The organism is Intrasporangium sp., from assembly GCF_039812505.1.
Taxonomy (GTDB): Bacteria; Actinomycetota; Actinomycetes; order Actinomycetales; family Dermatophilaceae; genus Intrasporangium_A.
Genome location: NZ_JBDIAQ010000002.1, coordinates 1 through 56,302 on the forward strand (window position 1 = coordinate 1; position 56,302 = coordinate 56,302).

Sequence of the window (56,302 nt, forward strand, 5' to 3'; positions counted from 1 at the left end):
CGCTCGCCGCACCGGCCCAGGGCCGGCGGGTCAGTGGGCCGCGTCCTGCCAGGACCGGCCGATGCCGATGTTGACGTCGAGCGGCACGTCCATCGCCGTCGCGCCGCCCATCTCGGTGCGCACGACCCGCTCCACCAGCTCCTGTTCACCCGGCGCGACCTCGAGGACGAGCTCGTCGTGGACCTGCAGCAGGATCCGGGATCGCAGGCCCTCCTGTCGCAGAGTTCGGTCGACGCCCAGCATCGCGACCTTCATGATGTCGGCCGCCGAGCCCTGGATCGGGGCGTTGAGCGCCATCCGCTCGGCCATCTCGCGGCGCTGCCGGTTGTCGGAGGTGAGGTCGGGCAGGTAGCGGCGCCGGCCGAACATCGTCGCGGTCCAGCCGGTCACCCTGGCCTGGGCCACGACCCCGGCGAGGTAGTCGCGCACCCCGCCGAACCGCTCGAAGTAGCCTGCCATCAGCCCGCGTGCCTCCTCGGTGCTGATGCCGAGCTGCTTCGAGAGGCCATAGGCGGACAGGCCGTAGGCGAGCCCATAGGACATCGCCTTGATCTTCGAGCGCATCGCGGCGGTGACCTCCTGCGGTGGCACGCCGAAGACCTGCGACCCGACGAAGCTGTGCAGGTCCTCGCCCGACCGGAACGCGGCGATGAGCCCCGCGTCACCGGACAGGTGGGCCATCACGCGCATCTCGATCTGCGAGTAGTCGGCGGACATCAGCGACTCGTAGCCGGCCCCGACGACGAACAGGCCGCGGATGCGCCGGCCCGCCTCGGTGCGGATCGGCACGTTCTGCAGGTTCGGGTCGGCCGAGGAGAGCCGCCCGGTCGCGGCCATGGTCTGCAGGTAGGTGGTGTGGATCCGTCCGTCGTCGGCCACGGACTTCTGCAGGCCCTCGACCGTCACCCGCAGCTTGGCCGCGTCGCGGTGCTCCAGCAGCGCCTTGAGGAAGGGGTGCTCGGTCTTGACCCAGAGCTCGGTGAGCGCGTCGGCGTCGGTCGTGTGGCCGGTCTTGGTCTTCTTCGTCTTGGGCATCTGCAGCTGGTCGAACAGCACGGTCTGCAGCTGCTTGGGCGAGCCGAGGTTGATCTGCTCCCCGTCGATCGCGTCCCACGCCTCCTGCTGGGCCTGCTCCACCTTGGCGGCGAACTCCTGCTCGAGCGCCTCGAGGCCCGCCGCGTCGACGGCAATGCCGGTCTCCTCCATCCGGGCCAGCACGTCGACCAGCGGGATCTCCATGTCGGCCAGCAGAGCGGTGCCGCCGGTGGCCTCGAGCTGCGCGTCGAGGGCGTCTGCCAGGTCGCGGATGGCGCTGGCCCGGACCATCGTGCTCTCCGCGACGTGCGCGTCGCCGTCGAGGTCGAGCAGCCCCTGGCCGCTCTCGGTCGCCCTGCCGAGCTCGCGCTTCAGGTTGCGCAGCACGAGGTCGTCGAGGTGGTAGGACCGCTGGTCAGGCTTGACCAGGTAGGCCGCGAGCTGGGTGTCGGAGGTGAGCCCGGCCAGTCGCCAGCCACGCGCCGCGAGCGCCTCGATCGGGCCCTTCGCGTCGTGCATGGCCTTCGGGTGCTCCGCCGACTCGAGCCAGCCGCCCACGGCGGCCTCGCCCTGTGGGGTCAGCATCGTGACCTCGACGAAGGCGGCGCTGCCGTCGGGGCTGGCGATCGCGAGCGCGACGACGTCGCCGGTGCCGTGCGCCCAGCTCCCGACTGCGTCCAGGCCGGCCCGCTGGGCCGGGGTCAGATGTGCGGCCACCCAGCCGGGCACCGCGTCCGGGTGCAGGACCGTGCCCGCGATGTCATAGCCGGCCTCCGCCTCGGGCTCGGGAGCCTCGATGGTGGAGAAGAGCCGGTCGCGCAGCACCCGGAACTCGAGCCCGTCGAAGAGGGTGTGGACCTGCTCGCGGTCCCACTGCCCCCGCTCCAGCTCGTCGACGGTGACCCCCACTGGCGCGTCGCTCACGAGCTGGTTGAGCCGCCGGTTGCGCAGCACCTGGTCGAGGTGCTCGCGCAGCGACTGCCCGGCCTTGCCCTTGACCTGGTCGACGCCGGCCACGATGCCGGCGAGGTCGCCGAACTGGCCGATCCACTTCGCCGCGGTCTTGGGCCCGACCCCCGGCACGCCCGGCAGGTTGTCGGAGGTCTCGCCGACGAGTGCGGCCAGGTCGCTGTACCGGGCCGGCGGCACCCCGTACCGCTCCTCGACGGCGGCCGGCGTCATCCGGGACAGCTCCGAGACCCCCCGGACCGGGTAGAGCACGGTGACCGTGTCGGAGACGAGCTGGAAGGTGTCGCGGTCTCCGGAGCAGATCAGCACCTCCATGCCCCGGTCGCGTGCCTGGCCGGAGAGCGTCGCGATGATGTCGTCGGCCTCGTAGCCCTCGAGCTCGACGTAGCGGATGCGCAGGGCGGCCAGGACCTCGTGGAGAAGCGAGATCTGTCCCTGGAACTCGTCGGGGGTGCGGGCCCGCCCGGCCTTGTACTCGGCGTACTGCTCGGAGCGGAAGGTGGGCCGGGACAGGTCGAACGCGACGGCGACGTGGGTCGGTTGCTCGTCGCGCAGCACGTTGATCAGCATCGAGGTGAACCCGTAGACGGCGTTGGTGTGCTGGCCGGTCGATGTCGAGAAGTTCTCCACCGGCAGTGCGAAGAAGGCGCGGTAGGCCAGCGAGTGCCCGTCGAGCAGGAGGAGTCGGCTCACACGGGAAGCCTAGCCACCGCCACCGACGGCCCGGCCTACGATCGGCACCATGACCGACGTCTCCGAGATCCTCGCGTCGCTGCAGGGCCAGACCAAGGGCACCCTCATCGAGCGGATGGGGATCGAGATCACCGAGGCCACCCGGGAACGGGTCGTGGGAACCATGCCGGTCGCCGGGAACACCCAGCCGTACGGCCTGCTCCACGGTGGCGCGAGCGTCGTGCTGGCCGAGACGCTCGGCTCCGTCGGGGCCGGACTCTGCGCCGGTCCCGGTCGCGTCGCCGTCGGGCTGAACATCAACGCGACCCACCACCGGGCCGCCCGTCAGGGCACCGTGACGGGCGTGGCCACCCTGCTCAGCGGCGGCCGGACGGTGGCCACCTACGACGTCGCGATCACCGACGCGGCCGGCGAGCGGGTCTGCACCTCCCGGATCACCTGCCTGCTGCGCGACGCCCCGCCGGCGCGGGAGTGATCCCGTTCAGCCGATCGTGCGCGGCGGGGGCACGCGGCGTCCGCGGGCGCGCAGGTCGCGGCGGCGCTGGAGCACCTGGGCGATCGGGCGCCGGGAGGACGCACCCACTCCGGCGAGCCGACGCTCGAGTGCCGACACGGAGGTGACCCGACGGACGGTCTCGGGCGCGAAGCCGATCCGGGCGAAGAACCGGTTGCTCTCGCGGTCGTGTGCCGGCACGAGGCTCGCGACATGCCCCGCCCCGACCCTGTCGGCGTACCGCAGCGTCGTCGCGAGCAGCGCCGTGGCGACACCCTGCCGACGGTGCTCGGGCAGCACATGGAGCATGCTGATCGACACGCACGGCGCATCCACCAGCGGGCTGCGCGTGGAGTCGACGACCAGGACGTAACCGGCCGGGCGGCCCTCGACGGAGGCGATGAACGCGCAGATGTCGGGCCGGTCGAGCGCGGTGCTCAGGGTCCCGTCGTCCGCGAGCCGGCGGGCCGCCTCGGGGGTCGTGCCGGACTCGATGCGGTGCGCCACCCACAGCTCGATGAAAGGGCCACGCAGGGCTCCCTCGACGCGCTGCACCTCGACCCCTGGTCTACCCATGCATCCTCCTGTCAGACCCCGAGCCAACATCCTGACCCTACGCTCGGTAGCCCGACTCCGGAAGGTGTTCCCGGACCCGGGTCACAGGTTGGTCTCATGTCCCCCGGACGCGCCGCCACCCCACTAGGGTGGCCGCACACCATCGGGCGTGGATGGCTGCGCCCGGACTCTTGCGGGAGGGAAGAATGCGTTTGACAGGGCTCAGGGCTGCCACCGCGGTGGCGGCCGTGACACTACTTGCCGCGGCGTGTGGGGGCGGCGGCAATACCGGCGGTACGGGCGGCAGCCCGACCGGTGGGAGCACGGCCGGCGGGGGGTCGGCCGAGGCGATGAAGTTCGGCTACGTGCTTCCCGAGACCGGTTCGCTGGCCTACCTCGGCCCGCCGCAGATCGAGGCGATGAAGTACGCGATCTCGCTGATCAACAAGGACGGCGGCGTGCTGGGCAAGCAGCTGCCCGCCCCGGTCGGCGGTGACGAGGCCGACGACCAGGCCCTCGCCAACCAGGCCGCGGACCGGGTGCTCGCCGCGGGCGTCAACGCCATCATCGGCGCCGCCGCCTCCGGCATGTCCCTGGCGATCATCGACAAGGTCACCGGGGCGGGCGTCGCCCAGTGCTCCGGGTCCAACACGGCCCCGACGTTCACCGGCTACAAGGACAACGGGCTGTACTTCCGCACCGCGCCCTCGGACGCGCTGCAGGGCCCGGTGCTGGCCGACCAGGTCATCTCCGACGGCCACAGCCAGGTGGCGATCACCGCTCGGGCCGACGACTACGGCAAGGGTCTGGCCGACGCGACGGCCAAGGCGTTGCAGAACGGCGGCGCGACGGTCGTGCTCAACGAGACCTACGACCCCAAGGCGACCGACTTCAACGCGACGGTCCAGAACATCGTCGCCAAGAAGCCCGACGCCGTCGTGATCGTCGCCTTCGAGGAGGGCAAGCAGATCATCCAGGGCCTGATCGAGGCGGGGCTGACGCCGCAGAAGGTCGGCATGTACGGCGCCGACGGCCTGCGCAACGCCGACCTCGGCAAGCTCGTCAGCCCGAAGGACCCGAGCAAGCTCGCGGGCTTCAAGGGCACGGCGCCCGCCTCGGCCGACAACCCGGACTTCCTGAAGAACCTCAAGACGTTCGCGCCCTCGCTCAAGGAGGTCCAGTTCGCCCCGCAGGTCTACGACTGCGTCAACATCCTGGCGCTCGCCGCCGAGCAGGCGAAGTCGACCAAGGCCGACGACTTCAAGAAGTACGTCAACGGCATCACCAAGGACGGCGACAAGTGCACCAGCTTCGCCGACTGCAAGAAGCTCATCGACGAGGGCAAGGACGTCGACTACGACGGCGCGAGCGGCCCGCTCGACTTCACCGACGCCGGTGAGCCCGGTAGCGCCTCGATCGAGGTCTACGAGTTCGACAAGACCGGCGCCCTGAAGACCCTCAGGACCGTCCAGTCCAAGCCGGCCTCGTGACCGGGGGCAGCCGACCCGCTCGCTGAGCCGAGCGGCATACCCGAGAAGGGCCCTGACCACCGCGGTGGTCAGGGCCCTTCCGCCTGGGCGGCACGGTCTACGTGGCGATCCGGGCCAGGGTGCCGAGGTACAGCTCGACGACCTTGGGATCTGCCATGAGCTGGCGGCCGGTGCCGGTGTAGGCGTCCTTGCCCTGGTCGAGGACGTAGGCGCGGTCGCTGATCTCGAGGCAGCTGTTGGCGTTCTGCTCGACCATGAGGATCGAGACCCCCGAGTCGTTGATCGTCTTGACGGCCTCGAAGACGCTGTCCTGCATGATCGGCGACAGGCCGGCCGACGGCTCGTCGAGGAAGAGGACGTCGGGGCTGGTCATGAGCGCGCGGCCCATGGCGACCACCTGCCGCTCACCGCCCGAGAGCGAGCCGCAGCGCTGGTGGCTGCGCTGGCCCAGGAGCGGGAAGAGCTCGACGACTACCTTGAACCGCACCCCGAACTCCTTGGGGCGCAGGTAGATCCCCATCTGCAGCGTCTCCTCGATGGTCAGCGAGGGGAACACGTTGTCGTTCTGCGGAACGTACCCGAGACCCTTGGCCACCAGATGGTGCGCGCGCGCCCCGGTGATCTCCTCGTCGCGCAGCAGGACCTGTCCCCCCCGGATCGGGACCAGCCCGAACATGGCCTTGATCAGGGTGGACTTGCCGGCCCCGTTGGGGCCGATGATCCCCACCAGCTCACCCTGCTCGACGTGGACGGTGCACCCGTTCAGGACGTTCACCTCGGGGATGTAGCCCGCGACGAGCTCCTTCGACCGGAGCAGGGGCGGACCCGTCCCCGTCGACCCTCCGACATCCGACCCGCTGCCTGCCGCGTTGCTCATGATGCGTCCTCCGAGGTCGTGGGGAGGGCCCGGCGCTTGCCGAGGTAGGCCTCGATGACCTTCTCGTTCGTGCGGATGTCGTCGGGCCGGCCCTCGGCGATGACCGCACCCTCGGCGAAGACCACGATCCAGTCGCTGATGCTCATGATGACGTCCATGTCGTGCTCGACGAGGACGATCGACATGCCGTCGTCTCGCAGCTGCTGGATGTGGCCCAGCAGAGACTGCACGAGAGCCGGGTTCACGCCGGCCATCGGCTCGTCCAGCATGATCATCGTCGGCCCGACCATCATCGCCCGGGCCATCTCGAGCAGCTTGCGCTGGCCACCTGACATGGTGCCGGCGAACTCGTCGCGCATGTGCCCGAGTCGGAACCTCTCGATGAGGGCGTCGGCCCGCTGCTCGACGTCCTTCTCCTGGCTCGTCCACACCCAGCGCAGTGGAGCGGTGAGCATCCGTTCGCCCCGCTGTCCGGTCGCCCCGAGCATGACGTTCTCGAGGGTCGTCAGCCGCATCAGGGCCTTGGTGAGCTGGAACGTGCGCACCATGCCGAGCCGGGCGATCCGGTAGGCCGGCGAGCCGCTGATGTCCGTGCCGTTGAACGACCAGCTGCCCGTGTCCGGCTTGTCGAACCCGCTGACCAGGTTGAAGAAGGTGGACTTGCCGGCTCCGTTCGGGCCGATGAGGGCCGTTATCGTGCTGCGCTGGACCTCCAGGTGGTCGACCCGGACGGCCTTGACACCGCCGAAGGACCTGCTCACGTTGTCGGCCACGAGGATCGCGTCGGGCTTGGCGACGCCGGGCTCGGCGGCGACTCCCGCCAGGGCGGCTGCGGCCCGCCTGGCCCCCTCGCTCTTGACGGCTGCGCCGGTCGCGACGATCTCCTCGCGAGCCTCGACGACGGTGGGGTTGCTCATCTCATCGGACATCGAGACGCAGCTCCTTGGGGTCGCCGAGGATCCCGGCAGGTCGGTAGATCATGAGCAGCAGCAGGCACAGCCCGACGAAGACGAACCGCATCGCGCCGACGTCCGGGCCGCTGAGGACATCGCCCGAGATGACCCCCGATGCGGTCGCGTTGCGCAGCAGCGAGTCGAGGAAGGTGGCCAGGAACCAGAAGATGATCGAGCCGAGCACCGGCCCGAGAATGCGGCTGGCCCCGCCGAGGATCATGATCGCCCAGAGGTAGAACGTCACCGCGGGGTTGAAGTTGTCGGGGTTGACCGACTGGGTGGCGATCGCGATCAGTGCTCCGGCGATGCCGCCGATGACCCCGCCCAGCACCAGCGACTGCATCTTGTAGGCGTACACGTTCTTGCCCAGGCTGCGCGCGGCCAGCTCGTCCTCGCGGATGGCCCGCAGCACCCGGCCCCACGGACTGCGGATCAGCAGCAGGACCAGCACCGACGTCAGGGCGACCAGGCCCCAGCCGACCGTCATGACCCACAGGTTGCGGGCCGAGAAGAAGAACGGTCCGAGCACGAGGTCGGTGCTGTACGGGTTGAGGGCGAAGAACTCGTCGGCGAACTGTCGCAGGCCGTAGACGCCGCCGGTGATCGGCGCGGCCCAGTCGGACCGGTAGAAGTAGCGCAGCACCTCCGCACCGGCGATCGTCGCGATCGCGAGGTAGTCCCCGCGCAGCCGGAGCGTGGGGATGCCGAGGATCAGGGCGAGCAGGACCGAGCAGGCGATCCCGACGAGCAGCCCGACCCAGAGGCTGAGGCCCCAGGTCGAGACGCTGACGGCGACGCCGTACGCGCCGACGAGCATGAACCCGACGTGGCCGAAGTTGAGCAGTCCGGTGAAGCCGAAGTGCAGGTTGAGGCCGACGGCGGCCAGGGCGTAGATCGCGGCCTCCGGGCCGAGCGCGCCGCGCAGGGCGTTGGACAGGACATCGGTGAAGTTCATGGTCGCTACTCCCTGCGCCTCAGCCGGCGCGCTCCGCTCGCCCGAGGATGCCCTGCGGCCGGATCAGCAGGACGATGATGAGCGCGAGCAACGCCCACGCGTTCTGCAGCGACGGCGGGAACCACAGGTTGGACAGCTGCGAGACGAGGCCGACGATGATGCTGCCGACCATCGCGCCGTAGGCGCTGCCGAGCCCGCCGAGGATGACACCGGCGAACATCAGCAGCAGCAGGTTGAAGCCCATGTCCCAGTAGACGGCACCCTGGGTCACGCCGAAGAAGACGCCCCCGAGCGCGGCGAGGGCGCCGCCGATGACCCAGATCGTCAGGATGACCCGGTCCACGTCGATGCCCGAGGCCTCGGCGAGGTCCTTGTTGTCGGCCACGGCGCGGGCGGCCTTGCCCATGCGGGTGCGCTGCAGCAGCACGGCGACCAGGACGAGGATGCCGAAGGAGGCGAGCGTCACGATGAGGTCACGCGGCGTGATCGAGATCGGCCCGAGCTGCATGGCCGGCTGCAGCGCGTACTCCGAGTACTTCTCGCGCCGCCCCGAGAACACCACCAGGATCAGGTAGCGGAGGAACAGCGAAAGGCCGATCGAGATGATGAACATCTGGATCAACCCGGTGCCGCGCCGCCGCATCGGCCTCCACAGGCCCAGGTCCAGGCCACCACCGAACAGGCCCCCCGCGATGACGGCGGCGACTCCGCCGACGATCAGCGGCATCGAGCCAGGGCTCGTGCTGACCCAGAACGCGACGACCGCGCCGATCGTGACCAGCTCGCCGTGCGCGAAGTTGATCAGCCGGGTCGTGCCGAAGATGAGCGACAGTCCCACCGCCGTGATCGCGATGATGGCGCCGAGCTTCAGCCCCTCGACGACGAGCTGCAGGACCCGGTCGAGGGTCACCCCCTCGCCGCCCTCGCCCGTGGCACCCGGTTCGTTCTGGTCGCCCGACTGGCTGGACCCACTCGTCGGCTGCGGAGCCGACCCCGGCTTCGGCTGCTGCTGCTGGCTGGTGCTGATCAGCGGGAAGATGACGGTGCGCTGCTGCTGTGGCCGGACCACGACCGCGGCGAGTACCTCGCCACCCTTGTCGCGCGGCTGCACTCCCTGCGGCAGCGTCGACAGGTCGAGCTTGAGGGTGTACTCGCCCGGGCCCGGAAGTGGGATCTGCCACTGGCCCTGGGCATCCGAGGTGGCCGAGCCGACGGTCGTGCCGTTCTGCTCGGCGGTGATCGTGACCCCGCTCGCGGGCTTGCCGCCAGGTCCTCGCAGGGTGCCCTTGAGGCTCTGGTCGCCCTCGGCCGTCTGCAGGGCGGGATGGTCCGCGCGCGTGGGTGCGGCACCCGCGACGGCTGCGCTCGCGGCCCCGGCCCCGGTCAGGCAGAGCAGGAAGAACGCGGCTACTATCGCGATCAGGCGTGGTCGCACGGCGGCCTCCTTCAAATTCGCTGCCCGGATTGAACCACAGCGGGGGGGTCGCTGCGCAGACCTCGGCCGGACTCGCTCTGAAGTTGTGACCTGTCGACGGCCCAAGCCCGGCCAAACCGGACCTGCGTCGCGGCCCGGCCGCCGCTCAGGCGGCGGGGAAGCCCTTGATGACTGCCTCGGCGACCTCTTTCATGCCGAGACGACGGTCCATCGCGGTCTTCTGGATCCAGCGGAACGCGTCTGCCTCGGTGAGCTTGAGCTGGGTCATCAGGACGCCCTTGGCGCGGTCGACGAGCTTGCGCGTCGCGAGTCGCTCGCCGAGGTCGGCGATCTCCGCCTCGAGCGCCTTGACCTCCTGCCAGCGCGAGCGGGCGATCTCGATCGCGGGTCGCAGGTCGTCGGCGCTGAACGGCTTGACGACATAGGCCATGACGCCGGCGTCCCGGGCACGTTCGACCAGCTCGGTCTGCGAGAAGGCGGTGAGCATGATGACCGGGCAGAGGTGGTTGTCGTGGATCTGCTCGGCTGCCGCGAGCCCGTCGAGCACGGGCATCTTGATGTCCATGATGACGACGTCGGGCTCGAGCTCGGTGGCGAGCTCGACAGCCTGCTGACCGTTGGACGCCTGTCCGACGACCTCGTAACCCTGCTCACCGAGCATCTCGACCAGGTCCAGCCGGATCAGCGTCTCGTCCTCGGCCACGACGATGCGGGTCGCCGAGGTGGGCTTGCCGGCCGGTTGCTTCGCGGTCTGCTCGGCGGTGCTCTCGTCTCCGGTCACGATGAGAGCCTAGCGGTGCCGGGAGCGGGACTTGAACCCGCACGACCTTGCGGCCAGAGCATTTTGAGTGCTCCGTGTCTGCCATTCCACCACCCCGGCGGGTGCCGAGCCAGCATACCGATCGGGGCACCCGGCTCAGGCGTCGATCCGCTCGCGATCGACCTCGGCGGCCGACTCGATGATGAAGTCCTTGCGCGGCGCTACGTCGCTGCCCATCAGCAGCTCGAAGACCCGTTCGGCCGCGTCGAGGTCGCGCATGGTGACCCGGCGCAGGGTGCGGTGCCGCGGGTCCATGGTCGTGTCGGCCAGCTGATCGGCGTCCATCTCGCCCAGCCCCTTGTAGCGCTGGAGCGGCTGCTTGATGCGCTTGCCCTTCTTCTCCAGGCTGCTGACGGTGCGGCGCAGCTCCAGCTCGTTGTAGGTGTAGATCAGCTCGTTCTTCTTCGCCCCGGCGCCCACCACCTCGATGCGGTGCAGCGGGGGCATCGCGGCAAAGACCCGTCCGGCCTGGACGAGCGGGCGCATGTAGCGGAAGAAGAGGGTGAGCAGCAGGGTGCGGATGTGGGCGCCGTCGACGTCGGCGTCGGTCATGATGATGACCTTGCCGTACCGGGCCGAGGCCAGGTCGAACGTGCGTCCCGACCCGGCGCCGATGACCTGGATGATCGCGGCGCACTCGGCGTTCTTGAGCATGTCCTGGATCGATGCCTTCTGCACGTTCAGGATCTTGCCGCGGATCGGCAGGAGGGCCTGGAACTCCGAGTTGCGGGCCTCCTTGGCCGTGCCCATGGCCGAGTCGCCCTCGACGATGAACAGCTCCGACCGCTCGACGTCGTGGGTGCGGCAGTCGCGCAGCTTGGCCGGCAGGGTGGAGGACTCCAAGGCGTTCTTGCGCCGCTGGGTCTCCTTGTGCAGCCGCGCGCTGATGCGCGTCTTCATCTCCGCGACGACCTTCTCGAGCAGCCGGGCCGACTGGTCCTTGTCACCGCGCCGGCCCGAGGTGATCCGCTCCGTCAGCTGCTGCTCGAGGACCCTGGCGACGATGCCACGCACCGCCGACGTGCCGAGGACCTCCTTGGTCTGCCCCTCGAACTGCGGCTCGGCCAGGCGAACCGTGACGACCGCGGTGAGCCCGGCCAGGACGTCGTCCTTCTCCGGCTTGTCACTGCCCACCTTGAGCCGCCGGGCGTTGACCTCGAGCTGCTTGCGGAAGACCTTGAGCAGGGCCTGCTCGAAGCCGGCCACATGGGTGCCACCCTTGGGCGTGGCGATGATGTTGACGAACGACTGGACTCGGGTGTCGTACCCCTGCCCCCAGCGCAGCGCGATGTCGACCAGGCACTCCCGGTCCACCGCGGTGGGGGTCAGGTGACCGCGGTCGTCCAGCACCGGGACCGTCTCGGTGAAGCTGCCGGACCCGGTCAGGCGCCACACGTCGGTGATGCCGGGGTCGGGGGCGAGGAACTCGGCGTACTCGGTGATGCCGCCCTCGTGCTGGAAGACCTGTTCGATCGGGGTCTCCGGCCCGGATCCCGGCCGCTCGTCGCGGAGCACCAGGCGCAGGCCGGGGACCAGGAACGAGGTCTGGCGCACCCGCGCCGCCAGGGCCTCGTAGTCCAGTGTCGCGCCCTTGAGGAAGATCTGGGGGTCCGGCCAGAACCTGACCCGCGAGCCGGACACCCCGCGGCGCACCTTGCCGATGACGGGCAGGGCCCGCTTGGACTCGTATGCGGTGAACGGCGCCTCGGGCGAGTGGACCCCCACGGAGTCCCGGAAGGCGCCCGGCTCACCGCGCCGGAAGCTCATCGCATACGTCTTGCCGCCCCGGTCCACCTCGACGTCCAGCCGGGCGGAGAGCGCGTTGACCACGGAGGCACCGACGCCGTGCAGGCCACCCGACGCGGAGTAGGAACCGCCACCGAACTTGCCGCCGGCATGGAGCTTGGTGAAGACGACCTCGACGCCCGAGAGCCCGGTGCGCGGCTCGATGTCGACCGGGATCCCTCGCCCGTCGTCTCGCACGACGATCGACCCGTCGGATCCGAGGATCACCTGTATCTCGGTGCACACGCCCGCGAGCGCCTCGTCGACGGAGTTGTCGATGATCTCCCAGAGGCAGTGCATGAGACCACGCCGGTCGGTCGAGCCGATGTACATCCCGGGTCGCTTCCGGACGGCCTCGAGCCCCTCGAGAACCTGCAGGTGACGGGAGGTGTAGTCGCCGTTGGCGGAGCTGGGGCGGGATGCCACGTGCGGTGTCCTCTTTCGTGCGGTGTCCTCTTTCGTGCAGTGTCGTTCTTCATGCAGTGTTGCTTCTCCTGCAGTGTTGCTTCTCCTGCAGTGTCGCTTCTCCTGCATGGCTCGAGCGGGCTCGCGCACCGGCCGGCGACAGCATGCTAACGAGCGGTCCTGACACACCGAGGAAGGCTCGCGGAACTGGGGCGATGCCGGGCGTCCAAGGCCCGGGGCGAAGGGTCCCGGTAGGATCGACACGCCGTCGGCTGGGTAACGATCTGGGTATCAGCACGTCTCATCTCACGAGCCTGCGCCACGGGAAGGAATGAACGTGTTTCACTGTTGGAACGACCACGAGATGCGACGGCGCAGGATCGGCCCGGCCAGGCGGCTGGTAGGAGAGCCCGTCGCGATCGTCAGGCGTAGTTGGTCGGGCCACCCTCGTGGGGGCCCCGAGGGAAGAGAGAAGGCGAGAACGAGATGAACACAGTGTTGGCACCCGAGTTGACGGCTGCAGACCGCTGTGACCGGTGTGGCGCGCAGGCGTACGTTCGTGCTCGCCTCGTCTCCGGCGGTGAGCTGCTCTTCTGCGCCCACCATGGCCGGGAGCACCTGCCCGCGTTGCAGGGCTTGGCCGTCGAGATCCACGACGAGAGTGCCCGGCTCGCACAGACCCCGGGATCCGCTCCCGTCGACGAACGGTGACGCCCCGGCGACCCAAGCGGTGACACCGCGGCGACCCAGGAGGTAACGCTCCGGCAATCGACGTGCATGGCGTCCACTTGGGGCGCAAGATCCGGGGACGACGACGGGGCAAATGAGCTGGGTCGACGTATGGCGACGCCCGGCGCATGTCCGATCTCCTCGGGCGTCGTTCTCGATCGCTCGCTGAACGCGTGTCGGCTCTCTGAACAGAACACGTCGGCTGGCCGACCACAATCAACCGCCCAGAGCGTCCAAGTACGGCCAGAGCCACTCGAAGTCACGCATCAGGACGCCTGGCGCCGGGGTCACTGGCGTAGCGAGCACATCAGGCGGGCTGAGCGGTGACCTCGGTGCGGCGGTGCCGCTCACTCACCACTGGTCTCGCCGACGCTTCTCCCATCGCTGCTCGAGCCGCTCCATGAAGCTGCCGTGGCCGGCCGTCTGCTTGCCCTTGCCTCGGGAATGGCTCGTTGCCGTGCCGTTCTCGCCGACGGAGCGCAGTGCTGTGCGCGCCGGAGAGACGGCATAGGCGATGCCGGCGACCATGACGGCGAAGCCGATGGCCCCCAGCCAGATGAGCGAGCTCATGGCGGAGAAGATCACCAGAGCGAGCCCGGCCACACCAGCCACGACACCGATGACGATCCGTCCTCGCCCCAGACGGCGAGACCGCGTCTTCTGGATCCGCGAGGCGAATCGCGGGTCCTCGGCATAGAGCGCCTCCTCCATCTGCTGAAGGAGCGCCTCCTCGTGTTCCGAGAGTGCCACTTGGCACCTCCCTGTGCTGTGCGTCCGACTCTGGAATCCGGTGTGATCCGACTTGACACTGATCATACGTGGACTCCCTTTCAGGATAGGTCCGGTTGCTCGTCCTGTGAACCTGAGCCCGAGTCGGGGATGAGGCTGGCCGGACGAACCGAGCCGGCGCCGAACCGGGCGCTCGCGCGGTCGACCGCTCGGTCGGCCTCGCGCCACCCCCGCTCCGGCTCGTCGAGCGTCGCCTGGATCGGGGTCCCGCTCGATCGAGCGAGCCCTTCGAGCCGGACCCCGACGAGTCGGATGCGCGTCCGCTGCAGGCCGAGCCGGTCGAACAGCTCGACCGCGGTGGCGTGGATCTCCCGTGACACGTCGGTGTGCCCGCGCAGCGTCTTGGCTCGGGTGATCGTCGTGAAGTCGGCGAACCGGACCTTGATCGACACGGTCCGCCCGCTCACCCCCGCGGCTCGGGCCCGAGCCGCGGTCCGGTCGGACAGGCGCAGCAGCTCGCGGCGCACCACGGCGGGGTCGTCGACGTCGTAGGAGAAGGTCTCGTCGGCACCGATGGACTTCTCCCGCCGCTGCCGCTCGACCGGCCGCGGGTCGCGGCCCCAGGCAAGATCGTGCAGGGTGCGCCCGGCAGCCCCACCGAGGGCACGCTGGAGCGTCTCGACCGGGGTGTGGGCCAGGTCGGCGATGGTGCGCAGGCCGAGCCGGTGCAGGTGCTCCTCGGTGCGGTCCCCGACTCCCCAGATCGCCGCGACGGGCAGCTGGTGCAGGAAGGCGACCGTCTCGTCACGCGGCACGACGAGCAGGCCGTCCGGTTTGGCCAGGCCCGAGGCGAGCTTGGCGACGAACTTCGTCGTGGCGACGCCGACCGAGCAGGTGATGCCCTGTTCGTCGGCGATGGTGTCTCGCAGCAGCTCGCCGACCCGGGCCGGTGGCCCGACCCGCCGGGCGGCACCCGAGACGTCGAGGAAGGCCTCGTCGAGCGAGAGTGGCTCGACGAGCTCGGTGAACGTCGCGAACGTCGCCATGATCGCCTCCGAGATCGCGGCATAGCGACGGTGGTCGGGCGGGATGACGACGGCGTGTGGGCAGAGCCGTCGTGCCTGTGCCATCGGCATGGCCGAGGTGACCCCGAACGCCCGGGCCTCGTAGGTGGCCGACAACACGACCGACCGTCCGGAACCACCGATGATGACCGGCCGTCCGCGAAGGTCCGGTCGCGAGAGGAGCGAGGCGGACGCGTAGAAGGCGTCCATGTCGACGTGCAGGGTCGTGCACCCGGTGTCGTCGGGCGGTCCGGGCTCGCGCCGGGCCGGCACGCTGAACTGACGGCGACTCATCGCACGGCGCTCCGGCGGGCCCGGCCCTCAGCCGCGACGGGCGACGACGTACAGGGCACTGCCGAGCGTGCCGAGGACCTCTCGGCCCGACCCGCGCACGAGCAGGTCGTCGAGCTCGTCGAGAGCAGCGCGGTCGGCCTCCGAGTCGACGAGCGAGGCCGGGACCAGGTGCGAGAGAATCCCGGCACCACGGGCCTGCTCGATGGCGAACCCGGCCGCGGTGAGCAGTCCGGTGAGCCGGTCGAGGTCGAACCGGCGCGGGAGCGGGTCCTGGGCGCCCCAGCGCCCGGCAGGGTCGAGCAGGGCGGCGCGGGCGTGGCCGAACTCGCCGCCGATCGCCTTGGCGAAGACGACGGCGAGTCGGCCGGCGACGACGAGGGACAGCACCCCGCCCGGCCGAAGGACCGTCGCCGTCGCGCGCAGGGTCCTGGACGGGTCGTCGACGAACTCGAGCGTGCCGTGGCAGCAGGCGAGGTCGAAGATGGCGCCGGGCAGGACCGACTCGAGGGAGTCGCCGTCGCCCTGCAGCCCGGTGACCCGGCCGGAGACTCCGGCCTCACGGGCGCGGTCGCCGAGTGCGGCCAGGGCGTTCGGGCTGGGGTCGACGACGGTGACCCGGTGGCCCGAGACGGCGAGCGGGACGGCGACTCCGCCGGTGCCTCCGCCGAGATCGAGCACCTCGAGGGGATGGCCGAGACGCTGGGTGCAGCTCGCCGCGAGGAGCTCGGTCGCCGCGACCACGGCAGAGGTGCGGGCCACGGACCGGTGCTGGCCTCGCTGGTCCTCGCGCACGACGTCCTCCTCGGGCCGGAATGGTGCGGTCTCACCTTAGTGCCCCGCACTCCCGGAGCTGGCATGCCACAGCTTGCGCGGGGCGGCCCCGTACGAGCCGCCGGTCGGCACGAGGCCACCGGGCCGGGCACCGTGGACGGCGGTCCCGGCGGGACGCACGTCGGCATAGGGTGACTGTCGGTAGCCGGAGGCGTGCACGAGGACCCGGCGACCGCCTCGGTGCGACTGCACGTCGACTTCCGTGAGCGCTGCCGCCCGGGCGCGAGCCGATCGTTCGGCCTCGGTCAGGGCTGCGTGGAGGGCAGGGGGCCCGCCCCGGGACCAGGCCTCCTGCAGACCGCTCAGCTCCCAGGCCCCGGTCGCCCGGATGGACAGGCCCCGGCGACCGGTCCTGCGGACCAGCCCCCGGCACAGGAGCAGCCACGAGTGGAAGACGGTGGCGGCATACGGACCCTGGACATCCTCGAAGAAGGTCAGGTCGATCGGGCCGGTCGCGTCGTCGAGGGTCAGGAAGATGACGCGCCGACCGGACCTGACCGGCGGTGTCTGGGTCGCAACCTTGACCCCGGCCACCCACACCTGCCGACCGTTGCGCCCGGCGAGCAGGTCGCGGGCACGGCTGACCCCGAGCTCGGCGAGCACCGGCTCGTAGAAGTCGGCGACGTGCCTGCTCGCGTCGAGCCCGAGCACCTCGAGCTCGGCGCGCACGCGCTCCGGCCAGGTCATCTCGGGCAGGCCGCTCGTCGCCGCGAGCCGGGGAGCGTCGCCGAGGTCGAGGGCCAGCTGGGAGGCGACCGGGCCGGATGGCCCGGCCGGTCCCTCCGACTGGGCCGCGGCCAGCGTGCGGACGTCGGGCGGCTCGGCGTGGCCGGCCGGCCCGGCGCTTCGGTGGACCGGCCCCGACGTGACGCGCCGGACACCATGGCCGGCACCCGACCACCGGTCGAGCTCGGCGAGGTGGAGCAGCAGGTCGCGCCGGGTGACCCTGCCACGCCGCCCGAGCTCGAGGGACGAGCCGATCCCGTGGATGCTGTCGAAGCCACCGGCGAGGACGAGACGCTCGGCCACCGGGCGGGAGACCTGCGCCCGCTGCCAGAAGTCGGACAGGCTGGCGTACGGCGCGCCTGCGACGATCTGCTCGACCTCCGTCGCGGCGATGCCGTGGACGTCGGCCAGCGAGAGCCGGATCCCGGGACGGCCGTCGGAGCCGACCTCGTAGCGGTAGCTGCCCGTGCTGACGTTGACGTCGAGCGCGAGCACGGCCACGCCGAAGGCACGAGCGTCGTCGAGGATGAGCCGCTTCGGATACATGCCCGGGTCGTGGGTGAGGACACCGGCGAAGAAGGCGGCCGGATGGTGCGCCTTCAGCCAGGCGGACTGGTAGGTCGGCAGGGCGAACGCCGCCGCGTGCGCCTTGCAGAACCCGAACGAGGCGAACGCCCGCAGCACACCCCAGATCCGGTCGGCCTCGGACGGCCCGTAGCCGCGCGCGAGCGCCGTCGGCCGCCACCATCGTTCGACCCGCTCCTGCCCGTCGGTGCTGCCGAGGGCACGGCGCACCTCGTCGGCCTCGGCCAGGCTGATCCCCGTCGTCTCGGCGATGATCCGCATGACCTGCTCGTGGAAGACGACGACCCCCTCGGTCTCGGCGAGTGCGGGCACGAGCGACGGGTGGAGGCAGTCGCGCTCCCGCCAGCCCTGGCGCGCCTCCAGGAACGGGATGATCATGTCGGACTTGACCGGGCCGGGACGGAACAACGAGATGTCGATGACGAGGTCGTCGAACCGCTCTGGGCCGAACTTGCCGATCAGCTCACGCTGGCCCGGGCTCTCGATCTGGAAGCATCCCAGCGTGCGGGTGGACCGGATCAGCGCGAAGGTCTGCTCGTCGTCATGGGGCACCTGGGCCTCGTCGTCGAGGTCGACGGACACTCCCTCGACCCGGGCGACCTCGGCGACCGCGTGGGCCATGGCCGACTGCATCCGCACGCCGAGGATGTCGAGCTTGAGCAGGCCGAGCGTCTCGACGTCGTCCTTGTCGAACTGGCTCATGGGCAGGCCCAGCCAGCTTGCCTCGACCGGCGTACGGTCGAGCAGGCCGGAGTCGGACAGGACGACGCCACAAGGGTGCAGGGCGACGTGCCGGGGCAGTCCGTCGAGTCGCTCGACGAGGTCGAGGACAAGCTGTAGCCGTGGCGCGTCGAACCCGCTCGCGCGCAGCTCGGGCAGCTCGGCCAGCGCGGTGCGGGCGTTGCGGGCGGCGATGTGTGGGAACGCCTTGGCCATCGCGTCGACCTCGACGGGCGGCAGCCCGAGGGCGGACCCGACGTCCCGGATCGCGTGGCGCACCCGGTAGGTGTCCATCATCGAGACACAGGTGACGCGCTGCCCGCCGAACCGCTCGAGCACCCGCTCGTAGATCTCGGTCCGGCGCGCGGACTCGACGTCGACGTCGATGTCGGGCAGCTGGGCCCGCAGCGGCGAGCAGAACCGCTCCATGAGCAGGCCGTACCGCATCGGGTCGACCCCGGAGATGCCGAGCAGGTAGTTGACGAGCGAGCCGGCCCCCGACCCCCGCGCGGCGACCCGGACGTCCATCTCGCGGATGAGGTCGCACACGGCCGCGACGGTCAGGAAGTAGGTCGGGTAGCCGAGCGTCTCGATGACGGCGAGCTCGTCCTCGAGACGCCCGCTGACCGCCTCGAGACGGGCTCCCGAGGCCGCGGGGTAGCGGGTACCGATCGCCTCCCGGCAGCGCCGGGCGAGCACGTGCTGCGGGCTCACCCCGGGCCGGATGCCGAGCACGTCGGGTTCGGGCAGGTGGACCGCCCCGACCCCGAGGTCTGCGCGTGGGTCCTGGATGCAGTCGTCGGCGAGCCGCAGCGTGGAGCGGAGCAGGTCGTCGGCGACCTCGCGGTCAGGCCGGTCGCCGCCGGCGATCGACCCGGGCCCACCGGCCCGGGCGACGTCGAGGGCGAGCGCGTGCATGAGCGGGGTCGGCGCCAGGTGGGCCGCGGTCGTGACCCGGTCGAGGTGGCGCGCCTCGAGCGGGACGAGGCGGCGGGCCGCGTCGAGCAGGTCGGCCACCGGCGCATCCTCGGGGTCGGCGTGCCGGACCGCGGCGGTGATGACCGCACGAACTCCGGCCGCATGCGCCAGGGCGAGCATCCGGCCCGCCTGCCCGAGGCTGCCGGGCCGGCCCTCGGGCCCGCCGTGGCAGACGACCTCGACAGCGACGCAGCCGGGTGGCAGGAGGGCGACCCACCGCTCCAGCGCGGCACGGGCAGCCGTGTGCCGCCTGGCCAGGACGGCACGGCCGACATCCGAGTCGGGGCCGAGCAGCACGGCGAGCCGTCCGGGCGAGCTGCCGTCGAACTCGTGGGCCCCACACTCGTTGCCCCCGAACTCGCGGACCGCGCGCTCGTGGGCCCCGAACGCATGTTCGGCGACGAGTGCAGGTGTCGTCACGGGCCGCCCCCGCTCCCCACCCAGGTGGGTCGCGGTGACGAGCCGGCAGAGGGCTGCCCAGCCGGCGCCCGGCGCGAGCCCGGCGGCCCCGCCCCTGGCGAGCACCGTGACCCGCGGCAGCCGGGGGTCGACGGCGACCCCTCCGCGGACCGGGGCCCGGGCCCGGCGCTCCGGTGGCCCGGGGTGGGGGCCGAGCGCGAGGTCGACCCCGAGGATCGGGGCCACGTGAGCCTGCGTGCAGGCCCGGACGAACTTCACCGCCCCGTAGAGGCCGTCACGGTCGGTCAGGGCCAGGGCCGGCTGCCCCCACGCGGCGGCCCGCTCGACGAGCACCTCGGGCTGGGCCGTGCCGTAGCGCATCGAGTAGCCGGAGGCGACGTGCAGGTGGACGAAGCTGCCGGTCATGCGCTGCTCCCGGCGTGGTGCGAGACGAGAGCCGGCGTGATCGACTCGGGCAGCGGGTCAGCGGTCGGGACACCGAGTCGGTCCGAGACGATCTGCAGGAACATTCCCGACTGGCGCAGCAGGTCGTCGGCCGCGCGCGCCGGGATCCGCCCGCCGCGGTCGGCGAGCGCCTGCTGTCGGGATGCGGCAGCGAAGAACGCGGCCCACTCCCCCAGCTCGGGTGCGACCTCGGGCAGGACGTGCCAGACGCTTCGTAGCCGACCTCGCGGCACGGGCCGGGTCCGGGCGGCGACGAGAGCCGCAGCCGCCCGGAGTGCCCCGAGGCATGCCTCGCGATGGCGCTCGGCGGCATCGGCCGCCCGGCAGGCGGACTCGAGCGTCGCCCGGGACCGTTCGAGCAGGTCGGCCACCGCGAAGGGAAGGCGGGAGGCGGGTGCAGGCATCGTGACAGCTCCCCGTCCTCAGTCGGCGACACGCACGAGCGACCACCGGCCGCCGTCGTGGCCATCGTGCGCGAGGTCGTAGACGCCCGGGCTGTAGGACCAGCCGCGGCTGGCCTCGACCCGCCAGACCTCGTGCTCCCCTGCTGCGGCGGAGAGGGCCGCCCCGGGCTCGACGGGGGTCTCGTGGTCGAGGGCGTCGCGCCACCAGGCCCGTCGCTCGCGCCACTGACCGAGCACGTCCCGTACGACGTAGAGCCTTCCTCGCCAGATGAAGGCCTCCGGGCGGCGGTCTGCCCCCTCGCCGGGCCGGACCTCGACCGGATCGCTGAACCTGCGCACCACGACACGTCTCCTTCAGGACACATCGACGTCGGAGCCACGACCCGGGGTGGCCCTGCGGACCACCGGCCCCTACCGACGACTTCGGGTTGACCTTGATATCGAACCGACCGGATGATCGAACCGACCGGATGATCGAACGAGTGGATCCAGTTTGAATCGAACATTCGTTCGAATGAATTCATCGTAACCCATGGCGCCGACACCGTGTCAAGACGACACCGGACCAAACGGTGCCGGCTGCCCCTCCCCGCCGTAGCACCGCCCTGCTCGTCCGTCAGGCCCGTGCCGGAGCAGCAGCCTGGACAGCCGGTGCCCGGTCCGGTGCCCTCGACGGCTGGTCGCCGCGGGTGCCGCCGGGTGGGCTCAGACCGGTACCGGCACGCCGAGGCTCGCGTGCACCTCGAGCGTCGCCGAGGACCGGTTCATCGTGATGAAATGAATGCCGGGAGCCCCCTCGTCGAGCAGGCGCCGCGCCGACTCCGTCGCGATCTCGATCCCCTCGGCCCGGACCGCCACGGTGTCCTCGCCGTGCCGGTCGAGCCGATCCGTCACCGCCACCGGCATCGGTTGTCCGGCGAGCTGGGCCATCCGGACCACCTGGCGTGCGTTCGTGATCGGCATGATCGAGGGCACGACCGGCAGCTGCGACCCGCGCCGCACGAGCGCGTCGCGCAGGCGCAGGTAGTTGTCGACGTCGAAGACCATCTGGGTGATCGCGAACTGCGCCCCTGCCCGCTCCTTGCGCAGCAGGGTCTCGACGTCTGCATCGAGGTCGGCGGACTCGGGGTGGCCGTCCGGAAAGGCCGCCACCCCGACGGTGAAGTCGCCCAGACCCCTGACGAGGGCCACCAGCCCGTCGGCGTGGTCGAGCCCCTCCGGGTGGGCGCTCCACGGCGTCCCCAGGCCACCGGGCGGGTCGCCGCGCAGCGCGAGGACGTTGCGGATCCCGACGCTCGCGTAGTGCCCGACCACGGACCGCAGCTCGGCCACCGACGAGCCGACGCACGTCAGATGCGCCATGGCGGTCAGCGAGGTCTCCTGGGCGATCCGCCCGGTGACCCGCACCGTCCGGTCGCGGGTGCTGCCGCCGGCGCCGTATGTCACTGACACGAAGCTGGGCGCCACCTTCTCGAGGTGCCGGATCGCCTGCCACAGCTGCGCCTCGGCCGCGTCGTCCTTCGGAGGGAAGAACTCGAAGCTGATGCTCGGCCGCTCGGCCCGGACCATCGCCGGGATCGAGCGGGTGAACCGCTCCGCGCGCGCCATGGACGACGCCGTGCCGTGTGCCATGAGGCCACCGTACGGGTCCGGCCCCGTCGATGCAGGCCCGTTCCGCCGAGGGCGAGCCTCCCGGTTGGCTAGGCTGGCCGCATCCCGTGACCACAGCGACGGAGGAACCGGTGCCCCGATCGACCGACCTGCCCGGGCTGCGTCGACGGGTCCAGCAGGCCGTGGCCGACCAGATCGCGGCGGCGTCGCGCGACCTGGCCGAGATCGGACCCGACCTCGCCCCGCTCGTCGATGCCGTCTCGACCCTGCTCACCGGCGGCAAGGGGCTGCGCGCCGGCTTCCTCTACTGGGGTCACCGCGCCGCCGGCACCCCCGACTCGGACCAGCTCGTCCGGCTGGCCGCCAGCATGGAGTTCTTCCAGGGGGCTGCGCTGCTGCACGACGACGTCATGGACCGCAGCGACACCCGTCGCGGTATGCCGTCCGCCCACCGTGCGATCGCCACGCTCCACGAGCAGCGGGGCTGGGCCGGCGATCCCGGGCGTTTCGGGGAGGGCACCGCGATCCTGGCCGGCAACCTCTGCCTGACGTGGTGCGACCAGCTCTACGCCACCTGCGGCCTGCCCGTCGCCGACCTGGCCCGCGGCCGGAGCCTTTTCGACCGGATGCGCACCCAGCTGATGGGCGGCCAGTTCCTCGACCTGCTCGAGTCGGCGCGCGGCTGGGCCGCAGCCGACCTCGACCAGCGGATCGAGGCGGCCCGCACCGTGATCCGCTACAAGAGCGCGAAGTACACGATCGAGCAGCCGCTGCTCATCGGCGCGCTGGTCGGCGGCGTCCCCGACGAGGCGCTGCCCTTCCTCTCGGCGTACGGGCTGGCGCTCGGTGAGGCGTTCCAGCTGCGCGACGACCTGCTCGGCGTCTTCGGTGACCCGGCGGCGACGGGCAAACCCGCCGGCGACGACCTCCGAGAGGGCAAGCGGACGGTACTGATCGCATATGCCCTCGACGGAGCCGACCCCGGCGACCGGCAGATCCTCGAGTCGCAGCTGGGGCGAGCCGACATCGACCCGGTCGGGGTCGCCGTGCTGCGCGACCTGATCAAGCGTTCCCGGGCGATCGAACGGGTCGAGCGCCTCATCGACGTGCGCGTCATGGAGGCCCGCGCCGCGCTCGCCCGGGCGGCCGCCCACGGGCTCGCCGAGCCGGCCACCCGGGCGCTCGAGGCACTCGTCTCGACCTCGACGGCGCGCCGGGCCTGACCTCGGGTCGGGCCCGACCTCGGGCCGAGGCCGGCTCGGGTCAGAGCGCTTCGGCCTGCGCGCGCCGGCGCACCTCCCGCTTGCGGCCCGCCCACAGGGCATCGATGGGAGCGCGCCCGACAGGCAGGGTCGCGTCCGGGGTGAAGAGCCAGCGGATGATCTGCGCGTCGTCCATCCCCCCGTCCGACAGGACCGTGATCGTGCCCTTGAGGTCGGCGCGGGGTCCGGACTCGTCGTAGAACCGGGCGGGCACCGCGAGCACCGACCGCGGCCCGACCCGTACCGCGACGACCTCACGGTCGGCGATGGACCGGCGCACCCGGCTGAGGGGGACACGAAGGCGTTCGGCGACGTCCGGGACGGTCAGCCACTCGCCGACGAGGGCCTGCAGGTCGGGGTCGACGGCGTGGGGTGTGGAGGTCACACCGGCCAGTCTGCCATCGCCGTCCCGGACCGGCCGGGCTGCGGCTCGACCCTGACCCGACACCTGCTCGGGCCCGGCCTGTCGGGATCGACCGCCATCGTTACGTAAACTCGCTGCGTGACGTCCAGCGTGGCGGACGCGCTCGTCGGTCGGGTCATCGACGGTCGCTACCGCATCCTCAGCCACCTCGCGGACGGAGGGATGGCCTCCGTCTACGTGGCGCTGGACGCCCGCCTCGAACGCGAGGTCGCGCTGAAGGTCATGCGCCCGGGGCTGGCCACCGACCGCCTCTTCGTCGACCGGTTCCGTCGTGAGGCCCGGGCCGCGGCACGGCTGAGCCACCCCAACGTCGTCGCCGTGTTCGACCAGGGCAGGGACGGTGACGAGGTGTTCCTGGCCATGGAGCTGGTGACCGGCAAGACACTGCGCGAGGTGATCCACGAGGAGGCGCCGCTGACCGCTCGCGAGGCGCTCGCCATCCTCGAGCCCATCCTCGAGGCGCTGCGGGCCGCCCACGACGCCGACATCGTCCACCGTGACGTCAAGCCCGAGAACGTCATCATCCGCACCGACGGCGAGGTCAAGGTCGCCGACTTCGGTCTGGCCCGCGCGGCCGGCAGCCAGACCACCACGAGCCAGACCGGCGTGGTGCTGGGCACGGCCTCGTACCTGTCTCCCGAGCAGGTCGAGCGCGGCACCTCGGATGCCCGCACCGACGTCTACGCGGCCGGGCTGATCCTCTTCGAGATGCTCACGGGTCGCAAGGCGGTCACGGGCGAGACCGCCATCCAGATCGCCTACCGTCACGTGCACGGCACCATCGGGGCCCCGTCGCAGGTCGTGCCCACCGTGCCCGCCGCCCTCGATCACCTCGTCGCCCGGGCCACCGCGACCGACCCGCACGACCGGCTCCCCGACGCCGGGTCCTTCCTGGCGGCGTTGCGCGAGGTGCGTGGCCGGCTCTCGGCCGACGAGCTCGACCGGCGCGGCGCCGCCGGCCCCGACCCGGGGACGGGCCCGCACCTGCTCCCCATGGACCCGACGTCCGCCAGTCCCGCGCCACCCTCCGTGCCGGTGCTCTCCCCGACCACCGCCCTGCCGGTGCCACCCGCGCCGGGGGGACCCCGCGGCCGGCGACGGTGGCCGCTGCTGGCGCTGCTCGTCATCGTCCTGGTCGCCGGGACCTCCGCAGGATGGTGGTTCACCGCGGGGCCGGGCGGCACGACCACCGTCCCCGACGTGGCCCGGGCCGGTCTGCAGCAGGCCGAGGACAGCATCACCGCGCGCAGCCTGCGCGTCGCGGTGACCGAGGCCTTCTCCGAGGCGGTGGCCGCGGGCCGGGTCGTCGAGCTCACCCCGGCCGCGGGCAGCGAGGTACGCAAGCGCAGCGTCGTCACGCTCGTCGTGTCGAAGGGCCCGGAGCGCCACACCGTGCCGGACCTCACCGGCGTACCGCTCGAGCGGGTCGAGGGTCTGTTACGCGGGCTCACCCTGACACCCGGCGCGCGGACGCAGGAGTGGAGCGAGACGGTCCCCAAGGGACGGGTGGTCAGCCAGGACCCGCACGAGGGCACCTCGGTGCGCCGCGGCACCACGGTCTCCGTGGTCGTGTCCAAGGGCCGCGAGCCCATCGCCGTGCCCGACGTGACCGGCAAGCCCGTGGCCGACGCACAGGCGGCGATCGCGGCGGCCGGCCTGGTCGTCGAGCGCGCCGACGACGCGAACAGCGGCACGGTCGCCAAGGGCAGCGTCATCTCCCAGAAGCCCGCCAAGGGCACCCTGCACCGCGGCGACAAGGTGACGCTCACGGTCTCCAAGGGCCCGGTCATGGTGCGGGTGCCGTCCGTGCTCGGCAAGCGCGTCCGCGTCGCCGAGCAGACGCTGACCGGCCTGGGTTTCAAGGTCCGGGTCGAGCGCCCGCTCGGTGAGTTCTTCGAGCTGGTGCGCAACCAGAGCATCCCGGCCGGCCAGAGCGCCCCGAAGGGCGCGACGATCGTGCTGACGGTGGTGTGAGCCGCCATGAGACCTGCCCTCCAGAGCCGCGTCGCCACCCTCCTGCTGCTGGCCATCACCGCCGTATGGGGCTCGACGTTCTTCCTGATCCGCGACCTCGTCGCGTACCTGCCGCCCGTCGACTTCCTGGCGGTCCGGTTCGCCATCTCGGCCGTCGTCATGGTCGTGGTCTTCTGGCGACCACTGCGGGCGCTGACCCGGCGCCAGGTCGGCATCGGGGCGGGGCTGGGGGTCGTCTACGGACTCGCCCAGATCTTCCAGACCCAGGGCCTGGCCACGACCCCGGCCTCGGTCTCGGGCTTCATCACCGGGACCTACGTCGTGCTGACACCGGTGTTCACCGCGGTCCTGCTGCGCGAGCGGGTCGCCGGGTCGACGTGGGTGGCCGTCGCCCTGGCCACCTCCGGCTTGGCCCTGCTGTCCCTCAACGGCCTGTCGGTCGGGGTCGGCGAGGCGATCACCCTGCTCGCCGCCGCCCTCTACGCGCTGCACATCATCGGGCTCGGCAAGTGGAGCGGGAACGAGATCGCGACCGGGCTGTCGGTCGTGCAGATGATCGTCATCGCCGTCATCTGCGTGCTCGGCGCCCTCCCGGACGGCATCGCGATGCCGTCGGGGCTCGGCCAGTGGGCCTCGGTGCTCTACATGGTCGTCTTCGCCAGCATCGGGGCGCTCTGGGCCCAGACCTGGGCGCAGGCCCGCCTGCCGGCGACGCGGGTGGCGATCATCCTGACGATGGAGCCGGTCTTCGCCGCCTTCTTCGCCGTCTGGCTCGGCGGTGAGGCGCTCACCGGGCGCATGCTCGTCGGAGGCGCGCTGGTGCTGGTTGCGATGTATGCCGTCGAGCTGCTCGCGCGGCGCCGCCCGGGTGAGCTGCCGGCCGAGACCCTGCACCACGAGCTCTGACAGCTGCCGAGGGCGGCCGGGTCGGCGCCGCAATCAGGAGTGGGCGAGCGGGAGGATCTCGGCGGCATACCGGCGGGCCCCGAGCACCCGACGCGGCGGTCGGTTCGCGACCGAGCCGGCGGGTCTACCGCGTCGTCGGGCCGACGAGGGTCCGCCCGGAGGACAGCAGGTCGGTGACGACCGAGATCGCGTGGTCGGTGGCCGCGTCGTCGACGTCGAGGTGCCAGACGAGCCGCACCTGCGCCGGCCCGACGGCATACAGCCGGACCCCGCGGGCCAGTGCCGCGGCGACGAAGTCCGGCGCGCTCCAGCCGGCGACGGAGACGTCGGCGATCAGGATGTTGGTCGCGACGTCGTCGGGCTCGAGGACGCCGGGCGTCACCTCGGCCATCGCGACCGCCGCCCGATGCGCCCGGGCGTGGTCCTCGGCGAGCCGCTCGAGGTGGTGGTCCAGGGCGTACAGCCCGGCGGCGGCGAGGATGCCGGCCTGTCGCATCCCTCCACCGAGCCGCTTGCGCCAGACCCGCGCCTCGGCCATCGCGTCGGCGGAGCCCAGCAGGACGCTGCCGACCGGGGCGCCCAGGCCCTTGCTCAGGCACACCGACACGGTGTCGAACTCGCGGCCGTAGTCGGCCAGCGCGATGCCCGTCGCGACGTGGGCGTTCCAGAGCCGTGCCCCGTCGAGGTGCATCGCGACCCCGGCCGCCCGGGTCAGCCGGCGGGCGGCACGGATCTCCTCGAGCGGCTGGACCGTGCCCCCACCGAAGTTGTGGGTGTTCTCGACCACGACCACGCCGGTGCAGACCTGGTAGGGGCCGACTCCGGTGACCATCATGGCCGCGGCGTCCGCGGCGCGGAACCGTCCGGCCTCGGCGACCCAGGTGCGCGAGGTGATCCCGGAGAGCGCGGCGGCCGCGCCGAGCTCGGCCCGCACGACGTGGGCCAACGAGTCGGAGACGAGCTCGACCCCCGGACCCGCGTGCAGGCGGACCCCCAGCTGGTTGGCCATCGACCCGGACGGCGTGAAGAGCCCGGCCTGTTGACCGAGCAGCTGCGCGACCCGTTCCTCGAGGGCGCGCAGGGTCGGGTCCTCGCCGAAGACGTCGTCGCCGACCTCCGCCCGGGCCATCGCCGCCCGCATCCCGGGCGTCGGCCGCGTGAGGGTGTCGCTCAGCAGGTCGGCGACGATCGTCGCCACGGTCAGGCCTGACCCAGCATCTCGGCGACGAGGAAGGCCAGCTCAAGTGACTGCTGGTGGTTCAGGCGCGGGTCGCACAGCGACTCGTAGCGCTTCTCCAGGTCGGTGTCGTTGATCTGGGCCGTGCCCCCGAGGCACTCGGTGACGTCGGTTCCGGTCAGCTCGACGTGGATGCCGCCGGGGATGGTCCCCAGCGACTGGTGCACCTCGAAGAAGCCCCGCACCTCGTCGACGATCTCGTCGAAGCTGCGGGTCTTGCGGCCCGTGGTCGCCTCGAAGGTGTTGCCGTGCATCGGGTCGCAGACCCAGGTCACCGTGGCGCCCGAGGCCTGGACCTTGCCCAGCAGCGTCGGCAGCGCCTCCCGGATCGTGCGCGCGCCCATCCTCGTGATGAAGGTCAGCCGACCCGGGGTACGGTCGGGGTCGACCTTGTCGATGATCCGCAGCACCTCGTCGATGTCGGCTCGTGGGCCCAGCTTGACCCCGACCGGGTTGCTGATCCGTGACACGAAGTCGATGTGGGCGCCGTCGAGCTGTCGGGTGCGCTCACCGATCCAGACGAAGTGCCCCGACGTGTCGTAGAGCTTGCCGGTGCGTGAGTCGACGCGGGTCATCGGACGCTCGTAGTCCAGCACGAGCGCCTCGTGCGCGGCGAAGAACTCGACGGTACGCATCTTGTCGAAGTCGGCTCCACACGCCGTCATGAAGCGCATCGCCTTGTCGATCGCGCGCGCCAGCTGCTCGTACCTGGCGTTGGCGGTCGTGCGCACGAAGCCGCGGTTCCACTCGTGCACGTAGCGCAGGTCGGCGAAGCCGCCGGTGGTGAAGGCGCGCACGAGGTTCAGCGTGGCCGAGGACGCGTGGTAGGCCCGCACCAGCCGATCCGGGTCGGGGGTGCGCGCGGCCTCGTCGAAGGCGAAGTCGTTGACCATGTCGCCCCGGTAGGCCGGCAGCGTCAGGCCCTCCCGCGTCTCGACCGTGGACGAGCGGGGCTTGGCGTACTGCCCCGCCATCCGGCCCACCTTGACGACGGGCTTGCTCGCGCCGTACGTCAGCACGGCGGCCATCTGCAGGATCGTCTTGATCCGGTCGCGGATGCTGTCGGCCGTGGCGCCGGCGAACGTCTCGGCGCAGTCGCCGCCCTGCAGCACGAAGGCGTGCCCCGCGGCGGCCGCCGCCATGCGCTCGGTCAGGATGTCGCACTCACCCGCGAAGACGAGCGGCGGGTACGAGCGCAGCGTCGCGACGACGTCGGCGACGGCAGCGGGGTCGGGCCAGCCCGGCTGCTGGACGGCCTCGAAGTCGGCTGCGGCCGCGACCAGGGCGGCGAGCCTCTCGTCTCCCGCAGCGATCGAGGTGGGGGTCGGGCTCGTGGTCACCTTCCACAGCGTAGACGGCGTGCCCCCGGCTGCCGGGGCGGGTCCGGATGCCGGGCCGGAGGTCACGACGCCGCGGTGGCGTCGTCGTCGTGGTGCTGCTCGGCCGGGGGCGTGGGCGGCGGCGTCAGCTGCCTGGGCACGACGGGTTTGCCCTCCGCCGCGTCGAGAGCCTCCTCCAGCTCGGGGGCTGCGCTGCCCGGTTTGGTCGCCTCCTGCAGCTCGCGCGCCTTGGCGCGGGCCGCGGCCAGGATGCGGTCCTTCATCGACGTGGCGTACATGTCGACGTACTCCTGCCCGGACAGCAGCATCAGCTCGTACATGATCTCGTCGGTGATCGAGCGCAGGACGAACCGGTCGTCCGTCATCCCCTCGTAGCGGGAGAAGTCCAGGGGCCGGCCGATGCGCACGCCGATCCGCATGATGCGCGGCACCTTCTGACCGGTCGGCTGGGCCTTGTCGGTACCGATCATCGCAACGGGGATCACCGGGACCCGGGCCTCGAGGGCCATCCGGGCGACCCCCGTGCGACCCCGGTACAGCCTCCCGTCGGGAGAGCGGGTGCCCTCGGGATAGATCCCGAGCAGCTCGCCGCGGTGCAGCACGCGCAGGCCCGAGGTGAGCGCCGAGCTGCTGGCCGTGCCACCGGACCGGTCGACCGGCAGCTGGCCGATCGCCTTGAAGAACGCGGCGGTGAGCCGGCCCTTGACACCATCCCCGGTGAAGTAGTCGCTCTTGGCGAGGAACGTGACCCGGCGGGGCACCACGATCGGCAGGAAGATCGAGTCGGAGAAGGACAGGTGGTTGCTCGCGAAGATGGCCGCGCCCTCGGTCGGGATGTGCTCCTCGCCCTCCACCCACGGGCGGAACAGCAGCCGGAGGATCGGGCCCAGCACGATGGTCTTGAGGAACCAGTAGAACACCCGTGCACCTCCGGTCGTCGCCCGAAGGCACTCTACGGCACTCGCCTGCCCCGAGGGTGGCGTGCGAGGATGCCTTCATCATGAACGACCACGAGCTCGACGCTGAGTTCGAGCGGATCGTCGCCGGATGGGACGAGACCGCCGACGAACCGGGTCCCGCCACGGACGACGTGGCGCCGGACCGCACCGCTGGCCCCGGGCAGCCGCCACCGGCGGTCAACCCGCGACCCCGGCCCGGCACGCTCGGGGGGTTCCCGGTGGTCCCGGTCACCCCACAGGTCTGGCGTGGTGGCACGGTCGCGGGCGACGACACGGCCGAGCAGCAGGACGACGAGGACGACCACTTCGTCCCACCGGCCGTCGTGCTCCCGTCGGCCGAGGACGACCCGATGTACTGGGCGACCGTGTGCCTGCTCGCCGGTGGACCGCTGCTGCTGCTCTACGTGCTGATCTTCGACCGGGGTGGCAGCGGCTGGTGGGTGGTGACCGCCGTGGCGATGACCGTGGTCGGCTTCGTGATGCTCGTGCTGCGCGGCGGCTCCGAGCGGGACCCGTTCGACGACGGCACCCGCGTCTGACCCGGCCGCCGGGCCGGCCCGGCCCGGGACCGGCTCGGGCCCGGGCTGCGCGGGCCGAACCGGCAGTGTCCGCGAGGCAGCCTGGGCGCCGCCCACGGCCTCACGGGCCGAACCGGCAGTGTCCGCGAGGCAGCCTGGGCGCCGCCCACGGCCTCACGGGCCGAACCGGCAGTATCCGCGGGGCAGCCTGGGCGCCGCCCACGGCCTCACGGGCCGGCTGCCGGCAGGAGCAGGTCGGCCCAGCAGGGCCGGTGGTCGGATGCCGCGACGAGGTCCTCGTGCAGGGGGTGGGGGGACGGACCGACCGGTGCGACGGCGATCTCTGCAGCGGCGAAGACGGTGTCGAGCAGCGCCGTGGGGTGGTCCGCCGGATAGGTCGGGTGGTCACCGGACACCTGCCGGCAGGTGGCCGCCAGCCGCGCCCAGGCCGCCCCGGTCGGTCCCTCGTTGAGGTCGCCCGCGACCACGGCGGGGTGCCCGAGCCCGGTGATCACCTCGGCCAGATGGCGCTCCCGCTCGTCGCCGCGCAGCCCGAGGTGGATGCTGGCCACCCACACCGGCCGGGAGCCGGGCACCGAGAGGAGGTGGGCGGCATACCCTCGGGTCCGGTCGGGGAAGCGGACCGGCAGCCGCCGCGCCACCGTCCGGTGGGTGTGCACGCGCAGCGCGGTCAGGATCGCCGTACCGCCCGTGCCGCGCCGGCCGCCGGCCCAGTAGAGGCCGCACCGGCGGGCGAAGGCGGGCAGGCGGAACTCGGTCGTGAGCCGGCGGGGCACCTCCTGCAGGCAGAGCACGTCGGGCTCGATGGCGCGAACGACCCGCGCGGCTGCGGCCGGGTCGTCGAGCAGGTCTCGCAGGTTGTAGCTCGCCACCCGCAGCCGCGGCCCCGCGCTCATCCGCCGGCGCGGGCCAGCTCGGCCGCACCGATCAGCCCGGCATCCGCGCCGAGCCGGGCCCGCACGATGGACGCCTCGGGGCGGTAGCCGCGCCCGGGCAGCTGGCGGCGGAAGGCCTCTCGGGCGGGCCCGAGCAGCAGCTCCCCGGCGGCGCTGACCCCGCCGCCGACGACGAAACAGCCCGGGTCGAGCGCGGCGGCCAGGTTGGCGATCCCGACGCCGAGCCACTCGCCGATGTCGGCCAGCAGCTCGCGTGCCGTCGGGTCGCCCGCCTGGGCCGCCTCGGTGATCAGCGGTCCGGTGAGGGCGGACTCGTCGGTGCCGAGGCGCTCACGCAGGTCGCTGATCACGGGAGAGTCGGCGGCGATGAGGTCGCGGGCCTCCCGGACGAGCGCGTTGCCGCTGGCGTACTGCTCCCAGCAGCCGCGGTTGCCGCACTCGCACCGCAGCCCGGCAGGCACGACCTGCATGTGACCGAACTCGCCGGCGATCCCGTGGCGGCCGCGCGTGATGTGGCCGTCGACGAGCACTGCCCCGCCGATGCCGGTCCCGAGCGTGATCATCACGACGTGCGACTCGCCGATGGCGGCACCGAACCTGGCCTCGGCCCACAGGGCCGCGTTCGCGTCGTTGTCGATCGTCACGGGCGGGTCGAGCCGGGCGCGGAGCCGGTCGCGCAGCGGCTCGTTGCGCCACGACAGGTGCGGGGCGAACACGACCGTCGCCCGGTCCGCTCCCACGAAACCCGCTGCGCCGACGCCGACTGCCACGATTTCGCCGGCGTCGACGGCCTCGAGCAGCTCCTCGACGCACTCGACGATGGTGTCCTCGACGACCTTGGGCGACGTCGACCGGTGCGGGGTGTCGCGGTGGGCCCGGTGCAGGATCTGCCCGGACTCGTCGACCACTCCCCCGGCGACCTTGGTGCCGCCGATGTCGATCCCGACCGCCAGGCCACCCGTCATCGGACCCCCTCCCCGACCGGCGCGTCCCTGCCGGTCGGCTCGCTCCGCGGCGCGGGCTGCGCGCCCTGCTCCCGCTCCCGGCGGGAGCGCTGCGCCGCGGCGAGGTCGCGCAGGCCCGTCGCGGCGAGGTCGACGACCTCGGCGAGCCGGTCGACGGTGTCCGGGTTCAAGCGCTGCACGAAGGCGATGACCTGACAGACCGGACAGACCGTGCAGGCCGCGGGCCGCCGGCCACCGCACGTGCATCCGCCGCCGGTGTCGCCGGTGTCGTCGTCCGGGCGCCCGAGGGGGCTGCCGGCCCGGTCTCCGGACGTTGCGGCAGGTCCTCGCCCTGCGGCGGCCGGGCCGAGCCCGGTGAGCTCCGAGAGCAGGTCGACGAGCCGGGCCGCCTCCTCGGCGACCGTGCCGACGCCGGGGGCAGTCCCGTCGCGACCGTTCGTGCTGGTCGTCACGCGGGCCCGGCCTCGACCCGCCTCTTGAGCTCCTTGAGGGCGGTGTCGATGATGACCTTCTCCGCCTTGCGTTTGAGCAGGCCGAGCATGGGGATCTTCAGGTCGACCGCGAGACGGTAGGTGACCGTCGTTGCGTCGTCGGACCGGGCCAGCGTGTAGGACCCGTCGAGGGCGGACAGGACGGTCGCCGAGACCATCGTCCACGACACGACCCCGGAACCGTCCTCGACGATGTCCCAGTCGTAGGCGAGGACGTACGTGTCCTTGATCGCGCCCGCGTCCAGGGTGAACTCGACCTGGTCGGCCCAGCCGTCGCCCTCCTCGGAGAGGACCGCGGCGCGCTTCACGTCCCCGGCCCACTCGGGGTAGGCCTCGAAGTCCGCGATCACGTCGAGCACCTCGGCCGGCGGCGCATCGATGGTGATGGTGCTCTCGGTCCGGTTTGCCATGCGCCGAAGACTAGCGCCTCGTCGTCGGCAGCCGGGTAGGGTGCAAGCACCAGTCCCGGGCAAGGAGCCAGTCGTGAACGAAGCCGTCGTGGAAGCACTCGTCCCGGCCACCACCGAGGGTAGCCTTGCCGACCTGCCGCGACGCAACGCCCGGCTCGACCCGTACGGGATCGCGTTCTCGAAGAAGACCTCGAGCGGGTCGTGGTCCCACGTGACGTGGTCGGAGTTCGCAGCCGAGGTCGACGCGGTCGCCAAGGGCCTGATCGCGCAGGGCGTGGCGGCCGGGGACCGGGTCGGGCTGATGTCGCGCACCCGGTACGAGTGGACCCTCGTCGACTTCGCCGTCTGGCGGGCCGGTGCGGTCACCGTACCGATCTACGAGACCTCGTCCGCAGACCAGGTCCAGTGGATCCTCGGCGACTCGGGGGCCCACGTAGTGGTCGTCGAGACCGAGCGGCACGAGGCGGTCGTCGACCAGGTGAGGGAGTCCCTGCCCGCCCTGCGCCAGATCGTCCGGATCGAGGACGGCGGCATCGAGGGACTCCGGGAGCAGGGACAGGGCGTGCCCGACGCCGACCTGGACGACCGGTCCTCGTCCCTCGGCCGCGCCAGCATCGCGACGATCATCTACACCTCCGGCACGACGGGTCGCCCCAAGGGGTGCCAGCTGACCCACGACAACTTCCTCGCGCTGGCCGAGAACGCCATCGAGAAGCTGAGCGACGTGGTCCGCGCCCACGGCTCCTCCACCCTGCTCTTCCTGCCCCTCGCGCACGTCTTCGCCCGGTTCATCGAGGTGCTGTGCGTGGCGGCCCGGGCGCGGATGGGACACTCGTCCGACATCAGGGCGTTGCTCGACGACTTCGCGACCTTCCGGCCGACCTTCGTCCTCGCGGTGCCCCGCGTCTTCGAGAAGATCTACAACTCGGCCGAGGCGAAGGCGTCCGCGGACGGCAAGGGCAAGATCTTCCTGCGCGCCGTCGCGGTCGCGATCGCCTACAGCGAGGCTCTCGACCGGGGACGTTCCGGGCTGCCGCTGCGAGCCCAGCACGTGGTCTTCGACCGACTCGTCTACGGCAAGCTGCGGGCCGCGATGGGAGGCCAGGTCAGCTATGCCGTCTCGGGCGGCGGACCGCTCGGGACCCGGCTCGGCCACTTCTTCCGCGGGATCGGCGTGACGATCCTGGAGGGCTACGGGCTGACCGAGACGACGGCGCCCATCACCGTCAACACACCGGACAAGGTCAAGATCGGCACCGTCGGGCCGCCGTTGCCGGGGTGCGGCATCCGCATCGACACGGACGGTGAGGTGCTGGCCCGAGGGGTCGGCGTGTTCGTCGGCTACCACGACAACGAGCAGGCCACCCGCGAGGCGATGGACGACGGCTGGCTCCGCACCGGTGACCTCGGCGAGCTCGACTCGGACGGCTACCTGAAGATCACTGGTCGCAAGAAGGAGCTGATCGTCACGGCGGGCGGCAAGAACGTCGCGCCGGCCGTGCTGGAGGACCGGCTCCGCGCCCACCCGCTCGTGTCCCAGTGCATCGTCGTGGGTGAGGGCAAGCCGTTCATCGCGGTCCTGATCACGCTGGACGCCGAGATGTGGCCGCTGTGGACCAAGGCGCACGGGCTCGCGGACCTGTCGATCGGCGACGCACCGAAGAACCCGGTCGTCCTCGAGGCCCTGCAGGCGGCGATCGACCGAGCCAACGAGGCCGTCAGCCGCGCGGAGTCGATCCGGAAGTTCGCGATCCTGCCCGACGACTTCACCGAGGAGAACGGATACCTGACGCCGTCCCTGAAGATGAAGCGTCCGCTCGTGCTCAAGGACTTCGCCGAGGACGTCGAGAACCTCTACCGCTGAGGCGCGCCGCGCGCCAGCCCGGCGATGCGCGCCCGCCAGGCGGCGAGCTCGGGGCCCTCCCCGCCGAGGGATCGGAACGCGGACGGTACCCCGTGGTCCGAAGCCGCACGGTAGAAGGCGAGCAGCCCGCCCGGCCCGTGCCGTCCGGCGATCGCGCGGCACGCCAGGAGCGCCAGCCCGTATGCCGCCGACAACGTGCCGCGGCCCGGCTCGAACTGTGCGTCGGAGGGCCACCGAGTCGGCGTACCGTCGCGCCGCACCACCTCGAGAGCCGGCGCGACGACGGTGGCCTCGGGCAGCGCCAGGCCGTGGTACGCGACGTACTCGGCGATCCCCTCGGACAGCCAGAGGGGCACCGCGTGACGGGCCCCCGAACGGTGCGGTCGCCCGCGCAGCGCCAGGTGCGTCAGCTCGTGCGTCAGCACGACCTCGCGACCCGCCGCGGCCAGCTCGGACCAGGCCGTGGGAAGGACGACGACCCGGTCGGCTCCCGCCGTGCCGTCCGGGCCGAGCGGGCCGTCGGTGACGGCAGCCACTCCGGCGAGCGTGTCGGCGCTGCGGCCGAGCAGCCGCGCCGCGAGGTCGTCGGTGCCGGGTACGAGGACGACGGCAGGATGCATCGCACCGAGGACCCGGCCGACCCGGTCCAGCGCCGTCTGCGTCTGCCGGGCGACGGCTGCCGCCCGGGCGGGCGTGCCGGAGGTCACCACGAGTGTCGCTGCGCTCCGATGCACCTGCAGGCGGGGCAGGTCCCAGGGCTGGGGGCGGTCCAGCGGACGCGACCCGGTGACGACGACCCCGGACGGTGCGGCCGAGTCCTCGGCCACGGTGACCTCCAGGGCGAACCGACGCGACATCGCGTCGAAGCCGGCGAGCCGGTAGGAGAGGCTGACGGCCATCCGCTCGCGGCCCGCACCGGGTCGGCCCGGATCGAGTGAGCGGACATCGGTCACCGCGACGTCGCCGACGCGGAGCAACCGCATCCGCTCGAAGAGCCGGCGCTGCGCGTCTGCCTGCGCGTCGTCGACACCCTGCAGCCAGCTGCCCAGATCTCCGTGGCGCAGGCCCTCGAGGCGTGCCACGAACAGGTCGTGGACCGCGACCTCCCGGCCGGTGGCGCCACGGGCAGCGCCGGACTGGGCCGGTTCCGGATGACCTGACCCGAGCTGCGTCGCCGAACGCCCGGGCCAGCCGCATCCGCCGACCAGGACGACCACGGCGAGCACCACGGTCAGGGTGGCGGTCGCGAGACGGCGCATCGTCAGCCGACGGCCCGCCCGTGCCCGGCTCGGGCGCGCGGACCTCGAGGATCACGCACCGCCTCGGCCGCCCGTGCGACCGCGGGGGTCAGCAGGCCGGCCGAGAGCAGGATCGCGACCGCCCGTCGCTCCGCGTGGTCCAGCGGCAGGCCGTGGGCAGTGCCGGCGCCCGTGCCGACCGCCTCGGGTCCCGCCGGCAGGGCGTCCAGGGCGGTCACCAGGCAGTCGGCACAACGGACCTCGCGGACCGGACAGGTGCTGCAGTCGACGAGCATCATGATCGCCTCCTCCTTCGTCGTCGATGCGATCGCTCGGTCCCCACGTTAGGTGGCTCCTCCGACAGGGCCTCTCCGACAGGGCGTGCCTCCCGGACGCTGTCGGTGGGCCGCCCTACGGTCGGCACATGCAGGCGATCCAGAGCACCTTCGAGCACCTGGGCACCTCGTTGGCCGAGGTCACCTTCGTGGTGGTGGACCTGGAGTCGACAGGTGGCAGCCCGACCGACTGCCGGATCACCGAGATCGGGGCGGTGAAGGTGCGCGGCGGGGAGGTGCTCGGCGAGTTCCAGACCCTGGTCAACCCGGCCGAGCCGATCCCGGCCTTCATCTCCGTCCTGACGGGTATCACCGATGCGATGGTCGCCGCTGCCCCACCGATCGAGTCGGTCCTGCCCGCCTTCCTCGAGTTCGCCCGCGGCAGCGTCCTCGTGGCGCACAACGCCGGCTTCGACATCGCCTTCCTGCGAGCGGCCGCGGCACGCACGGCACAGGTCTGGCCGGGGTTCGACGTGCTGGACACCCTCCAGCTCGCCCGTCGCCTCGTCGGCCGCGACGAGGCGCCCGACCACAAGCTGGCCTCGCTCGCCCGCGTGTTCCGCGCCGACACGGCCCCCGACCACCGTGCCCTGCACGACGCCCGGGCCACCGTCGACGTGCTCCACGGCCTCATCGAGCGGGTGGGAAACCTGGGGGTGGGCACCCTCGAGGAGCTGGGCAGCTACACCTCGCGGGTGACACCGGCCCAGCGCCGCAAGGCCTACCTCGCCGAGGGCCTGCCCCATGCGCCGGGCGTCTACCTGTTCACGGACCACGACGGGGGCGTCCTGTACGTCGGGACGAGCCGTGACATCCGGTCCCGGGTGCGCTCGTACTTCACCGCCGCCGAGCAGCGTAGGGGGATGGCCGACATGGTGCGCTCGGCGCAGGGGGTCAGACCCATCGTGTGCCAGACCGTGCTGGAGGCCCAGGTGCGCGAGGTGCGTCTGATCGACGAGCACGCGCCCCGGTACAACCGCCGGTCCAAGGACGCCCGTCGCGCCGTCTGGGTGCGGCTGACCCGGGAGCGCTTCCCGAGGCTCTCGATCGTGCGCACGCCGCCGGTCGACGGCTCCGCCTGCATCGGCCCGTTCCGCTCCCGCACCCGGGCGCAGGAGGCGATCCACGCCGTCCACGAGATCCTGCCCCTGCGGCAGTGCACCAAGCGGATCTCGGGCCGGTCCGCGCCGTGTGCCCTGCTCGAGATGGGCCGGTGCGGCGCGCCGTGCACGGGGGCTCAGCAGGTGCAGGAGTATGCCGCCCTCGTCGCCGCGTGCGAGGCGGTCTTCCGCGGTGATGCCCGGCCCGCCGCCGACAAGCTGCAGGCCCGCCTGGCCGAGCTGGCCCGCCAGGAGCGCTTCGAGGACGCGGCGACCGTACGGGACCGGTTCCTGCAGCTGGTCCGCGGCGCGGCACGGGCCCAGCGTCTCGCGCCGCTGATGGACACGCCCGAGCTCGTCGCCGCGCGCCGGCACCACGACGGCGGCTGGGAGCTCAGCTGCGTGCGCCACGGCCGGCTGGCCGGCACTGCGGTCACCCCGCGCGGCTCGGACCCGATGCTCGCGCTGCCCACCCTGCGGTCCACCGCTGAGGTCGTCGTGCCCGATACCGCCGCCCCGGCCGCGCTCCCGGAGGAGACCGAGCTGGTGCTGCGCTGGCTGGAGCGGCCCGATGTCCGCCTCGTGCACCTGGACGGCGAGTGGAGCTGCCCCGTCGGAGGGGCCGGCGCGATCCGTCACCGCCTCGAGCCGGCCATGGCCCTTGCCGCGCAGGTGCCCGGCTTCGACGGTGTGGCCACCGCGGTGGTCCGACCCGGCTCGGCACTGCGCCGCGCCGGATAGGGTGACCAGCGTGATCACCGCCATCGTCATGATCAACTGCGAGGTCGACCGCATTCCCGAGGTGGCGGAGGCCATCGCGAACCTCCCCGCCGTCTCGGAGGTCTACTCGGTCACGGGGGACGCCGACCTGATCGCCATCGTCCGGGTCCGCGAGCACGACCAGTTCGCCGACGTCATCGCCGACCGGCTCAACAAGGTCGCGGGCGTGACCGGCACCTCGACGCACATCGCCTTCCGCACGTACTCCGCGCACGACCTGGAGGCGGCGTTCAGCCTCGGGCTCGACGACGCCTGACCTTCGCCTGCCCGGTCACCGCCGACGCTGCGTGGCGGCGACCCAGCGGGACACGAGGTCGGCAGCGGCACCGCGATCGATCGCCTCGGCCACCCGAGCCATCCCGCCCCGCAGGTCCCGTTCGAAGTCGTCCTGCGTGGGTCCCGAGTCGCCTCCCGCGACGGCGAGCGCGACACCGGCGTTCAGCACGACCGCGTCGCGCACCGGACCTGTCGCACCCGCGAAGACGTCACGCACGACCCGGGCGTTGTGCCGAGCGTCCCCACCGCGCAGTGCCGCGACAGGATGCAGCCGCAGGCCGAGACGCTCCGGGTCGACCCGGCGCTCGGTGACCTCGCCGGCGCGCACCCACCACACCCGGCTCGTCGTCGAGACGGTCACCTCGTCCAGGCCGTCGTCGCCGCGGAAGACCGCCGCATCGGTGCCGCGTTCGGCGAACACCCCCGCCATGAGGGGGGCCATCCGCGCGTCGGACGAGCCGACGACGGCATACGTCGGCTGGGCGGGGTTGGTGAGCGGACCGAGGAAGTTGAAGGCGGTGCCGACACCCAGGTCGCGACGTGGTACCGCGGTGTGGCGGAAGGAGGGGTGGAAGGTCTGGGCGAAGCAGAACGTGATGCCGGCCTCTGCCGCGACCTCGACCACCCGCTCGGGAGCCAGGGTCAGGTCGACACCGAGTGCCTCGAGGACGTCGGCGGACCCGGACGACGACGACGCCGCGCGGTTGCCGTGCTTGACGACCCGGATGCCGCAGGCGGCCACCACCATGGCCGCCATGGTCGAGATGTTGACGGTGTGCGCCCGGTCCCCACCGGTGCCGACGATGTCGAGGCTCGGTCCCGGGACCTCGATCCGGCGGGCATGCGCGAGCATCTGGTCGGCCAGGGCGTGCAACTCGGTGACGCTCTCCCCCTTGGCGCGCAACGCCACGAGGAAGCCGGCGATCTGGGATGGGGTGGCCTCGCCCGTCATGATCTCCCCCATCGCCCACCGCACCGACTCAGCGTCGAGGTCGTGCCCCGCGAGCAGGGCGGTGAGGACGGCCGGCCAGGTGGCTCCCGGCTCCCGGCTCATGCCTCAGGCGACCGGCGTGGTGGTCCGCGCGAGATCCGCGACGGCGGACGCGAGGGCGATCGGGTCGAGCGGGTGCGGCACGGCGAGGTCGGCCAGCGACCAGGCGGCCAGCCAGCTGTCCTGCGGCCGACCCGTCAGGACGATGACCGGCGGGCAGTCGAAGATCTCGTTCTTCAGCTGCCGACAGATGCCCATGCCACCGACCTTGGCCGCCTCGCCGTCCAGGACGAGCATGTCGAAGTGGTCCGTGTGCACGGCCTTCTCCACCGCGGCGTGCGTCGCGCACTCGTGCCACCTGACCACCTCGACGTCCTTGGCGGGCCGTCGCCCCACGGCGGCCCGCACCGCGTCGCGCGTCGTGATGTCATCGCTGTAGAGCAGCACGGTGACCCGGTGCAGGCCCGAGCCCGCCGCGCGGGGGACGTTGCCGGTCGTCGAAGCGGTCATGCGGGCGATGCTACCGGCCTTGGGCGAGCCCATCGACACAGCCGCGCCGGACATGGGTAACGTGTGGCCCACCGAGCCGGTTCCGACCGGCCCCGGTCACGAATTGGGCGGCATCCCTTCGGAAAGACGGGGGTCGCTACCGCACAGCGCACTGAATGTGGGAATAATGACCGACGTGGCCACAGCATCGATACCTCCCAGCGCCCTGACCGACACCGGGCACGGTCCGGCGACCCGCCCGAACATGGTCGCGGTCGGCACGATCGTCTGGCTGTCCAGCGAGCTGATGTTCTTCGCCGGGCTGTTCGCGATCTACTTCCAGCTGCGTGCGGTGCGTCCCGAGCTGTGGGCCCAGCAGACCGAGAAGCTGAACGTCACCTTCGCCGCCATCAACGCACTGGTCCTGGTCATCTCCTCGGTGTGGTGCCAGCTCGGCGTGTGGAAGGCGGAGAAGGGCCAGAAGGCCCGCACGGGCGCGCTGCTCGACATCCCGAACTGGGGGATGCGCGAGTGGTACGTGGTCACCTACCTGTTCGGGTCCTTCTTCATCGCCGGTCAGGTCTTCGAGTACTCCGAGATGGTGCACGACGGGATCACCCTGTCGTCGGACGCCTACGGCTCGATCTTCTACATGGCCACCGGCTTCCACGGCCTGCACGTGACCGGTGGCCTCATCGCGTTCCTTCTCATCATCGCCCGCACCTTCACCACCCGGCGCTACACGCACGCCAACGCCACCGGTGCGGTCGTCACCTCGTACTACTGGCACTTCGTCGACGTCGTGTGGATCGCGCTGTTCTTCACGATCTACGTGTTGCAGTAACCTCCGCGAAGCCAGCGACCATCGATCACCATGGACGACAGGACCTCACCGTGAAAGCTCTGGCCGCACGACGCCGACACCCTGCCGCGATCGCGCTGCTGATCCTGGTCGGCCTGCTCATCACCGGCGGCGCCTACTCGTTCGCCGCCCCGAAGGCCGCGAACGCCTCGGCGCCCGCCGCCGACGCGGTGACCCAGGGCAAGACCCTCTTCCTGGCCAACTGCGCCTCGTGCCACGGCACCGGCGCGCAGGGCACCGACGAGGGTCCCTCGCTGTACGGGGTCGGTGCCGCCTCGGTCGACTTCCAGATGAGCACGGGGCGGATGCCGCTGACCTCTCCGAACGTGCAGGCCCCCTCCCAGGAGAAGATCAAGTTCTCGAACGACGAGATCGCCGCCATCGCCGCCTATGTCGCGTCGCTGGCTCCCGGGCCGGCCATCCCGGACCAGACCTACACGACCGTCCTGCAGCCCGGTACCCAGGAGAACAACGAGGCGATCGCGCGCGGCGGTGAGATCTTCCGCGTCAACTGCGCCATGTGCCACAACTTCGCCGGCGCCGGCGGTGCACTCACCCGGGGCAAGTACGCGCCGCCGCTGCAGGGGGTGCCGCCGGTCCAGATCTACGAGGCGATGGAGACCGGACCGCAGTCCATGCCCGTCTTCAGCGACACGAACATCACCCCTGCCTCGAAGCAGCAGGTCATCTCCTACCTCAAGGCCATCGAGAACGAGCCCGAGCGGGGCGGTCTGACGCTCGGCAACCTCGGTCCGGTCTCCGAGGGCCTGTTCGCCTGGACCTTCGGTATCGGCATCCTCATCGGCTGCGCCATCTGGCTTGGCAAGAAGGCCGCATGAACCCCGCGCGCTGCATCCCGACCATCCGACGACAGGACCGATCCGATGACTGAGCACGAGAACGGCGGGCCGCACGAGTCGACCGCCGTCGCCCGCGCGAGCAGCTCCGGTGAGCTCACGGCCCGTGGCACCCTGCCCGAACGGTTCGAGAACCCGGGACTGCCGCCGCACGTCTACCGGGCGTCCGACGTGGAGCCCGAGGCCGCCAAGCGAGCCGAGAAGCAGGTCGCCACGATCTTCACGCTCTCGATGGTCGCCACCCTGGTCTTCCTCGTCGCCTACTTCGCGATCTCCGAGGAGTCGACGTTCTTCTTCCCCGGGATCGGCACGATCAAGACGCTGCACGTCGTGCTGGGCGTGTCGATGGGCTTCTCACTGCTGCTCATCGGCGTCGGCGCGGTCCACTGGGCAAAGACCCTCATGCCCGACCACGAGATCGCGGAGGAGCGTCACCCCCTGCGCTCGAGCGACGAGGACCGCGCGGCAGTCGTCAACGTCGTGGTCGACGGGGGCCGCAGCGCACAGCTCGACCGTCGACCGTTGCTGAAGTACACCCTGGGTGGTGCCCTCGGACTGTTCGCCCTGCCGTTCGCCTTCCAGGTCGTCGGCTCGCTCGGACCGGTCACCGTCGGGGAGCTCAAGCACACCATCTGGGACCCCGAGGAGAACGGCGGCCAGCCGATCCGGCTCATGCGCGACCCCGAGATGACCCCGATCAAGCTGTCCGACGTCACCCAGGGCTCCGTCTTCCACGTCATGCCCGAGACGCTGCAGAAGTACCTCGACGACGGCCGGCACGTCCTCGAGGCCAAGGCCAAGGCGGCGGTTATCCTGATCCGGCTCGACCCCGACCTGATCAAGGTCCCGAAGGCGCGGGAGTGGGGCGTCGACGGGACGGTCGCCTACTCGAAGATCTGCACCCACGTGGGCTGTGCCGTGGGCCTCTACGAACAGACGACACACCATCTGCTCTGCCCCTGCCACCAGTCGACCTTCGATCTCACCGAGGACTGTGCGGTCATCTTCGGACCGGCCAAGCGGCCCCTGCCCCAGCTGAAGATCACCGTCGACGACGCCGGCTACCTCGTCGCGCCGGAGGGCTTCCACGAGCCCGTCGGCCCAAGCTTCTGGGAGCGTGCCCGATGAGCACCATCAACGAGGAACGCGCGGCCGACGCGCTGCGGGCGCATGACGACCGGGCCCGGCAGGAGCACCACGAGACCCGGCCGCTGCGCGGCATCGCCGGATGGGTCGACGACCGCACCGGCGGCACCAAGGGCATCCCCACCCTGATGAAGAAGGTCTTCCCGGACCACTGGTCGTTCATGCTGGGCGAGATCGCGATGTACTCGATGATCATCTGCCTGCTGACCGGGGTGTTCCTGACCTTCTGGTTCATCCCGAGCATGTCCCAGTCCCCCTACGACGGCTCCTACGTGCCGCTGCAGGGGGTCATGGTCTCGGATGCCTACCAGTCCACCCTGGACATCTCGTTCGACATCCGCGGCGGGCTGCTCATCCGTCAGATCCACCACTGGGCGGCCCTGATCTTCGTCGTCGCGGTCTTCGTGCACATGGCCCGGGTCTTCTTCACCGGCGCCTTCCGCAAGCCGCGCGAGATCAACTGGGTCTTCGGCACGATCCTGTCCCTCCTGGCCTGCATCGAGGGCTTCGCCGGCTACTCGCTGCCCGACGACCTGCTCTCGGGCACCGGCATCCGCGCCATGAACGGCTTCGTGCAGTCCATCCCCGTGATCGGCTCGTACACCGCCTACTTCATCTTCGGCGGCGCCTTCCCGGGCGACATGATCATCCCGCGCCTCTACTCGGCCCACATCCTGCTGATCCCGGCGGCCCTCGTCGGCCTGTTCACGGCCCACATCCTGCTGGTGTTCCTCCAGAAGCACACGCAGTACCCCGGCCCGGGCCGAACGAACAACAACGTGGTCGGCTACCCCTTCATGCCGGTCTACATCGCCAAGGCAGGCGGCTTCTTCTTCATCGTCTTCGGCGTCATCGCCCTCATCTCGGCGGTCGTCTCGATCAACCCGATCTGGGGTTACGGGCCATACGATCCGTCCCCCATCACGGCAGGGTCGCAACCGGACTGGTACATGGGCTTCGCCGACGGCGCCTTGCGACTCCTACCGGGCTTCCTCGAGTTCGTGGCCTTCGGCTTCACCTTCAGCATGAACATCTTCCCGGGATCGATCATCCTGCTGCCGCTGATGTGGACGATCATCGGGGTCTACCCCTTCGTCGAGAAATGGGTCACCGGCGACGAGCGTGAGCACCACCTGCTCGACCGCCCCCGCAACGCGCCGGCCCGCACCGGGATCGGCGTGGCCGGGATCGTGCTGTACTGCGTGCTCTTCTTCGCCGCCGGCAACGACCTCATGGCGATCAAGCTGCACCTGTCGATCAACGACATCACCAACACCTTGCGCGTGCTCTTCTTCATCGGCCCACCCATCGCGTACTGGATCACCAAGCGCATCTGCCTGAGCCTGCAGCAGTACGACCGTGAGAAGGTCCTCCACGGCCGCGAGACGGGCACGATCTGGCGTCACGCGAACGGTGAGTTCGAGGAGATCCACGCGCCACTCACCCCGCGTGAGCGGTGGACCCTGGTGCAGCACGAGGTACTGGAGCCGTTCGTCGTCACCGAGACGACCGACGTGCACGGGGTGGCCAGCCCGATCGCCCGCAAGGAGCGGTGGCGCGCGAAGCTGTCCCACTTCTACTTCAAGGACCGCGTCGACGCCGTCACCCCGGCAGAGCTCGAGGCCGCACACCACGCCCACGGGCCGGCGGTCACCGAGGAGCCGGTCGAGGCCGAGGTGACCGAACCGGCGATCGAGCGCTGATCCGAGGAGGGCACATCCCCTCTGAAGTCAGGCAGCGACGCAGACACGCGGACGGGCCTCTGAGGCACCAGGTGCGATGCAGGCCCGTCACTGCGCTGTGGTGGCTGCCCATATCCGCTGGGGCACTGGTCCGGGCGAGCACGGTGAAACCGGCTGGCTGGTGAGCCGGCCTGTTCCCGGGCGTGACAGACTCCCCACATGCACCTCACCGACGACGAGTTCGAGTCAGCCGTCGCCGATGCCCTCGACTCCATCCCGGCCGATCTGACCGAGGCCATGGACAACGTGGTCGTGCTCGTCGAGCGTGAGCCCCCGGAACACGACCCGGACCTGCTCGGGGTCTACGATGGCATCCCGCTGACCGAACGGGACAGCTGGTGGGGGGCCGGGGCGTTGCCGGATCGCATCACGATCTTCCAGGGTCCGCTCGAACGGATGTGCTCCAGCGCCGAGGAGCTGCGCAACGAGATCGCCGTCACCGTCGTGCACGAGGTGGCGCACCACTTCGGCATCGACGACGAGCAGCTCCACGAGCTCGGCTGGGGCTGAGCGCCGCCTCGAGACCGGTCCCGTCGGAGCAGGCGCAGACACGGCCCCGCACCCTCCGCCGGTCTTTACTCTCTCCCCGGACGGGGCTACGGTCGTCCTTACCCAGTCACCGATCGGGACGGAGGTACCGAAGATGTTGTCTCCCGCACGATCGCACCGGCGGCCGGAGGGCCCCTGAAGAGGTGACTCGACCGAAGGGGAAGGCGGTGACCGCCTTCCCCTTCCTCATGCCCGCCCGGCCCCGACCCAGCATCCGGGTCGGGTACACCGGCCAGTCAGGAGGTGGCCGCTCGGATCGAGTAGTCACCCGAGAAGTGCTCGAGGGCGCCACAGGAGGAGCGCTCAGATCGAGTAGTCACCCGAGAACGACTCGAAGACCCACAGGATGAGCGCGAAGACGCCCAGGAAGGCGCCGATGATGAACAGCCACCAGCCGACGGCCAGCCCGAGGAACATGATGGCGCCGGAGCCGGCCAGCCAGAGCGGCGTCCACGAGCTCGCGACGAAGTACCCGTAGTTGCCCTCGGCCTCGGCGATCTCGCCGGTCATGTTGTCCTCGGGGCGCACCGGTAGGCGTTTGCCGGTCTGCCAGAGGTAGAACGCCACCAGGAGGAGCAGCCCAGCGGTCAGCAGCAGGGCGACGACGCCGATCGGCTCGCTCCACTTGGACCAGAACCCGTAGACGAGCGTGATGGGACCGAAGAAGAGGAACAGGTAGAAGAAGAGCTTGGTCTCGACACGCATTGGTTCACTTCTCCTTGGTCACGCCCGGCCCGGCGACGTCCGCGGGACCGAGAACAGTTACCAACGTACCCGGGTCAGGCCGCAGGCTGGCAGCCACCGCGGCCTCCGGGTGGTGCAGGTCGAAGGCGGGCCGCTCCGACCGGATCCGCGGCAGCGAGGTGAAGTTGTGCCGCGGCGGCGGGCACGAGGTCGCCCACTCCAGCGAGCCGCCATACCCCCACGGGTCGTCCGTGGTGACCAGCGGCGCGGTGCGCCAGGTCTTCCACACGTTCCAGAACCACGGGACCATCGACAGACCCAGCAGCAGCGCGCCCACGCTGGAGATGTCGTTGCCCAGCTGGAAGCCCTCCTCGGGCAGGTAGTCGGCGTAGCGGCGGGCCATGCCCTCGACGCCGAGCCAGTGCTGGATCAGGAACGTGGTGTGGAAGCCGATGAACAGCATCCAGAAGTGGATCTTGCCGAGCTTCTCGTCGAGCATCCGCCCGGTCAGCTTCGGCCACCAGAAGTAGTACCCGGCGAACATCGCGAACACGACCGTGCCGAACACCGTGTAGTGGAAGTGCGCGACGATGAAGTACGTGTCCGAGACGTGGAAGTCGAGCGCCGGGCTGGCGATGATGACGCCGGTCAGACCACCGAACAGGAAGGTGACCAGGAAGCCCATGGACCAGAGCATGGGGGTGTGCATCGACACCTTGCCCATCCACATCGTGCCGATCCAGTTGAAGAACTTCAGGCCGGTCGGGACGGCGATCAGCATCGTCATGATCGCGAAGAACGGCAGCAGCACCTGACCGGTGACGTACATGTGGTGCGCCCACACCGAGGTCGACAGGGCCGCGATGGCGATCGTGGCCATGGCCATCGTCTTGTACCCGAACAGCGGCTTCTTGCTGAAGGCCGGTATGACCTCGCTGATGATGCCGAAGAACGGCAGCGCGATGATGTACACCTCGGGGTGGCCGAAGAACCAGAACAGGTGCTGCCAGAGCATCGCCCCGTTGTTCTCGGCGTCGAAGATGTGCAGCCCGAACCGGCGGTCACCACCGAGGGCGAAGAGGGCACCGGCCAGGACCGGGAAGACGATCAGGACCATGATCGAGGTGACCAGGACGGTCCAGGTGAACAGCGGCATCCGGAACATCGTCATGCCCGGGGCGCGCATGCAGATGATCGTGGTGATGAAGTTGACCGCACCCAGGATGGTGCCGAAGCCTCCCATCGTCAGGCCGAAAACCCACAGGTCGCCGCCGAGGCCCGGACTGTAGGCCACATCCGACAGCGGCGCGTAGGCGAACCAGCCGAAGGCGGCCGCGCCCTGCGGGGTCAGGAACCCGGCGCTGGCGATCAGGCCGCCGAACAGGTACAGCCAGTAGGCGAACATGTTCAGCCGCGGGAACGCGACGTCGGGCGCGCCGATCTGCAGCGGCATGATCGCGTTGGCGAACCCGGCGAACAGCGGCGTCGCGAACAGCAGCAGCATGATCGTGCCGTGCATCGTGAACAGCTGGTTGAACTGCTCCGGGTTGTCGACGATCTGCAGGCCCGGCGAGACGAGCTCGACCCGGATGATCAGGGCCATGGCCCCGCCGAGCAGGAAGAAGAGGAAGGAGGTGACGAAGTAGAGGTTGCCGATCCGCTTGTGATCGGTGGTGGTCACCCACTTGACGACGGTGTGGGTGCGGGTGGTCCGGTGCGGCGTTGGCGTGGCGGTCAGCGTCGCAGCGCTCATGGAGACACACCTTCGGTGAGAGCGGGAGCGGGAACGAGCTTGTCATCGCCTCGGACGAGCTTCTCACGGCTGGCGTCGACCGGGATCTGGCCCTTCTGGCCGATCGCGGCCAGGTGCGCCATCTGCTGGTCGTACTCCGCCTGCGAGACGATCTTGACCATGAAGAGCATCTCGGAGTGGTAGGCGCCGCACAGCTCCGCGCACTTGCCCTGGAACTCGCCCTCCTGGTGGGTGACGACCTGCATCCGGTTGGTCCGACCCGGGAGCATGTCCAGCTTGGTCAGGAACGCCGGGACCCAGAAGCTGTGGATCACGTCGCGGGCGTTGAGCACGAACTCGACCCGCTTGTCGACGGGCAGGTAGAGCACCGGCATCTGGGCCCGGGCGCCCGGCTGGCCGTCCAGCTGCGTGTGCACGCCGCTCTCGTAGACGTTGGAGTCGACGTAGTTGAAGTCCCAGCTCCACTGCTTGGCCACGACGCTGATGGTGACGTCGGGCTTGGCGCTCACGTCGGTCAGCTCGGCCTCGTCACGCGCGGTGTAGTAGAAGAACACCGCGACCATGAAGATCGGGATGATGGTGTAGAGCAGCTCGACCGGGACGTTGTAGCGCAGCTGCACGGGCAGCCCGTCGTCGCCCTTGCGCTGGCGGAACCGGATGGCCGCGTAGAGCATGAGCCCCCACGTGATGGCGCCGACCGCGAGGACGGCGATCCAGCCGCCCACCCAGAGGTTCGTGACGATGTCGCCGGTGTTGGAGACCGCTTCGGGCAGGAACCCGTTGGACAGCTTGCCCTGACAGCCGGTGAGCGCGACCGCGCTGACCGCGGCGATTGCCGCGACCCGGGCCCACCGCCGTCGCCGTGTCACCGCAGGGGTGTCAGCGTGCTCAGGCACCACGTGCACCTTTCGTTCGGAGCACATGCCGTCGAGGACCGGCGCGCGCTCGAGCAGTTCGGAGTTCTCCACGGACACGGTCGTGCCCACAGGCTGCACCCTACCCCCACGAGTTCCCCGCTGTCGGGAGGGGGGGATCACATTTCGGGGCGCCGAGCGCGCCGCCCTCCGAACAGGGTGCCGTTCTGCCGAGCGGTATGCCGCAGACCCCGACCCGCAGCCGCGCGCGCCCGGGCCACGGTGCGGACACGCGGTGCTCAGCGCCAGGGCGCCGGCAGGGGGACCTCCAGCGAGCGGGCCAGCAGCTCCCGGTAGCGCTGGCGCGACACCTCGGTCACCCCGAGCGAGGCCAGGTGCGGCGTGCGCCACTGGACGTCGATGAGCCGGTCGCCGCGGTCGTCGGCCGCCAGCAGGGCGTACAGGTGGACCAGGGCCGCCTTGGACGCGTCGCGCACGTGGTGGAACATCGACTCGCCGGCGAACAGCCCGCCGATCGCGACACCGTACAGGCCCCCGACGAGGCGACCGTCCTGCCACGACTCGACGGAGTGGGCCCAGCCGGCCTCGTGGAGCCGGACGTAGGCCCGGGTCACGGCCGGAGTGATCCAGCGACCGGGTCGGCTCGGGTCCGCACACGCCCGGACCACCTCCGGGAAGCAGGTGTCCACCCGGACCTCGAACCGCGGCAGCACCTTGCGCAGCGAACGGGACATGCGCAGCTCCCCCATCCGCAGCACACCGCGAGGGTCGGGCGACCACCATCCCATCGGCGGGCCCCCGTGCTCCCCGACACCCATCGGGAAGACCCCTTCACGGTAGGCCTGGTAGAGCGTGGCGACCTCGAGGTCGGCCCCGACCCCGACGAGGTCCTCCCCGGGCGGCACCCGGTCGAGGTCGAAGTCCCAGTGCGAGGGTCGGGGCGGCTGCGGCACAGGTCGCCGTCAGGGCAGCGAGGCGGTCAGGTGCGGACCGATCTCCTCGGCGGCCGCCGCCCCGTAGCTGTCGGCCAGGCGCTGCAGGAACTCGGGCAGCCGCAGCGAGTACTCCTGGGTGCCGACGGTCTCGATCACGTAGGTCGCCAGCATGGAACCGAGCTCGGCGCACCGCCGCGTCGGCAGGGCGCAGGCGAGCCCGGTGAGGTAGCCCGCACGGAAGGCGTCCCCCACCCCGGTCGGGTCGGCTCGACGCACCTCGTGGGCCGCGCCCACCTCGACCGGCTCCTCGCCCCGGACCCGGACGATGACTCCATCCTTGCCCCGGGTCTTGACCTGCACCCGGACCCGGTCGGCCAGCTCCTCCGGGCTCCAGCCGGTCTTCTGGCAGGCCAGGTGCGACTCGTACTCGTTGGTGAACAGGTACTCGGCACCGTCGATCAGGCGGCGGATCGACTCGCCGTCCATGAACGCGAGCTGCTGCGACGGGTCGGCGGCGAACGGGATCCCCCGGGTACGGCACTCGTCGGAGTGGCGCAGCATGGCGATCGGGTCGTTCGGGGCGACGACCACGAGGTCGAGGCCGCCGACGCGCTGCGCGACCGGTCCGAGCTCGATGTCACGTGCCTCGGCCATGGCCCCTGCGTAGAATGTCGCGATCTGGGCCATGTCGCGGTCGGTCGTGCACACGAAGCGGGCCGTGTGCTGTGACTGCGAGTAGTGCACGGAGGCACAGTCGACGCCGTGACGCTCGAGCCAGGAACGGTAGTCGGTGAAGTCCTCGCCCACCGAGCCGACCAGGATCGGGCGCTGGCCGAGGTTGGCCATGCCGAACGCGATGTTGGCCGCCACCCCGCCCCGACGGACCTGCAGGTCCTCGGTGAGGAAGGAGAGCGAGATCCTGTCCAGCTGCCCGACGACGAGCGAGTCGGCGAAGAGGCCGTCGAACCTCATGAGGTGGTCGGTCGCGATGGACCCGGTGATGGCGATCTTCTGCACGACTGCAACCTAGCGCGGCACCCGATCCACGGTCGGGCCCGCCGGCCGTCGGGGTCGGGCGGCGAAACGAGCGACGCACCGGCTCGGGGCGACGAGCGGGTCGAGCCGCGCGACCCCCACCCGAGCCCCGAGCTCGTCGAGCATGCCCTCCATCAGCCCGCGGTGTACCGCGCAGACCACCTCGAGGTGACCCTCGGCGACCTCGAGGAACGGACAGTTGGTCACCTCGACGGTCGTGTTCACCTCGACGGTCGCGTCCGGCGGCTGCGCGCCGTCGTCGACGCGGCGGGAGTCGAAACCCAGGCGGTCGAGCGTCTCGATGACGGTGCTGACGGCGTCTCGTTCGTCGTACGGACCGGACGGAGGTTGGTCGCCTTCCGAGCTGTCCGGGCCGCTGACCAGGAAGCGCCCGTAGTCACGCCCCGCCGCCAGGCCCTCGGCGCCGGGGTCGTCCGCGTGCCGTGCCAGGTGCCGGCTCAGGATCTCGGCCAGCAGCCGGTAGCTGCGGTGCGCCGCCGGTGGCGCCGCGCGGGTTACCGCATAACGGACCTGGGGACGGCCGGGGCGACGTCGCTCGGCAGGTGCGCGCTCGGCCAGACCGCGGGTGACGAGCCCGTCGAGATGGAACCTGGCCGTGTTGAGGTGGATGCCGAGCCGCTCGGCCACCTCGGCTGCGGTGGACGGCGCCCGCAGGTCCTGCAGCGTGCCGAGCACCCTGGCCCGCGTGGGGCCCAGGCCGTGCGCCCGGTCCCCCACCGGCTGGACGGGTGTGGTCGTCATCGCCGCAATGGTCCCACGGCGAGGTGTCAGGCCGCGCCGACTTCGGCCGGGTCGAGGCCTGCGTCTGCACCACGCGGGTCGAGACCCGCCTCCGAGACAACCCGACCGATGCGCTCGACGGCCGCGACGCCGTGCACCGGCTCCTCGTCGTCCACGACGACGACCGGTACGACGCCGGCGACCGAGGGGTCGTGCTCTGCGGTGCGGCGCCAAGCAGCCCGCCAGTCGCGGATGGTCTGCCAGCCGGCCTGGGTGATCGGTCCACCGGTGACGTCGACGGCGTAGCCCCACGTGCTCAGCAGCTCGGTCGTCGAGCTGCCCCGGCGGATCTCGTCGACCAGCAGCGTCCGTACCGCCTTGGCATTGTTCAGGTCGACGCCGTGGCGCCAGAAGGCCTCGAAGAGCAGCCGCCGGACGGGCGCGGCCACACCGGCGACGTAGGCCTCGGCGTAGGCTGACGTCGCCGCGGCGGTGAACGGGACGAACCCGGCGAGGGTCCGCGGCAGCACCTCGCCCGGCAGCAGGTGCTGCTCTACCCGGGGCAGCTCGGCGCGCAGCGCCGCGAACCGGTCGGTCACGTCGGACGGCCGCAGGACGTGCCAAGGGTCGTGCTCGATGCTGCGCCAGTCGATCTCGACGCCCGCCGCGCGCAGCACCTCCGTGCGACGCCACGTCAGGTAGCTCCATGGACAGGTGAAGTCACCGTAGGCGATGATCCGGGACACTCCCGCTTGCGGCGCAGCCTGTCGCGTCCGTCCGTCCGGGTGAACCTGGGTCTCGTTGCTGGGCATGGGCTTCTCCTGTCGCCGTCCTGGCCGTATCCTTAATTTTGACAACAAGTTTGTCACAACAGCCATTCCGGCAACAGGGGAAGGACGCAACAATGGGAAGAACGAAGGTGAGCCACGCATGACCTACGTGATCGGCAGCCCGTGCATCGACGTCAAGGACCGCGCCTGTGTCGAGGAGTGCCCCGTCGACTGCATCTACGAGGGCAACCGGTCCCTCTACATCCACCCGGACGAGTGCGTCGACTGCGGCGCGTGTGAGCCGGTCTGCCCGGTGGAGGCCATCTACTACGAGGACGACCTGCCCGGCGAGCTGCAGCCCTTCCTGGCCGACAACGCCGCCTTCTTCGAGGACGTCCTGCCGGGCCAGGACGAGGCGGTCGGCTCACCCGGCGGCGCCGCTCCCTATGGCGTGGTGCCGTCCGACACTCCCCTGGTGGCGGCCTGGCCGCGCCAGGATCCCTGATCACGCGAGGCCGGGTGCGGCGCCGGATCGTCCAACCGGCCCGAGGTGCCGTCACGAGGGCGGCTGGGCGGCATACGGAGGTATGACGCTCAGCCGCCGCCGCGTGAGGCCGCCCGCGGGCCGCGGGGCAGGTGCCCGATACCCGTGGCACGAGCTCGGGCACACGCAAGGGCCCGGCCGAGATCTCGGCCGGGCCCTTCGACGTGACGCCTGCAGCAGGTCGGGCTCAGCTGAAGGAGTCGCCGCAGGCGCAGCTGCTGCCGGCGTTGGGGTTGTCGATGGTGAAGCCCTGCTTCTCGATCGTGTCGGCGAAGTCGATCGTGGCGCCGTCGAGGTAGGGCGCGCTCATCCGGTCGACGACGACGCCGACCCCGTCGAAGTCGCGCACGAGGTCGCCGTCGAGGGAACGCTCGTCGAAGTAGAGCTGGTAGATCAGTCCGGAGCAACCGCCGGGCTGGACGCCGATGCGCAACCGTAGGTCGTCGCGCCCCTCCTGTTCGAGCAGGCTCCTGATCTTGGCGGTGGCCACGTCCGTGAGGGCGACCCCGTGGGCCGGAGCCTCGGTCTGGGCCTCGGTGGCGGAAGCGTTCGTCTCAACACTCATCTTGCGTGTGTCCTTCGCGTCGTGGGGCGCGGGCCGTCGTGGAGCACCCGCGCGCTGTCGTTCCCGGCCTCACCAGAATACGTCTCCGGCGCGGTGGTGCGAACCTGCCCGAGGGGAGAGCCTGCTCACGGCGGGGGACGGGCCCCTCAGGGCCGCGACGGCGACCAGGTGCGAGCCACCCGGGCCGCGAGCCGAACCAGCCGGTCCTCCGTCTGCGCCGGCGCGCCGGCCGTCGGGTCCGTCAGGGTGTAGACCCCGCTCAACCCGGCGTCCATCGACTCCCGCCGGGACACCACGCTCTCTCCCGCGAGCAGTACGGTCGGGACGCCGAGCCGCTGGGATCGCCGCGACACGGCCAGCGGGACGCTGCCCTGCAGGGACTCCCAGTCGAACACCCCGCAGCCGGTCACGACGAGGTCCGAGGCGGCGCCGAACCGGTCGAACCCCACGGCATCGAGCGCCGCCTCGACCCCGGCGACGTACCGCCCGCCGAGCAGGTGCAGCGCGTAGCCCACGCCGCCCCCCGCGCCCGCCCCGAGGGCGCGTTCCGGACGGATCGCCTCTCCGGAGAGCAGGTCGGTGCGGGGCGGGTACCTGCGGGCGACCAGGCCGGCGAAGTGCCCGAGGGCGGCCTCCAGCCCCTGCGCCTGGTCCGGCGTGGCGCCCATCCGCCCCGCGAAGACGGCGCTGGTGCCCTTCAGGCCGAGCAACGGGGAGGCCACGTCGGCGGCGAGGACCAGGTCGACGTCGCGGAACCGGTCCCGCGCCACGTCGAGCCCCTCGACCTGCTCGGGACGGAGGCTCGCCAGCGCGGCACCGCCACGGGCGAGCGTGTCCGGGCTCCCGACGCCCAACGCCGCGAGCAGGCCGGCCCCGGCGTCGTTGGTGCCGAGGCCTCCGACCCCCACGACGACCCGGCGGGCCCCCAGGTCGAGGGCCGCGAGCAGGAGCCGGCCGACGCCCGCAGAGGTCGTCCGGGTCGGGTCCCGCTCGACCCCGGCGAGCAGGTGCCGCCCGGCCGCCTGGGCGGCCTCGAGGTAGGCGGTGGGGCCGGCCGCCCCACCGGGGACGAGCAGGATCGAGGCCGGGACCTCCCGCCCGAGCGGGTCGGTGGCCACGACGGCCTCGAGCCGGCCGGCCAGGACCGCGGCCAGGGCCCCGACGAAGCCGGGCCCCCCGTCGGAGACGGGCAGGCAGGCGAGCACGTCGTGGGGTGCCGCCCGGTGCCAGCTTCCCGCGACCGTGGCGGCCACCCGCGGACTGGGCAGGTCCGCGAAGCGGTCGGTGACGATGAGGACGTGCATCCGGGCTCGTCAGCCGTGACGGGCGCCCAGCCTGGCAAGCAGGATCGCCTCGGCGACGCAGACCCGCTCGAACTCGCCCAGGTGCAGCGACTCGTTCGCCCCGTGGGCTCGGGTGTCGGGGTCCTCGACCCCGGTGACGAGGATCGCGGCGTCGGGGAACCGAGCCACGAAGTCGGAGATGAACGGGATCGAGCCGCCGATGCCGGTGTCGACCGGCGGGGTGCCCCAGGCGTCCGCGAACGCGGCCCGCACCTCGTCGTAGATCGGCCCGTCGGCATCGGCGGCGAAGCCGGACCCACTCTCCTCGAGCGTCACCTCGACGCGGGCCCCCCAGGGGGCGTGGCTCTCGAGATGGTCCTTGAGCGCCGCGAACGCCGCCTGCGGGTCCTGCGTGGGCGCGATCCGCATGGAGATCTTGGCCGCGGCCCTAGCGGCGAGCGTGTTCGAGGCCTGCTCGACCGAAGTGACGTCCATGCCGATCGTGGTGATCGACGGCTTGTGCCACAGGCGGGTCAGGATCGAGCCGGACCCGATCAGGGCGACGCCGTCGAGCAGTCCGGACTCCTCGCGGAAGCGGGCCTCGTCGTAGTCGAGATCGGGCGCGACGCCCTCGTCGAGGCCGGTGACGGCGACGTTGCCCTGATCGTCGTGCAGCGTGGCCAGCAGCTTCACGAGTGCGGTCACCGCGTCGGGGGCCACCCCGCCGTACATGCCCGAGTGCACCGCGTGGTCGAGGGTCCGGACCCGGACGATCGCCCGGACGCCACCTCGCAGGGCCGTCGTCAGGGCGGGCACGCCGACTGCCCAGTTGCCGGAGTCGGCGATCACGATCGCCTCGGCCGCGAGCTTGTCGCCGTGCCGGTCCAGGATGGCCGGCAGGGAGGCGGAGCCGTACTCCTCCTCCCCCTCGACGAAGACCGTGACGCCGACCGGCAGGTTGCCCGAGTGGGCCCGCAGGGCTGCCAGGTGGGCCATGACGCCCGCCTTGTCGTCCGCGGCGCCCCGTCCGTAGAGCCGGCCGTCACGCTCGGTGGGCTCGAACGGCGGGCTGTCCCAGTCGGCATCGTCGCCGGGCGGCTGGACGTCGTGGTGCGCGTAGAGCGTCACCGTCGGCGCCCCCGGCGGTCCCGCGATGCGACCCAGCACGGCCGGCCGGCCGCCCTCGACGACGATCTCGACGTCGAGGCCCTCGGCCCGCAGCAGGGCCGCCACGGCCTCGGCGCTGCGGGCCACCTGGGCCTGGTCGAACGAGGTTGCGGACACGCTCGGGATGCGCACGAGCGACTCCAGGTCGGCACGGACCTGCGGCATGAGCCCGGCCACGCGCTCCCGGATCGCCTGTACCTGGTCAGGGGTGATGGTGTCGGCAGTCACGCCTTCGACCCTAGCCGTGCCGGACGGTGCTTGGATCGGCGTATGCCGGACGAGCACCGCGTCGCCGCCGCCTTCGGGGCGACGCCACGG

54 protein-coding genes and 1 tRNA gene (1 of these 55 cut by a window edge) are annotated in these 56,302 nt (G+C 71.4%); 17 read left to right on the forward strand and 38 right to left on the reverse strand.

The genetic code is table 11. The features are described from left to right. Positions 1 to 30: 30 nt before the first annotated feature. Positions 31 to 2,697, reverse strand: a complete 2,667-nt coding sequence (polA, locus tag WMI84_RS00405) for a DNA polymerase I (protein ID WP_347350010.1) — start codon at positions 2,695 to 2,697, stop codon at positions 31 to 33. A gap of 49 nt (positions 2,698 to 2,746) precedes the next feature. Here polA and WMI84_RS00410 point away from each other — a divergent pair, with 49 nt between their 5' ends. Further along, complete coding sequence (locus WMI84_RS00410) at positions 2,747 to 3,172, forward strand: hotdog fold thioesterase (RefSeq protein WP_347350011.1); 426 nt, start codon at positions 2,747 to 2,749, stop codon at positions 3,170 to 3,172. A 6-nt stretch (positions 3,173 to 3,178) separates the two neighbouring features. Here the strand turns inward: WMI84_RS00410 and WMI84_RS00415 are convergent, their stop codons facing one another. Beyond that, positions 3,179 to 3,766, reverse strand: coding sequence for a GNAT family N-acetyltransferase (locus WMI84_RS00415; protein WP_347350012.1), 588 nt, complete (start codon positions 3,764 to 3,766; stop codon positions 3,179 to 3,181). Between the two features lie 329 nt (positions 3,767 to 4,095). Between WMI84_RS00415 and WMI84_RS00420 the strand changes: the two genes are divergently transcribed. Then, positions 4,096 to 5,235, forward strand: a complete 1,140-nt coding sequence (locus WMI84_RS00420; protein WP_347350013.1) for an ABC transporter substrate-binding protein — start codon at positions 4,096 to 4,098, stop codon at positions 5,233 to 5,235. Between the two features lie 97 nt (positions 5,236 to 5,332). Here the strand turns inward: WMI84_RS00420 and WMI84_RS00425 are convergent, their stop codons facing one another. From WMI84_RS00425 to WMI84_RS00455, 7 genes are all read right to left on the reverse strand, one after another. Further along, positions 5,333 to 6,112 carry an ABC transporter ATP-binding protein gene (locus tag WMI84_RS00425; RefSeq protein ID WP_347350014.1) on the reverse strand — a complete coding sequence of 260 codons (780 nt, stop codon included), beginning with the start codon at positions 6,110 to 6,112 and terminating at the stop codon, positions 5,333 to 5,335. Next, entirely contained in the window at positions 6,109 to 7,041 is a 933-nt protein-coding gene (locus tag WMI84_RS00430; RefSeq protein WP_347350015.1) for an ABC transporter ATP-binding protein, read from the reverse strand. The genes WMI84_RS00425 and WMI84_RS00430 overlap by 4 nt, the downstream gene beginning before the upstream one ends. Next, positions 7,031 to 8,020, reverse strand: a complete 990-nt coding sequence (locus WMI84_RS00435; protein WP_347350016.1) for a branched-chain amino acid ABC transporter permease — start codon at positions 8,018 to 8,020, stop codon at positions 7,031 to 7,033. Before WMI84_RS00435 ends, WMI84_RS00430 begins: the two co-directional genes overlap by 11 nt. 19 nt (positions 8,021 to 8,039) lie before the next feature. Next, entirely contained in the window at positions 8,040 to 9,455 is a 1,416-nt protein-coding gene (locus tag WMI84_RS00440; protein WP_347350017.1) for a branched-chain amino acid ABC transporter permease, read from the reverse strand. A gap of 145 nt (positions 9,456 to 9,600) precedes the next feature. Then, the gene (locus tag WMI84_RS00445; RefSeq protein ID WP_347350083.1) at positions 9,601 to 10,164 is read right to left on the reverse strand and encodes a response regulator; all 564 of its coding nucleotides are present in this window, start codon (positions 10,162 to 10,164) and stop codon (positions 9,601 to 9,603) included. A gap of 88 nt (positions 10,165 to 10,252) precedes the next feature. Beyond that, positions 10,253 to 10,335, reverse strand: a tRNA-Leu gene (locus WMI84_RS00450). Between the two features lie 36 nt (positions 10,336 to 10,371). After that, positions 10,372 to 12,486, reverse strand: a complete 2,115-nt coding sequence (locus tag WMI84_RS00455; protein WP_347350018.1) for a DNA topoisomerase IV subunit B — start codon at positions 12,484 to 12,486, stop codon at positions 10,372 to 10,374. Between the two features lie 465 nt (positions 12,487 to 12,951). On the opposite strand from WMI84_RS00455, the gene WMI84_RS00460 reads away from it, so the two are divergent. Continuing rightward, a complete protein-coding gene (locus WMI84_RS00460; protein WP_347350019.1) occupies positions 12,952 to 13,176 on the forward strand; it encodes a hypothetical protein in 225 nt (74 codons plus the stop codon). Between the two features lie 369 nt (positions 13,177 to 13,545). Here WMI84_RS00460 and WMI84_RS00465 read toward each other — a convergent pair whose 3' ends face one another. From WMI84_RS00465 to metF, 7 genes are all read right to left on the reverse strand, one after another. Continuing rightward, positions 13,546 to 13,944: a DUF3040 domain-containing protein gene (locus WMI84_RS00465; RefSeq protein ID WP_347350020.1), complete on the reverse strand. Its 399-nt coding sequence runs from the start codon at positions 13,942 to 13,944 to the stop codon at positions 13,546 to 13,548. 80 nt (positions 13,945 to 14,024) lie between these two features. Beyond that, complete coding sequence (gene dinB, locus WMI84_RS00470) at positions 14,025 to 15,281, reverse strand: DNA polymerase IV (RefSeq protein WP_347350021.1); 1,257 nt, start codon at positions 15,279 to 15,281, stop codon at positions 14,025 to 14,027. Between the two features lie 27 nt (positions 15,282 to 15,308). After that, positions 15,309 to 16,073: a methyltransferase domain-containing protein gene (locus WMI84_RS00475; RefSeq protein WP_347350022.1), complete on the reverse strand. Its 765-nt coding sequence runs from the start codon at positions 16,071 to 16,073 to the stop codon at positions 15,309 to 15,311. Positions 16,074 to 16,109: 36 nt separating this feature from the next. Beyond that, on the reverse strand, positions 16,110 to 19,946 hold the full coding sequence (gene dnaE, locus WMI84_RS00480; RefSeq protein WP_347350023.1) for a DNA polymerase III subunit alpha: 3,837 nt from the start codon (positions 19,944 to 19,946) through the stop codon (positions 16,110 to 16,112). Further along, positions 19,943 to 20,389: an SAV_6107 family HEPN domain-containing protein gene (locus WMI84_RS00485; RefSeq protein WP_347350024.1), complete on the reverse strand. Its 447-nt coding sequence runs from the start codon at positions 20,387 to 20,389 to the stop codon at positions 19,943 to 19,945. Before WMI84_RS00485 ends, dnaE begins: the two co-directional genes overlap by 4 nt. 18 nt (positions 20,390 to 20,407) lie before the next feature. After that, complete coding sequence (locus WMI84_RS00490; RefSeq protein WP_347350025.1) at positions 20,408 to 20,731, reverse strand: DUF6504 family protein; 324 nt, start codon at positions 20,729 to 20,731, stop codon at positions 20,408 to 20,410. Between the two features lie 363 nt (positions 20,732 to 21,094). Next, the gene (gene metF, locus WMI84_RS00495) at positions 21,095 to 22,021 is read right to left on the reverse strand and encodes a methylenetetrahydrofolate reductase [NAD(P)H] (protein ID WP_347350026.1); all 927 of its coding nucleotides are present in this window, start codon (positions 22,019 to 22,021) and stop codon (positions 21,095 to 21,097) included. A gap of 110 nt (positions 22,022 to 22,131) precedes the next feature. Between metF and WMI84_RS00500 the strand changes: the two genes are divergently transcribed. Beyond that, positions 22,132 to 23,223 carry a polyprenyl synthetase family protein gene (locus tag WMI84_RS00500; RefSeq protein WP_347350027.1) on the forward strand — a complete coding sequence of 364 codons (1,092 nt, stop codon included), beginning with the start codon at positions 22,132 to 22,134 and terminating at the stop codon, positions 23,221 to 23,223. Positions 23,224 to 23,263: 40 nt separating this feature from the next. Here the strand turns inward: WMI84_RS00500 and WMI84_RS00505 are convergent, their stop codons facing one another. After that, a complete protein-coding gene (locus tag WMI84_RS00505) occupies positions 23,264 to 23,647 on the reverse strand; it encodes an Rv2175c family DNA-binding protein (protein ID WP_347350028.1) in 384 nt (127 codons plus the stop codon). A 117-nt stretch (positions 23,648 to 23,764) separates the two neighbouring features. On the opposite strand from WMI84_RS00505, the gene pknB reads away from it, so the two are divergent. Both pknB and WMI84_RS00515 read left to right on the forward strand, forming a co-directional pair. Next, entirely contained in the window at positions 23,765 to 25,660 is a 1,896-nt protein-coding gene (gene pknB, locus WMI84_RS00510) for a Stk1 family PASTA domain-containing Ser/Thr kinase (RefSeq protein WP_347350029.1), read from the forward strand. A 6-nt stretch (positions 25,661 to 25,666) separates the two neighbouring features. Then, positions 25,667 to 26,566, forward strand: a complete 900-nt coding sequence (locus WMI84_RS00515) for a DMT family transporter (RefSeq protein ID WP_347350030.1) — start codon at positions 25,667 to 25,669, stop codon at positions 26,564 to 26,566. Between the two features lie 124 nt (positions 26,567 to 26,690). Here the strand turns inward: WMI84_RS00515 and WMI84_RS00520 are convergent, their stop codons facing one another. The 3 genes from WMI84_RS00520 to WMI84_RS00530 form a co-directional block, all read right to left on the reverse strand. Next, a complete protein-coding gene (locus WMI84_RS00520) occupies positions 26,691 to 27,764 on the reverse strand; it encodes a GntG family PLP-dependent aldolase (protein WP_347350031.1) in 1,074 nt (357 codons plus the stop codon). 2 nt (positions 27,765 to 27,766) lie between these two features. Next, complete coding sequence (locus WMI84_RS00525; protein ID WP_347350084.1) at positions 27,767 to 29,086, reverse strand: 3-deoxy-7-phosphoheptulonate synthase class II; 1,320 nt, start codon at positions 29,084 to 29,086, stop codon at positions 27,767 to 27,769. Between the two features lie 119 nt (positions 29,087 to 29,205). Then, positions 29,206 to 30,063: a lysophospholipid acyltransferase family protein gene (locus WMI84_RS00530; RefSeq protein ID WP_347350032.1), complete on the reverse strand. Its 858-nt coding sequence runs from the start codon at positions 30,061 to 30,063 to the stop codon at positions 29,206 to 29,208. An 80-nt stretch (positions 30,064 to 30,143) separates the two neighbouring features. On the opposite strand from WMI84_RS00530, the gene WMI84_RS00535 reads away from it, so the two are divergent. After that, positions 30,144 to 30,641: a hypothetical protein gene (locus tag WMI84_RS00535; RefSeq protein ID WP_347350033.1), complete on the forward strand. Its 498-nt coding sequence runs from the start codon at positions 30,144 to 30,146 to the stop codon at positions 30,639 to 30,641. 206 nt (positions 30,642 to 30,847) lie between these two features. Here the strand turns inward: WMI84_RS00535 and WMI84_RS00540 are convergent, their stop codons facing one another. From WMI84_RS00540 to WMI84_RS00555, 4 genes are read right to left on the reverse strand one after another with little or no spacing between them, the layout of a single operon-like run. Further along, the gene (locus WMI84_RS00540; protein ID WP_347350034.1) at positions 30,848 to 31,537 is read right to left on the reverse strand and encodes an endonuclease/exonuclease/phosphatase family protein; all 690 of its coding nucleotides are present in this window, start codon (positions 31,535 to 31,537) and stop codon (positions 30,848 to 30,850) included. Further along, entirely contained in the window at positions 31,534 to 32,502 is a 969-nt protein-coding gene (locus tag WMI84_RS00545) for an ROK family glucokinase (protein WP_347350035.1), read from the reverse strand. The genes WMI84_RS00540 and WMI84_RS00545 overlap by 4 nt, the downstream gene beginning before the upstream one ends. Continuing rightward, the gene (locus tag WMI84_RS00550; protein WP_347350036.1) at positions 32,499 to 32,954 is read right to left on the reverse strand and encodes a hypothetical protein; all 456 of its coding nucleotides are present in this window, start codon (positions 32,952 to 32,954) and stop codon (positions 32,499 to 32,501) included. Before WMI84_RS00550 ends, WMI84_RS00545 begins: the two co-directional genes overlap by 4 nt. Next, positions 32,951 to 33,403, reverse strand: coding sequence for an SRPBCC family protein (locus WMI84_RS00555; protein WP_347350037.1), 453 nt, complete (start codon positions 33,401 to 33,403; stop codon positions 32,951 to 32,953). The genes WMI84_RS00550 and WMI84_RS00555 overlap by 4 nt, the downstream gene beginning before the upstream one ends. 73 nt (positions 33,404 to 33,476) lie before the next feature. On the opposite strand from WMI84_RS00555, the gene WMI84_RS00560 reads away from it, so the two are divergent. Further along, the gene (locus WMI84_RS00560) at positions 33,477 to 35,267 is read left to right on the forward strand and encodes an AMP-dependent synthetase/ligase (protein ID WP_347350038.1); all 1,791 of its coding nucleotides are present in this window, start codon (positions 33,477 to 33,479) and stop codon (positions 35,265 to 35,267) included. On the opposite strand, the gene WMI84_RS00565 is transcribed toward WMI84_RS00560, so the two are convergent. Continuing rightward, positions 35,258 to 36,526 (reverse strand): hypothetical protein, encoded by a 1,269-nt coding sequence (locus tag WMI84_RS00565; RefSeq protein ID WP_347350039.1) that lies wholly within the window; start codon positions 36,524 to 36,526, stop codon positions 35,258 to 35,260. The two genes, WMI84_RS00560 and WMI84_RS00565, sit on opposite strands and share 10 nt — an antisense overlap. A 2-nt stretch (positions 36,527 to 36,528) precedes the next feature. Then, the gene (locus WMI84_RS00570; RefSeq protein WP_347350040.1) at positions 36,529 to 36,804 is read right to left on the reverse strand and encodes a hypothetical protein; all 276 of its coding nucleotides are present in this window, start codon (positions 36,802 to 36,804) and stop codon (positions 36,529 to 36,531) included. Positions 36,805 to 36,929: 125 nt separating this feature from the next. On the opposite strand from WMI84_RS00570, the gene WMI84_RS00575 reads away from it, so the two are divergent. Beyond that, the gene (locus tag WMI84_RS00575; RefSeq protein ID WP_347350041.1) at positions 36,930 to 38,681 is read left to right on the forward strand and encodes a DEDD exonuclease domain-containing protein; all 1,752 of its coding nucleotides are present in this window, start codon (positions 36,930 to 36,932) and stop codon (positions 38,679 to 38,681) included. A 10-nt stretch (positions 38,682 to 38,691) separates the two neighbouring features. Next, positions 38,692 to 38,976 (forward strand): Lrp/AsnC ligand binding domain-containing protein, encoded by a 285-nt coding sequence (locus WMI84_RS00580; RefSeq protein WP_347350042.1) that lies wholly within the window; start codon positions 38,692 to 38,694, stop codon positions 38,974 to 38,976. A gap of 15 nt (positions 38,977 to 38,991) precedes the next feature. Here the strand turns inward: WMI84_RS00580 and trpD are convergent, their stop codons facing one another. Next, the gene (trpD, locus tag WMI84_RS00585; protein WP_347350043.1) at positions 38,992 to 40,050 is read right to left on the reverse strand and encodes an anthranilate phosphoribosyltransferase; all 1,059 of its coding nucleotides are present in this window, start codon (positions 40,048 to 40,050) and stop codon (positions 38,992 to 38,994) included. A gap of 3 nt (positions 40,051 to 40,053) precedes the next feature. Further along, positions 40,054 to 40,497 (reverse strand): response regulator, encoded by a 444-nt coding sequence (locus WMI84_RS00590; protein ID WP_347350044.1) that lies wholly within the window; start codon positions 40,495 to 40,497, stop codon positions 40,054 to 40,056. Positions 40,498 to 40,663: 166 nt separating this feature from the next. Here WMI84_RS00590 and WMI84_RS00595 point away from each other — a divergent pair, with 166 nt between their 5' ends. From WMI84_RS00595 to WMI84_RS00615, 5 genes are all read left to right on the forward strand, one after another. Beyond that, entirely contained in the window at positions 40,664 to 41,320 is a 657-nt protein-coding gene (locus tag WMI84_RS00595) for a heme-copper oxidase subunit III (protein ID WP_347350045.1), read from the forward strand. A 50-nt stretch (positions 41,321 to 41,370) separates the two neighbouring features. Then, positions 41,371 to 42,177 carry a c-type cytochrome gene (locus WMI84_RS00600; RefSeq protein ID WP_347350046.1) on the forward strand — a complete coding sequence of 269 codons (807 nt, stop codon included), beginning with the start codon at positions 41,371 to 41,373 and terminating at the stop codon, positions 42,175 to 42,177. Between the two features lie 45 nt (positions 42,178 to 42,222). Beyond that, positions 42,223 to 43,323, forward strand: a complete 1,101-nt coding sequence (locus WMI84_RS00605; RefSeq protein WP_347350047.1) for a Rieske 2Fe-2S domain-containing protein — start codon at positions 42,223 to 42,225, stop codon at positions 43,321 to 43,323. Beyond that, positions 43,320 to 45,044: a ubiquinol-cytochrome c reductase cytochrome b subunit gene (locus WMI84_RS00610; RefSeq protein ID WP_347350048.1), complete on the forward strand. Its 1,725-nt coding sequence runs from the start codon at positions 43,320 to 43,322 to the stop codon at positions 45,042 to 45,044. The genes WMI84_RS00605 and WMI84_RS00610 overlap by 4 nt, the downstream gene beginning before the upstream one ends. Before the next feature lie 198 nt (positions 45,045 to 45,242). Beyond that, positions 45,243 to 45,593: a metallopeptidase family protein gene (locus WMI84_RS00615; protein WP_347350049.1), complete on the forward strand. Its 351-nt coding sequence runs from the start codon at positions 45,243 to 45,245 to the stop codon at positions 45,591 to 45,593. Between the two features lie 342 nt (positions 45,594 to 45,935). Here the strand turns inward: WMI84_RS00615 and WMI84_RS00620 are convergent, their stop codons facing one another. The 7 genes from WMI84_RS00620 to WMI84_RS00650 all read right to left on the reverse strand — a co-directional run bounded on the left by WMI84_RS00620 (position 45,936) and on the right by WMI84_RS00650 (position 52,467). After that, a complete protein-coding gene (locus WMI84_RS00620; RefSeq protein WP_347350050.1) occupies positions 45,936 to 46,337 on the reverse strand; it encodes a cytochrome c oxidase subunit 4 in 402 nt (133 codons plus the stop codon). Between the two features lie 4 nt (positions 46,338 to 46,341). Then, complete coding sequence (gene ctaD, locus WMI84_RS00625) at positions 46,342 to 48,069, reverse strand: cytochrome c oxidase subunit I (RefSeq protein ID WP_347350051.1); 1,728 nt, start codon at positions 48,067 to 48,069, stop codon at positions 46,342 to 46,344. Beyond that, positions 48,066 to 49,055, reverse strand: a complete 990-nt coding sequence (gene coxB, locus WMI84_RS00630; RefSeq protein WP_347350052.1) for a cytochrome c oxidase subunit II — start codon at positions 49,053 to 49,055, stop codon at positions 48,066 to 48,068. The genes ctaD and coxB overlap by 4 nt, the downstream gene beginning before the upstream one ends. 167 nt (positions 49,056 to 49,222) lie before the next feature. Continuing rightward, on the reverse strand, positions 49,223 to 49,897 hold the full coding sequence (gene aat / locus WMI84_RS00635; RefSeq protein WP_347350053.1) for a leucyl/phenylalanyl-tRNA--protein transferase: 675 nt from the start codon (positions 49,895 to 49,897) through the stop codon (positions 49,223 to 49,225). A 9-nt stretch (positions 49,898 to 49,906) separates the two neighbouring features. Then, positions 49,907 to 50,851, reverse strand: a complete 945-nt coding sequence (locus WMI84_RS00640) for a carbohydrate kinase family protein (protein ID WP_347350085.1) — start codon at positions 50,849 to 50,851, stop codon at positions 49,907 to 49,909. A gap of 54 nt (positions 50,852 to 50,905) precedes the next feature. Next, entirely contained in the window at positions 50,906 to 51,676 is a 771-nt protein-coding gene (locus tag WMI84_RS00645) for a helix-turn-helix domain-containing protein (RefSeq protein WP_347350054.1), read from the reverse strand. Positions 51,677 to 51,702: 26 nt separating this feature from the next. Beyond that, positions 51,703 to 52,467 (reverse strand): DsbA family protein, encoded by a 765-nt coding sequence (locus WMI84_RS00650; protein WP_347350055.1) that lies wholly within the window; start codon positions 52,465 to 52,467, stop codon positions 51,703 to 51,705. A 118-nt stretch (positions 52,468 to 52,585) separates the two neighbouring features. Between WMI84_RS00650 and fdxA the strand changes: the two genes are divergently transcribed. After that, the gene (gene fdxA / locus WMI84_RS00655; protein WP_347350056.1) at positions 52,586 to 52,930 is read left to right on the forward strand and encodes a ferredoxin; all 345 of its coding nucleotides are present in this window, start codon (positions 52,586 to 52,588) and stop codon (positions 52,928 to 52,930) included. Between the two features lie 226 nt (positions 52,931 to 53,156). Here fdxA and WMI84_RS00660 read toward each other — a convergent pair whose 3' ends face one another. From WMI84_RS00660 to WMI84_RS00670, 3 genes are all read right to left on the reverse strand, one after another. Further along, positions 53,157 to 53,534 carry an iron-sulfur cluster assembly accessory protein gene (locus WMI84_RS00660; RefSeq protein ID WP_347350057.1) on the reverse strand — a complete coding sequence of 126 codons (378 nt, stop codon included), beginning with the start codon at positions 53,532 to 53,534 and terminating at the stop codon, positions 53,157 to 53,159. A gap of 146 nt (positions 53,535 to 53,680) precedes the next feature. After that, entirely contained in the window at positions 53,681 to 54,838 is a 1,158-nt protein-coding gene (locus WMI84_RS00665; protein ID WP_347350058.1) for a glycerate kinase, read from the reverse strand. Between the two features lie 9 nt (positions 54,839 to 54,847). Continuing rightward, positions 54,848 to 56,212 (reverse strand): dipeptidase, encoded by a 1,365-nt coding sequence (locus WMI84_RS00670; protein ID WP_347350059.1) that lies wholly within the window; start codon positions 56,210 to 56,212, stop codon positions 54,848 to 54,850. 42 nt (positions 56,213 to 56,254) lie between these two features. On the opposite strand from WMI84_RS00670, the gene WMI84_RS00675 reads away from it, so the two are divergent. Further along, positions 56,255 to 56,302: the beginning of a protein-L-isoaspartate O-methyltransferase gene (locus WMI84_RS00675; protein WP_347350060.1), read on the forward strand. Its footprint extends 516 nt past the window's final position; 48 of the gene's 564 nt are visible here — the first part of the coding sequence; it begins with the start codon at positions 56,255 to 56,257; its stop codon lies beyond the right edge, outside the window.

What these genes read in the sequence shown, in the direction of transcription:
- WMI84_RS00410 (WP_347350011.1), top strand. Translation starts at nt 2,747, where the DNA reads ATGACCGACGTCTCCGAGATCCTCGCGTCGCTGCAGGGCCAGACCAAG.
- WMI84_RS00415 (WP_347350012.1), bottom strand. Translation starts at nt 3,766, where the DNA reads ATGGGTAGACCAGGGGTCGAGGTGCAGCGCGTCGAGGGAGCCCTGCGT.
- WMI84_RS00420 (WP_347350013.1), top strand. Translation starts at nt 4,096, where the DNA reads ATGAAGTTCGGCTACGTGCTTCCCGAGACCGGTTCGCTGGCCTACCTC.
- WMI84_RS00425 (WP_347350014.1), bottom strand. Translation starts at nt 6,112, where the DNA reads ATGAGCAACGCGGCAGGCAGCGGGTCGGATGTCGGAGGGTCGACGGGG.
- WMI84_RS00430 (WP_347350015.1), bottom strand. Translation starts at nt 7,041, where the DNA reads ATGTCCGATGAGATGAGCAACCCCACCGTCGTCGAGGCTCGCGAGGAG.
- WMI84_RS00435 (WP_347350016.1), bottom strand. Translation starts at nt 8,020, where the DNA reads ATGAACTTCACCGATGTCCTGTCCAACGCCCTGCGCGGCGCGCTCGGC.
- WMI84_RS00460 (WP_347350019.1), top strand. Translation starts at nt 12,952, where the DNA reads ATGAACACAGTGTTGGCACCCGAGTTGACGGCTGCAGACCGCTGTGAC.
- dinB (WP_347350021.1), bottom strand. Translation starts at nt 15,281, where the DNA reads ATGAGTCGCCGTCAGTTCAGCGTGCCGGCCCGGCGCGAGCCCGGACCG.
- dnaE (WP_347350023.1), bottom strand. Translation starts at nt 19,946, where the DNA reads ATGACCGGCAGCTTCGTCCACCTGCACGTCGCCTCCGGCTACTCGATG.
- WMI84_RS00485 (WP_347350024.1), bottom strand. Translation starts at nt 20,389, where the DNA reads ATGCCTGCACCCGCCTCCCGCCTTCCCTTCGCGGTGGCCGACCTGCTC.
- metF (WP_347350026.1), bottom strand. Translation starts at nt 22,021, where the DNA reads ATGGCACACGGCACGGCGTCGTCCATGGCGCGCGCGGAGCGGTTCACC.
- WMI84_RS00515 (WP_347350030.1), top strand. Translation starts at nt 25,667, where the DNA reads ATGAGACCTGCCCTCCAGAGCCGCGTCGCCACCCTCCTGCTGCTGGCC.
- WMI84_RS00535 (WP_347350033.1), top strand. Translation starts at nt 30,144, where the DNA reads ATGAACGACCACGAGCTCGACGCTGAGTTCGAGCGGATCGTCGCCGGA.
- WMI84_RS00540 (WP_347350034.1), bottom strand. Translation starts at nt 31,537, where the DNA reads ATGAGCGCGGGGCCGCGGCTGCGGGTGGCGAGCTACAACCTGCGAGAC.
- WMI84_RS00545 (WP_347350035.1), bottom strand. Translation starts at nt 32,502, where the DNA reads ATGACGGGTGGCCTGGCGGTCGGGATCGACATCGGCGGCACCAAGGTC.
- WMI84_RS00555 (WP_347350037.1), bottom strand. Translation starts at nt 33,403, where the DNA reads ATGGCAAACCGGACCGAGAGCACCATCACCATCGATGCGCCGCCGGCC.
- WMI84_RS00565 (WP_347350039.1), bottom strand. Translation starts at nt 36,526, where the DNA reads ATGCGCCGTCTCGCGACCGCCACCCTGACCGTGGTGCTCGCCGTGGTC.
- WMI84_RS00570 (WP_347350040.1), bottom strand. Translation starts at nt 36,804, where the DNA reads ATGATGCTCGTCGACTGCAGCACCTGTCCGGTCCGCGAGGTCCGTTGT.
- WMI84_RS00575 (WP_347350041.1), top strand. Translation starts at nt 36,930, where the DNA reads ATGCAGGCGATCCAGAGCACCTTCGAGCACCTGGGCACCTCGTTGGCC.
- trpD (WP_347350043.1), bottom strand. Translation starts at nt 40,050, where the DNA reads ATGAGCCGGGAGCCGGGAGCCACCTGGCCGGCCGTCCTCACCGCCCTG.
- WMI84_RS00590 (WP_347350044.1), bottom strand. Translation starts at nt 40,497, where the DNA reads ATGACCGCTTCGACGACCGGCAACGTCCCCCGCGCGGCGGGCTCGGGC.
- WMI84_RS00595 (WP_347350045.1), top strand. Translation starts at nt 40,664, where the DNA reads ATGACCGACGTGGCCACAGCATCGATACCTCCCAGCGCCCTGACCGAC.
- WMI84_RS00605 (WP_347350047.1), top strand. Translation starts at nt 42,223, where the DNA reads ATGACTGAGCACGAGAACGGCGGGCCGCACGAGTCGACCGCCGTCGCC.
- WMI84_RS00610 (WP_347350048.1), top strand. Translation starts at nt 43,320, where the DNA reads ATGAGCACCATCAACGAGGAACGCGCGGCCGACGCGCTGCGGGCGCAT.
- WMI84_RS00615 (WP_347350049.1), top strand. Translation starts at nt 45,243, where the DNA reads ATGCACCTCACCGACGACGAGTTCGAGTCAGCCGTCGCCGATGCCCTC.
- WMI84_RS00620 (WP_347350050.1), bottom strand. Translation starts at nt 46,337, where the DNA reads ATGCGTGTCGAGACCAAGCTCTTCTTCTACCTGTTCCTCTTCTTCGGT.
- ctaD (WP_347350051.1), bottom strand. Translation starts at nt 48,069, where the DNA reads ATGAGCGCTGCGACGCTGACCGCCACGCCAACGCCGCACCGGACCACC.
- WMI84_RS00640 (WP_347350085.1), bottom strand. Translation starts at nt 50,851, where the DNA reads ATGAGGTTCGACGGCCTCTTCGCCGACTCGCTCGTCGTCGGGCAGCTG.
- WMI84_RS00645 (WP_347350054.1), bottom strand. Translation starts at nt 51,676, where the DNA reads ATGACGACCACACCCGTCCAGCCGGTGGGGGACCGGGCGCACGGCCTG.
- WMI84_RS00650 (WP_347350055.1), bottom strand. Translation starts at nt 52,467, where the DNA reads ATGCCCAGCAACGAGACCCAGGTTCACCCGGACGGACGGACGCGACAG.
- fdxA (WP_347350056.1), top strand. Translation starts at nt 52,586, where the DNA reads ATGACCTACGTGATCGGCAGCCCGTGCATCGACGTCAAGGACCGCGCC.
- WMI84_RS00660 (WP_347350057.1), bottom strand. Translation starts at nt 53,534, where the DNA reads ATGAGTGTTGAGACGAACGCTTCCGCCACCGAGGCCCAGACCGAGGCT.
- WMI84_RS00665 (WP_347350058.1), bottom strand. Translation starts at nt 54,838, where the DNA reads ATGCACGTCCTCATCGTCACCGACCGCTTCGCGGACCTGCCCAGTCCG.